The organism is Ruegeria sp. CG1, assembly GCF_056537265.1.
On record NZ_JBQFRF010000005.1, the window covers coordinates 394,036 to 449,572 of the forward strand.

The window sequence follows — 55,537 nt, forward strand, 5'->3', positions numbered from 1 at the left end:
GCCGCGGTGCCATCAAATTGGAGCCCGGTCGCGGTATTCTTCATCATCTCGATCATCCTCGGTATTCTCGATTGGCCAGGCCTTGCCCGATCTGTCCGCGCAAAATTCCTGTCTCTAAGGGAAGAGGAATACGTACGTGCGGCCGAGATGATGGGCGCAAGTTCCGGTCGTGTGATCCGAAAGCACCTGCTACCCAATTTCATGTCGCATCTGATTGCCTCGGCCACGCTATCAATCCCTGCGATGATCTTGGGCGAAACCGCCCTCAGCTTCCTTGGCCTTGGACTGCGGGCCCCGGCGGTCAGTTGGGGCGTGATGCTGAACGATGCGCAGAACCTTGCTTCGATCGAGATCTATCCATGGACCGCAATTCCGATGCTACCGATCATCGTCGTGGTGCTGGCCTTCAACTTCCTTGGCGACGGGCTGCGCGACAGTCTTGACCCCTATCAGCAATGAGCTTGCTGTCCGCCCTCCCCTCAACTGACACCTACAGAGTCAACGGGGCGGGTGCGCGGCCAAGCGCCTTCGCGGTCTCGGAGCTGGCGACGGCCAGTTTTGCGGCAGTTGGGCAGGAGCTGTCGCGCCTTGTGACAGCCTTGAACCTGACGCATACACCTCCGGAGGTGGCCGTAGATCATCGACTGGCCTCCTTGTGGTATGGCTTTTCCTTCAAACCCGAAGGGTGGGATATGCCCAGCCTTTGGGACGCGATTGCTGGCGACTATCAGGCCTCTGATGGGTGGATCAGGCTGCACACCAACCTGCCCAGTCATCGCGCCGCCGCTCTGAACGTTTTGCAAGTCGCGTCGGACCGTGCGCTGGTATCGCGCGCGGTTCGGGATTGGAGCATCTCTGAACTGGAAGCCGCGATTGTCGCCGAGGGCGGCGTCGCTGCCGCAATGCGCAGCCGCTCTGAGTGGCATGACCATCCGCAAGGACGCATATTGGCCCGCGAGCCGTTGATCGGATGGCAGGGGCCACGCAATATTCAGCTACGTGATCGGCCTCAGGCGACTGCCGCGCGACCTCTTGCTGGGCTGCGTGTGCTCGATCTGACCCGCATTCTGGCCGGGCCCGTCTCGACACGAACACTCGCGGGATTCGGCGCCGAGGTCCTGAGGATCGATCCACCCGGCTGGGATGAACCTGGCGTCATTCCTGACATTTCTCTCGGCAAGCACTGCGCCTATCTGAACCTGAAATCACCCGATGGAAAAGCAAAACTGCAAGAGCTGCTGGCCCAAGCGGACATACTTGTCCACGGGTATCGGCCCGGCGCTTTGGACGCACTCGGTCTGGGCAAAAACATGCGGGATCAGCTTGCCCCCAACAGGGTTGAAGTCACGCTCGACGCCTATGGCTGGCAAGGACCATGGGCAGCGCGCCGCGGTTTTGACAGCCTTGTACAGATGAGTTCCGGAATCGCACATGCAGGGATGGGTTGGGCGGGGGCCGACAAGCCAACTCCGTTGCCCGTTCAGGCACTGGATCACGCAACTGGTTACTTGATGGCAGCCGCCCTGCTCTCGGCGCTCGCCGAAGCCGCATCTGGACACGCTGTTATGGATGCCAGGCTCTCGCTGGCGCGCACCGCCGAATTGCTGGCCACCCTCGCCAAGAGCGAGCCCGGTGACGAAATTACCGAGGCGCTGCCTGTCGATTATGCGGATGCGCTTGAACCTTCCGGGTGGGGGCCCGGCTATCGATTGAAGCCGGCGCTAACTGTTGGATCCGCAAAGATGCACTGGGCTTTGCCTGCGTCCAAACTGGGAACTTCGCAGCCCACTTGGACGTCACTTACCGCTTAAAGCTGCCCCCGCGCGGGACGCGCGGCCCGGCCCAACGCTTTGGTTGACGTCTCGCCAGAGACGCAAACCAAAGGGGCGGGAGCCCTCCTAGCGATCATCACCACCGCCGGGGCCGATATCGTCCAGATAGTCTTCGTCAATCGCGGCCTGAACGGCCCCTGTGACAGCCTCGCGTTGTTTGGGGGTCAGGTCCTCGGCCTCTTTGTCATCCGCCAGTCGCACGGTGACTTCCCGATGCGCAAACCGGATGCCTTCACGGGCAAACAGCTCACGAATATCCTGATAGACTTTCTTGCGCACCAGCCACTGATCGCCCGGCTTGGTCATAAACTTGACCCGGATAATCATCGCAGAATCCTGCATTTCGATCACACCCTGCGATTTCAGCGGCTGGATGAAGTTATCACCAATCACCGGATCGCTCAGCAGCTCTTGACCCAGCTTCTTGATCAGCTTCCGCACCTTTTCGACATCGGTGTCATAGGTCACCCGCAACGGCAGCTTCATGATTACCCAGTCGCGGGAATAGTTTGTCAGAACCTTGATCTCTCCAAATGGGATCGTGTTGAGCGCACCAAGGTGGTGGCGCAGTTGGAAGGACCGGACCGATATCTTTTCGACCGTCCCCTTTACATCACCGATGTCTATGTATTCTCCCTTGCGGAAAGCATCATCCATCAGGAAGAACGCACCCGAGAAGATGTCGCGGACCAAGGTTTGCGACCCGAAACCAACGGCCAGACCCACAACACCTGCACCGGCAAACAGCGGGCTGACATTGATCCCCAGTTCCATCAATACAATCAGCGCGATGGTCACAACGACCACAGCCAGAATGGCCCCGCGGAACAGAGGCAACAAAGTTGCAAGACGGCTCTGCCCGCCTTCGCCTCCTTCGTCGCCCAGCTCGGCTTCAGCACCGCCGTCATCCGTCTCTTCCGCGATCTTGCTATCGATCCAGACGCGGAAGAAGTGAAACAGAATGTAACCCATAAACAGGATCACCATCACATCCAGCGCCCGCTCGATAGGCAAGTCATCCGACCAATTGGCCTGCGGGTTCCAGATCACTACCAGCGCATAGAGACCCACCACAAAGGCCAGAATGCCTGCCACACGACGGGCAAGGTCTTCGTACGTCAGAATGGCGTGTTTGCGCTTTTCGGCTTGCGGCGTATCAACCACCAGCTCATCCTCGATCTGCTCAGCCGCTTCTGCGTCGGCATTCATCACCTCAATTCTGCGATTGCGATCAAAATACCTTTCAAGCAGATAGTTCATCGCGCCGTAGGCCACGACGACGGACATAAAGATGGCATAGCTGCTGGCCACGATCGGGATCGAATCCTGAACCTCGAGCACCAGATCAACGGCCAGTTTGAACCAGCTGAACACCATATAAAGCACCAGAACCGGTGCCCAGGCGAAAGAGATGAACTTCAGTATCCAAGACACCTGATCCGGAGCACGCCCGCCACGAATGGCGTTCGAAATCGCGCGTGCATTGAACAGGATCATCAGTATGTTGCCCAGCGCCCCGATCAGCGTCAGGCTACCATAGACCATGGCATAGACGTTATAGTTCAGCCCAAAATCCGCGACCCATGTCGAGAACAGAACAACCGAGATGTCATAGGTCGCCAGTGCTGACGCCCAAACATACAGGCGCTTGGCGTCCCGGTCTGAAAAAGGCGGCAAGCGATACTGGCTGAGGTAAGGCGACAGAACCATCCGCCACAAGTCCGAGACGGTGCGCGAGAGGAAGAATGCGGTAAAGATTGCCGTAACGGTAAACTGGATTGATATGTCTTCCGCTTCACCAAAGAACAGATAGCCAACGATCAGCGCCATGAGCATGGCAAAGATCGTTCCACCAATGCCCATCACGAAACGATACACAAGGAAAGGCATCTTCTCACGATAGCCAACCGGGTTTTCCTTGATGCGCGCAACCACCAAACGCTTCGCGATGCGCTTGCCGTAGATTTCGATCGACAACCAACGCCCCAGCAAAAGGAACAACACGTTCAGGACCAACACCTCGACATAGGTCTGGATCCGCCCGTCCGGACTGGTCTGTCTGAGGATGTATTGCACCTCAAAGACCGAATAGGGCAGCGCCTCCATCCGCGAGCGCACGGAATCCCGGAACTTTGAGAACCGCTCTTGCGCCTTCATCAGCTGAGAACCCTCAGCCATGTGATCAATGCTATCTGCCTCGGGCGTCGCGTCACCGCTATTGCCTGCTGCCGATACAACCTGCCCGGCGCTGTCGATTACGATTACGCTTGCGCCCGCCTCGGAAGCGGATCGAATGGCCGCCGCCAGATCGCTGTCAGCGGCAGAGCTTGAAGAACTGTCTTCATCGCTTGATCCTATTGGGTATCCCGGAATAAGCGAAGTTTGCGCAACCGCGTCGGTTGCACTGGCCAGCATCGCCGCCCAAATCACCAAAATCAGCCCGGCCAGAACATTCATTTTCATCGTATATCGCATCCAATTCGTAGCTGCGTCCAAGACTATAGAACCTCAGAAGGCTGTTCAAATCATCCGCACACGCGGTGTCAACATCGTGAGAGCCCGTGTTCCTGACGCAATGGATGGGATAAAGTGTTTCCAAGACAACAAAAATTGAATATGACCACCTAAGGCGTCCAGCCTCCGAATTGGCTTGTGCATGAAGAACCATCGGCCTGCATATCGCAAGGTGCGCCTGTTGCCGGCGGTGGCATTATGCTGTTGCCAATTCGCAATGTTTGGCGCATTTGGACGGCGGAATCTGTGCCTTTGGCAAGAAGGTCTGGCAGAATTACGATAATCAGGTGCAGACGCGCGGAGTTGCACCGGAACCGAAACAGGCGAAGGCATGAGCCTAGGGATCAAAAACGAAAATCACGGCCGCGCACCGCGCATCCTGCTATATAGTCACGACACGTTCGGCCTGGGTCACCTGCGCCGGTCACGCGCGCTGGCTGCGGCCATAACACAAGCCGATCAACGCGCTTCGGCCCTCATATTGACCGGTTCACCCATTGCCGGACGGTTTACTTTTCCGCGTCGCGTTGACCATGTCCGTCTACCCGGGGTCACCAAACGCGCCGACGGCTCGTATGCTTCGCAGACCATCGGCATGGGCATCGATGATGTGACCGAGTTGCGCGCAAGCCTGATCCAGACATCTGTCGAACAGTTCGACCCCGATGTGCTGATCGTCGACAAAGAGCCTACCGGTTTTCGCGGTGAGCTGCTGCCGACGCTTGAGTATCTTGAAAACTCCTGCTCAACCAAATTGGTTCTGGGCCTGCGCGACGTTCTGGATGAGCCCGAAGTACTGGCCGCCGAATGGGAGCGTAAGGACGCGATCTCGGCGACTGAACGATTCTATGATGAGATCTGGGTATATGGGTTGCGATCGGTCTACGATCCTACACAAGGCCTTCCCCTCAGCCCGGCGACGCAACAGCGCATTCATTGGACAGGGTATCTACGTCGCGATCTTGGGCCGGTTGGTGAGCCACCAGAACAACCGTATATCCTGATCACCCCTGGTGGTGGCGGCGATGGCAAGGCGATGGTCAATTTGGTGCTGTCCGCATATGAAAAAGACCCGGATCTGTCACCCCGCGCTGTGCTGGTCTATGGGCCCTTCCTGTCAGGCGAACTACGCGAAGATTTTGAAACCCGTGTCGCCGCCCTAAATGGCCGTGTGACCGCCGTTGGTTTTGAATCGCAGATCGAGACGCTGTTCGCTGGCGCCGCCGGTGTGGTCTGCATGGGCGGATACAATACCTTCTGCGAGGTTTTGTCCTTCGACAAACGCGCCGTCATTGTTCCGCGCACGACGCCGCGGTTGGAGCAATGGATTCGTGCCTCGCGCGCCGAGGATCTGGGTCTGGTACGCATGCTGGATGAAAACCGTGACGGTCTGACAGCGGATGCAATGATCCGCGCGATCCGCGCCTTGCCCCATCAGCCGCTGCCTTCGCAGGCCATTCGCGCAGGGCTGTTGGACGGGCTAAGCTACGTCACTCATCGCATAAACGCGCTGCTAGGCGCGGAACAAGAGCGCGCCACCGGATGACGCGCGAACCCCCCAAGCTGGCGGTGCTGGTCAAAGGCTGGCCGCGCCTGTCCGAGACGTTCATCGCGCAAGAATTGGTGGCCTTGCAGGAGGCAGGGCACAGCTTCGATATCTGGTCGTTGCGCCATCCGACCGATACCAAGCGCCATCCTCTGCACGATCGCTTCAAGGGGCAGGTGCATTACCTGCCGGAATACCTTTATGAAGAGCCTGAGCGGCTGGCGACTGCGCGAGACATTGCAGCTCGTCTGCCCGGATACGCGCAAGCTTACCAGGTCTGGCGGCAAGACCTTCGCCGAGACCCGACTCACAACCGAATTCGCCGGTTTGGTCAGGCCTGCGTATTGGCCGCTGAGCTGCCCGATCAAACGCGGGCGCTGTATGCGCATTTCATGCACACTCCGTCTTCGGTCGCCCGCTATGCGTCTATCATGCGCAGCCTGCCCTGGAGTTTTTCGGCGCATGCCAAAGATATCTGGACCTCACCAGACTGGGAAAAGCGGGAAAAGCTGCAACTGGCCTCTCACGGCGCCATCTTCGGGGCAACCTGTACCGCCATTGGTGCCGCACATCTGCGCGAACTGGCTGATGATCCTGCGCGGGTAGAACTGATCTATCATGGGCTGGACCTGTCGCGGTTTCCTGCACCTCCCCAGCAGTGTTCGCGTGCAGAGGATGCACCCTTTCACATGCTGTCAGTCGGGCGTCTTGTCGAAAAGAAGGGCTTTGACCGGCTTCTCCAAGCTTTCGCGCTACTCCCCAGATCGCTGAATTGGCATTGGACCCATATCGGCGGCGGAAATCTGGGCGATGAGTTGAGCGCACAAGCCGATGCCGCAGGGATTTCCGATCGGATCACGTGGATGGGGGCTTGCGATCAACCGGAAGTCATTGCCGAGATGCGCCGCTCTGATCTGTTTGTCCTGCCCAGCAGAATTGCTGCCGACGGCGACCGCGATGGTTTACCCAATGTTTTGATGGAAGCCGCGTCCCAGCGCCTCCCGATCCTGTCAACGCCGGTGTCAGCCATCCCGGAGTTCATTGAATCCGGTATTCACGGTCAGTTGTCAGCAGATGACCCGACCTCTCTTGCCTCGGCTATTGCGGGTCTCGCCCGGAACCCGACCAGAACGGCCGAGATGGCTGAGGCCGCGTATAACCGGTTGATCGCCGACTTCCGGATGGACCCGGGCATACGTCGCTTGTCCGAGCGGCTTAGCGCCTTGTGCGCGGACGAGCCCTGATGGCGCGGGTGGCTTTCTATGCACCGATGAAGTCCCCCGACAGTCCCAAGCCCTCGGGTGATCGCGAAATGGCCCGCAACCTGATGCAGGCCCTCGGCGCTCAGGGAGACATTGTTGAGCTGGCCTCGCAATTGCGGATTTACGACAAGGCAGGCGACCGGGCACTTCAGGACGAATTACGTCGCAAAGCAACGACCGAGGCTGCACGACTGGCTGAGGAACTGCCCTCTGACACGAACCTGTGGGTGACTTATCACAACTACTACAAGGCCCCCGATCTGCTCGGCCCGGCCGTGAGCCGCGCAAGAGACATCCCGTATGTGCAGCTGGAAAGTACCCGCGCCACCAGCCGGCTTGCAGGCCCATGGGCTGATTTTGCGCAAGCGGCGCATGACGCGTGCGACAGCGCGCAGGTGATTTTCTACCACACTGCCAACGACCTGATCACGTTAGAACGGGAAAGGTTCGGTACGCAGGCGTTGGTGGAACTGCCTCCGTTTCTTCCCATCACGGAATTGCCCCCTGTTTCGACCCGTGATGGGCCGATGCTGACCGTGGGCATGATGCGGCCGGGGGACAAGCTGGCCTCGTACGCCATTCTGGCCGACACGCTGGAACATCTGACAGGGGATTGGGCGTTGGACGTGGTAGGCGATGGCCCGGCCCGATTGGAAGTCGAGGCGCTGATGGCGCGGTTCGGACCTCGTGTCCGGTTTCTGGGTCAGCTGGATCGGGACACGTTGCAGGCCCTGTACCGCCAGGCGTCCTTGTTCGTTTGGCCCGGGGTCAACGAAGCCTATGGAATGGTCTATCTTGAGGCCCAGGCCTGCGGCGTTCCCGTCGCAGCACAAGATCGCCCCGGTGTTCGTGATGTGCTGATACCTTCCGATCATCCCGATACCGTATCGGGTGCCAAAGGGTTGGCCGCGCGTATACAGAGGTTTCTGGACCATCCCGACCTGAGCCAGTCTGAGGGCAATCGTGCCCGCGCCTATGTCGCGCACCGCCATCTGATGCCATCCGCCACCGAGCGGTTCTGGACCACTGTGCGCCCATTGTTGGAGAAAAACCGATGACCCGCCTCGCCCTTCTGCGACATGGACACACGGATTGGAATCGCGCGGGTCGCATTCAAGGGCGCAGCGACATTCCGCTGGATGCCGACGCCCGGGCTGAACTTGCGGGGTATTGCCTTCCTTCGCCATGGATCGCAGCATCAATCTGGTCCAGCCCGCTAAGCCGCGCGTCTGAAACAGCGCAGTTGGTATCGGATAAAGCGCCCAAAACATCTCAGGCGCTGACTGAGATGAATTGGGGCGATTGGGAGGGACGGCGCGGTGCCGAACTGATCGAAATCCCCGACAGCGGTTATCGCCACATCGAAGACTGGGGCTGGGATTATCGGCCACCGGGCGGTGAAAGCCCGGCTGAATTATGGGCAAGGCTTAATCCATGGTTGACCGAGTTGCAGGGAGACAATCTTGCGGTCTGCCACATCGGAATCATGAGGGTGATATTGGCCAAGGCCTGGGGCTGGAATTTTGCCGGCCCCGCGCCGTTTAAGATCAAGCGCAACAGACTGTTTATCGTAAACCTGGACGAAATGCGGCCTGAACCCGAACCGGTTCGATTGATTGCGCGTGAGGTTTGACCATGAAGGTGATGATCGTTGTTACCCATCTGTTAGGGACCGGACACCTTAGCCGGGCCCTTACATTGGGGCGCGCGTTCGCCGAACAGGACCACGAGGTGTTTGTAGTCTCGGGTGGCATGCCTGCGCCTCAGCTTGGCACACGTGGATTATCATTACTGAATTTACCGCCGCTGCGGTCTGATGGCACCGATTTCACCCGCCTGCTTGATCAGAATGGCGCTGTGGCCGACTTGGCCTACTTCGCTGCGCGCACAAACGCCCTGACGCAGGCGGTAAGCAGCTTCGGGCCGCAGGTTCTGATCACCGAGCTTTATCCGTTCGGGCGGCGCTCTTTGGCCGCGGAGTTCAAATCTGCATTGAAAGCCGCACGAGACCTACCTCGGCCACCCGTCATCCTTGGTTCGATCCGTGACATTCTTGCGCCGCCATCGAAGCCCGCAAAGGTAACCCAAACGGATGAGGTTATCGCAGAGTTTTACGACGGCGTTCTGGTCCATTCCGACCCCAAGATCACCGAACTTGAAGTCAGTTGGCCTGTCTCGGATCAACTGGCATCGCGCCTGCATTACACCGGTTTCGTGGCCCCAAGTGCTGCGCCAAGTCATCCGGATGGCATAGGCCAGGGCGAGATATTGGTCAGCGCAGGTGGCGGGTCGGTCGGCCAGCCGATCTTTCAAGCGGCCATCGAGGCCGCCCGAAAGATGCCCAACTGGCGCTGGCGCCTGTTGGTGGGCGGGCAGGATGCCAATGCGCGGATCGCCGAGCTTTCGCAAATGGCCGAGGGTTCATCGGTTCTTCTTGAAACCGTCCGCCCTGATTTTCGCCAAATGCTGCCGCTTGCCGCCGCCTCGGTCAGCATGTGCGGTTACAACACCGCCATGGACCTGCTGCAAAGCGGTACCCCGGCGGTTCTGATCCCCTTCGATGATGGCAAAGAGGTTGAGCAATCTTTGCGCGCGCGATCTCTTTCGCAGTTGAACGGGATCGAGGTGCTTAACAGTTCTGACCTGACCGCCGGCTCGCTGGCCAATGCGCTGGAGCATGTCATTTCGAGTGTTGAACGCCCCCCGATGACCGAAGGGTTTGATGGCGCGCGCCGGTCAGTGGATATTGCAGTGAGCTTGTACGAGGCCAGCCGATGAGGCCTGATTGGCGCCCCTTGCAGTCAGAGTTGCGGCGCTGGCAGGATGCAGGATTGACCCTGCCCTTGTGGTGGCGTGATGACGATGCAGTTGCAGTGACACCACAGATAGAAAAGCTATCGGCCATGTCAGACGAGCTCGGCCTGCCAGTCCATCTGGCGGTAATCCCGCGTGAGGCGCAGACGGCGCTGGCAGAGTATGTGTCGGATCAGTCTGTTTTGATCCCGGTTGTGCATGGCTGGGCGCATCAGAACCACGCGCCTGCAGACGAGAAGAAAGCCGAATTTCGCCTGCACCGGCCCCTTGAAGCGGTAGTTGCAGATGCCGAGGCTGGATTGTCCCGGCTGCGAGGTTTGTTTGGTGCGCACCTGCGACCGATGTTTGTTCCGCCATGGAACCGGATCGACTCCAAAGTCGCCATGCAGCTTCACGGGCTGGGCTATCGGGTTCTGTCGACGGCTACCCCCCGAAAGATACTGCTCGCAGCGCCCGGCCTCGCGCAGGTAAACACACATCTCGATCCAATCGACTGGCGCGGGACGCGCGGTTTAATCGACCCTGACAGACTGATCGAACAGACGGTTGAGCTGCTGCATGACCGACGCACCGGTCGCGCAGACAATGCCGAAGCATTTGGGGTGTTGACGCATCATCTGGCCCATGATCAGGACATCTGGACGTTTACACAGGATCTGTTGCACAGGCTGCTTGATGGACCGGGCACACCCTGGACCGCACCACGCAACTGAACTCGCAAGGAGAGCCCGAATGAGCCGACTGGATTCCATGCTGCGCCGCCTGACGGCGCAACGCGATGGGCTAAACTGGGCCGCCGCACAGATCGGCACCATGGAAGGGGACGTTCTGGACCTGGGGCTAGGTAACGGACGTACCTATGATCATCTGCGAGAGATCCTGCCCTCTCGGCGTATATGGGTGATGGATCGCGTTTTGCAGTGTCATCCCGACAGCACGCCACCGGCACAGGATTTCCTGCAGGGTGAGGCCGAGCCGATGTTGCGTAAACTGGCGGACGCAGGCCAAACAATCGCGCTGGCGCACTACGATTTCGGCCGCGGGATCAAGTCCGAAGATGTTGCGGAAGCGGCGCGCCTCAGCCCTCTGATCAAACAGGTCATGCGACCCGGTGGGTTGTTGATTTCAGGGCAACCGTTGGCGGGTTTCGCGCAGATTGAAGGCCCCGAGACCATCGCGCCCGATCGATATCTTTTCTATCGCGCCTGAGTAGGCTTTGAACTGGCGGGTTTGTATATTGAATCTATCGATCAGATTCACCGCAGTCAGGCCTATGCATTGACGCGAGTCGAGGGTATACGCCACCGCAACAGCACACCCACATGAGGCCAGTCATGAGCTTTGACCGTTCCATCAAGATCGCTCCCTCGATCCTGTCAGCCGATTTCGCAAATTTCGGACAGGAGATTCAGGCCATCGAAGCGCAAGGGGCGGATTGGGTTCATGTAGACGTGATGGACGGCCACTTTGTCCCAAACCTCACTTTTGGTCCCCCAGCGGTCAAAGCGTTTCGCCCACATGTTAAGACCGTCATGGATGTGCATTTGATGATCACTCCGGTCGATCCTTATATTCAAGCCTATGCCGATGCGGGCGCTGATGTGCTGACCGCGCACGTCGAAGCGGGGCCGCATTCGCACCGCACGCTGCAGGCGATACGCGCTGCGGGAATGAAAGCAGGGATCGCGTTGAATCCCGGGACGCCCGCCGAGGCCGTCGAGCACCTGTTGGACCTGACTGATCTGGTGTGCGTCATGACCGTCAACCCCGGCTTCGGGGGGCAAAAATTCATCGACATGACCGCAAAAGTGCAACGTTTGCGCGAGATGATCGGCGACCGACCGGTGCATATCGAAATCGACGGCGGTGTTGATCCCAAAACAGCCCCTCTGGTGGCCGCTGCAGGCGCTGACGTGTTGGTCGCCGGATCAGCAGTTTTTAAAGGCGGGTCAGTTTCAAACCCGTCGGTCTATGGCGACAATATTCGCGCTGTGCGGACTGCTGCCGAAGGTGCACTGGGTTAAGTTAACAACAAACCCTCCCGCCAGTCGTCGACGTTTCTTACGAAACGCCTCCTCCTGTTGGGCCTGGCATCGCGCTTTGCGCGATGCCGGGCCCAAGGCGGCTAGCAATATTGGCGCAGCCAATGTTGCGCAGGCGCGGGAGCCTTTGCCCCGAGACTTCAGGCACCTTTGTTGAGATCATCAAAGCAGCGGTTCTCGGCCACCAGTTGTTCAAGCAGGGGTGCAGGTTGCCAGAAATAGGCATCTTCTTCAGCCCACTTGCGGATATCGTTCAATACGCCCGGCAAACCTTGCAAATCTGCCCATTTCAGCGGCCCACCCCAGTAGCGCGGAAAACCGTAGCCATAGAGCAGCGTAACGTCCACATCCAGCGGTCTACGCGCGATGCCGTCGCCTACCACCTTCGCCGCCTCATTCACCATCGCGACCATATAGCGACGGATGATCTCCTCATCCGTAAACGCGCGTGGAGTTATGTTCTGAGCCGCACGCTCGGCTTCGATCAATGATGTCAGCTCGGGGTTCGGCTCTCCACCCCGCTTGCCATTTTCATATATGTAATAGCCCTTGCCGGTTTTTTGGCCGAAATGTCCGGCCTCGCACAGCTTGTCGGCATAGAAACTGTCGCGAACGCGTGGATCCTGGCCTGCGGCCCGTTTCCGCTTGCGCGCCGCCCAGCCAATGTCCAATCCGGCCAAATCTGACACTGCATAGGGGCCCATCGCAAATCCAAACCCGGTCAGCGCAGCATCGATCTGGAATGGGCTCGCCCCATCCAGCACCATGTGATCAGCACAGTTCCGATATGTGCCCAAAATCCGATTACCTATGAACCCGTCGCACACACCTGCCCGAACGGCCACCTTGCCCAACCTCTTGCCCAACGCGAAACCCGTTGCCACAACTTCGGGCGCGGTGTGATCCGCCACCACGATCTCAAGCAGTTTCATCACATGTGCTGGGGAGAAGAAATGCAGACCGATGACATCCCGTGACCTTTCGGTCGATCCGGCAATTTCGTTGATATCAAGGTATGAGGTATTGGTCGCCAATACCGCACCGCTTTTGCAGACCGCATCCAGTTGCGCAAAAACCTTTTTCTTCACTGCCATGTCCTCGAACACGGCTTCGATCACCAGATCGACGCCACTCAGTGCGTCATAGTCCGTGGCCAGGGTCAGCCGGTTCTGCAGAATATCATCATGTTTGTCCTGGCTCAGCTTTCCGCGCCTCATGGCGCCAGCCAGATTTGCCGCGATACGATCTTTAGCGGACCGCGCTGCCTCGTGTGACATCTCAAGCAGCACGACAGGAAGCCCCGCCAGCAGAACTGAGGTGGCAATCCCAGCGCCCATCGTGCCGCCGCCGATGACGCCGACCTGTTGCAGGTCCCGCGGCTCGACCCCATTTAACTCGGGCAATTTTGCAACCGCACGTTCCGCAAAGAATGCGTGGATCAACCCTTTGCGCTGATCCGAGGCCATCAGGTCCATGAACAATTCCCGTTCGCGAGCCAAACCGGATGCAAAATCCTCGGCCTCGCAACTGGCTTGTATTGCCCGCACTGCAATCGCAGGCGACAGTTGGCCCCGGCCCTTCTTCAGCACCGCGTTATAGGCCGCATCAAAATCGATTGGGGCGGGCCGGTCCATATCGCAAACAGGACGCCGAGGTGCATCGGTTGCAAGCAGCTCTCTGACATAGGCCAGGCCGATCTCGCGCGGATCACCATCCTGAACTTTGTCCAGCACACCCATCTCAAGCGCTTCTGGCGCACGAACGTGCCGCCCCGTCGTGATCATGTCCAATGCAGCCTCGACTCCGGCAACACGCGGCAAGCGCTGGGTGCCTCCAGCGCCAGGAATGATACCAAGATTAACCTCGGGCAACCCCACCTTCGCAGACGGCACGGCAACGCGATAATGACAGGATAAGGCAACCTCAAGCCCACCACCAAGCGCGGTTCCATGCAACGCAGAAACCACCAGCAAGGGCGACGCCTCAATCCGATCACAGAGTGCGGGCAGCCACGGGTCCTGTGGCGGCTTGCCAAACTCGCGAATATCTGCGCCTGCGAAATAAGTCCGCCCCTCACCATAGATCAAAACCGCGCGCGCGCCCTCTGTTTCGGCGCGTTCGATCGCCGACAACAAACCCCGGCGCACATCCACGCCCAGCGCGTTAACAGGTGGGTTCTCAGCCGACAAAACGGCGATATCGCCCACTTTCTCATACCCGATGACTTGGGTCATATGATCGTGCCTCCTCAGACGAAATGCGATGCCAGTAGTAAATCGGGGAATCCCCGGACACGGCGCGATCAAAGACTGGCCCGGTCTGCGTTCGTATTCAACTATATTTTCGACCGATCGTTCGGTTTATTTGATTTTCTCGGATTTAGTACCATAATCACGCGGTTCATGCCCGGAACCAACCTTTTACGTTGCGGTAGAACTTGCTTCGCGGCCTCAGAGCAACGAAGCGCAAAGAACTGCAGTGCTTGGTCTGAACTCGCACGGAACCCGAGGGCGCGATCCAAATGGAAACCCAGCTAACAGGGCCTTAATACTTGTTTGGGAAGTTCTGGTAGCGGAGGAGGGACTTGAACCCCCGACACGCGGATTATGATTCCGTTCACCTACTGATTTCGCTGTAAGTCTCTACAGTCTATGGCCGTCCACAATTATCCGACCCTACCCCAATTTAGTTTGTAAATACCGAGCTCTATATATTTTTCCCCGAATAGTTATTGTCTACAGTTGTCCATAATTGTCCGCCACAATCCAGTTGATTTTGTCCCCATGAGTCCCCCAGAGCGATGAAGAAGATGTTAACGAACAGATACCTTGAAAACCTTACCACAGCTTGGATTGGCACGCGTAAATCGAATTGATGATGAGGCTGAATCCGACTTCCGGCAGCGTGTTCACTTGGAATCGGTTCAGACACGTTCGGGAAATGGTGACCCATTCTATCAACAGTTGGATACTCCGACGCTTGAAGCGTGCGGAGAAGCGCTTGATGCGTTCATTTCAGCGCACGATCCGAATTTGTTAGCCGAACTCAAAGGCAATGGAGGTTCATATGCCTAATCTAACTAACCGACTACAGAAGCTCGAAGTGCATTCATTAAAATCGAAGGTACACTACACATGGGTGGAGCCGGTACTGACCGAAGAGCAACTTAATGCCCATGTCCAAGAAGTTCGGTGGAAGAAAGGCCTGTCGGACGATACTAAAATCATCGCGTTTCGTTGGATGTAGTCAGTGGTTTGAAGCTGGTGACGCTTTGCAGTTTTGTTGCTGCATATTTAAGCGAGAAAACAAGGCTATCTCCCAAATACTACCGACACGGGGCGGCTAGAACCATCACCCAGATGCGATCCGCCGCCTCGTACAGCGCGAACTCTTCGGCCTTGCGTGACAGCATATTAGCACGATGCCCCCGCGATTGCGCCCAAGCTGACATCACAGCGTCCAAACCTTTCTGCCCCTTGGCGATGTTCTCAGCCACAAAACACCATTCGTAGCCTGCCTTGCGCACCCTTTGGTCCACGTCAGACCCATTGGAGCCGGTATGCGAAAAGAACCCCTTCTTCACCATGTCCTCAGCATGAGACTTGGCGGCTTTCTCCAACTTCCGACTATAGACTAACCCTTGAAGCCCTTGGCTTTTGCGAAACGTGTTTAGTTCGTCCGCTGCTATAGGATTTGCAGCGAGTGGCGCGGGCAAAAGAATCGCCAGAATCAACAACAAACGCGTCAGCATTTTTCCACCAGGTTCTGTCTATAATGGCCCACGCGGGTTAATTGAGAGCATGTTGATTTCTCGCACTTCTTGACGATCTTAAGCTATCGCACCAAAGATTCAATTTCCTAGAGGGTAGCCCCACAGGCTGGAGTTACGACGCGTCAAACTCGTACCCCCTCATTGAAATCGCTAATCCCATCACGACGCGCCGCACCTGTTTGGTATCGGTGCAGCGTGTTTGAATTGTGTCTGAGATAAGAAAATAAGGGGTCTACGGGAATCCCCCAATTTTGGACAATGCGCTAACGGGGTAGATTGGGTTTAACGGAACAACACTACCACTCCGGATACCCCCTCAAGAGAGAGGGGCTGGCTAAGACCCCCTCATCCAGCCCCTCACCACCTTCACTCTCAATCATTTGTGAGACGGTGGGTTCTTCCCCTACCCCCGAACCGGGAGGCCAGTGCAGTATACCACAATTGGCCCGCCATATTCAGCCCGCTATAAATGGGGGGTTCGGCACGCCAATTGTTAGAACGCATAGATATCTTCGCTATCACATCAACTTAGTCGGATTTCGGCTTTGAGCCTACTACTACCGTCTCGGTGATTTTGCGAGCACGGTAGATACGGCGCGCATTTTTCTACTTCTTGTTATCGCAATTGCCCCCAGCACTAAGGTACATGCAAAAGCTTGAGGCAAAGAAATGGCTTCTCCAAAGGCAAAAAATCCAACGGCAAACATCGTGGGTAACTCGATGCTCCCGACTACAGCAGTTTTGGAGGCTCCGATGACAGGTGAACAAATCGTATAGATAAGCTGGGACACGAATGCGGTGACAAGTCCAATACCAACTATGAGAAGCCAATCGAATTTTTCACTTGGGAGAAGCTCTCGAACTTCGGCGCCAAGGATGGGCGGCGCAATGCCAAGAACGGACCCTAGAGAAACTGACGCCATACGCGCTAACGGCGCAATCCGTGACAACCTGTGCACCAAGACACAAATTCCGTAGCCAAACCCGAAAGGAGCGGCAAGTGATATCAGCAGCGTTGGTACGTACCCTGTAGGGACTGACACGGGCGAGCCAGCAATGAAAGCCGCGACCAAAATCAGAGAGCATAGGCCAACATGGCGCGTCGCGTGGGTGCATCGCCAAACACAGCCCAGGCGATGACTAGGGTAAACACCGGATAGGTCATGTAATGCACACCCACTGTCGAAGCGGGCAACTTCTCCAGCGCCGTCACCTATCCGATCCAACCAAGTCCTATCATGGCTCCGGCTGACAGGCCCCAAGTTATCTCTCGCCATGCTTTTCGGTGCAGGATGAGAACAGGAAGCAGAGGAATTGCCGCAACAATATAGCGATAAAATGCGACAGCATAAGGTGCGACGCCTTGTTCGGTCAGGCTGCGGCTAAAAATAGTGAACCAGTCCGAAACAGATTGAAGCAAAAAGAACACCAATAATCGCAAATGCTTAAGGGATCGACGGTCGATGTCGCGCAGATGTCTTTGCCATAGTTTGGAGCTATCACGCATTTGCTATTTCTTTTTAGACATTCGACGAGCCACAGCTTTGTCCTGCGTAGCAGCTTTTGCGTCGCTCCCATTTTGCTGACTTTAAATGTCTACTTCGAGCCCAAAGCGGTAGTACGTTGTCTGCACCATTCGCTTATGCTGCAACACATTGGTCGCAGTCATTAGGTGCGTCGCAGAAGAAAAGCAGCCAATCTTTGAGAAAGTTCTCTATTTTTCTGTGGTACAAAGACAATCAGTCTTAGTGACTTCGAAAACGCGCTGCCTGAAAGACGGCAGAATTTTTTCTCTCACGACTGGTAGACACTATCGATACAACCAAGTGAGAACGAGTTTTGCACTAAAACGCCAATGCCCACCCCTGGTAACACTAAGTTCAAATTGTCGTCCCAATGATGTGTATAAAATAGGCTGAAAGTTCTTTTGCGAAGAGAGCGGTCATCAATCGTTGTAACTTGCTGATCGGCTCAGAATAGGAACTAAGTTAGGCCGTCTCTATGGCGATCACAGACACATTGTCCCCAGCGCCCCCATTAAGTGCAAGTTCTACCAAATTGTCCGCAGCCTTTGCAATCGGAGACACTGACAATTTAAGACACAACGCCGAAAGTTCACAAGAGTTAACGAGCCCATCAGAACATAGAAGAAATCGGTCGCCGCGTTGTATGGCACCCTCAACCGCGTCCAACTCAAGCGCCGAACCTACACCAACTGCACGCGTGATGATGTTTGATTGTGGATGATTGGTCGCTTCACCCCAACTAAGCTCACCCAAGGCAACAAGATCCGCGACCAGTGAGTGATCCGAGGTCAACAACTCAAGATTCTGGTTGCGCATTCTATAAAGTCGGCTATCACCGGCCCAATAGCAAAGGAACCAAGTATCAGCGACTAGCAGTGCGACTACTGACGCACCAATAGTGCATTCAGAGCTTCTTACGCTCTCTTGCCGGACAGCCCCATGAGCGTTCACAAGCGATTTCCGAAGAATTTCTGCCTGTTTGTAGGGATCCTGGCACAAGGCCATCTCAGCGGCGCTATCCACAACCGATTGCGCAGCAAAATCGCCCAAGTTATGTCCACCCATACCATCAGCGATCACCCAGACCCGGTGCTCTGGAAGTGCAAGAAGGCGATCCTGGTTGATATCACGTTCTAGACCAACATGTGTCGCCGAGCTGAAACTACACTGGAACATGGGTTCTTTTCCGAAACACTGCCGACCCTTCAACGGCGTGCCGACAAGGAAGATCGATTAAAAACATCTGCTGGCAACTCTGCGATTTGAGTATTATGGAATAGCTTCTCCTGACACTGTGTCGCGCAGTGTTCTTGTCTGTGAATATCTAATCACGGCTTGCCTAGACTGTGTAAAAGGGACGCCAAGTGACACTGCGCCATTGCCGATCAATGTCACACTCTCGCGTCTAGCCAATATCTCCCTGCCTTCTTCAAGACGAACGAAGCTGCCTAATGAACTGTGGTCTCTCAATACCACGATTCCATTCATTAGGGACACTGTGGCATGTTGCCGTGACACCCAAGGTTGCGAAACAATTAAATCGACATCGATGGATCGTCCCAGAGACATTTCTTGCCCTTCAGACAACTCCTTTATGATGGAGTTATGGATCAGCTTGAGACGCAGCGCTCGGATTGACGCCGAAGAGGAGTTGGCAATGATCATTGTCTGTTCGGCCGGATTTTCAGCCAGATGTGAATAGACTTTCAGTCGCTTGCTCAGCCCTTTGAGGCTCAGAGTATCCACTTCTCGCAAGGTCTTGCGGTTAGACATGTCAAGCTGATCGAAAAAAAGTTCATGAACTAGCACTTCATGTGATTTGGCAAGTGACGCAAGCCGCGCTGCCGTGTTGACAGGCTTTCCGTAAATGTCGTCGGGCAAGCGCAGCATCCTGCCCCAGCTAAGCCCTGCATGCACCTGGAGTGTATGTTCACTGGTCCTTCTTGTGGTCGCTTTGGCCGCTTCAAGAGCGGCATCAGGGTTTTTGAAGAACGCAAGAACATCGTCGCCTTTGGAATGGAGAAAATCACCACCCAGATCACAGACTTGCTCACGTATTTCCTCGAGACAAAGACTAATTTCTCGATACGCTTCTTGCTCTCCCACTTTCTCGAAAAGCGGAGTGCTGTTGGACACGTCTGCCATAAAAGCCGCGCCGACAACTTGCATCTGTCATTCTCCCTGACGACCGGCCCTTGAAGCCCCGAAAACAGGCAACTAGGGATTTTTCGGGCCTTGTGATACTCTCACAAAATCAAACTTTCAGCAATTGCATTCGAAGGGGGCGTAGTAGACCATGCCGTATTTTGGAATGATATCTGTATTCACATTGATCATCACAACCGGTTTTTACGGGCACGCTTTGGCGCAAGATTCCAATGCCTGCCCGGTGGACGGTTGCGATGTGGAAATAATATCGGTTTCTGGTCAGGATGGCGAACTGGCAGTAACTTTGAAGGCAAATTTTGTCCCAGACATCTCCAAGAATCACTTTCACATCTGGTGGGGCGAACTTTATGACGTGAGGCAGGTAAGCAACAATGCAGAGACCGTCTACAATATGTCACAAGGCGATTGGCACCCAACTGACGCCTATCCCAACTACACGACGACTGGTGTTACTTCAGTGTCGCAGCGCAGAGGGGGCGTTTCGTTGTGCATCTCTGCGGCAGATCGAAACCATGACATAGTTGACCCCGAAGTTTTCCACTGCGTCGACGTGTCTTCAAACTTCTGACGCGGGTACAGAAATGGAGCTACCGGCATACATCGGGCGCTACGTTGTCCGCCGGGAAATCGCGCGTGGCGGCTTCGCCGTCGTGGCGTTGTCTTGGGATGAGGAACTTGCCACAGACGTTGCGATCAAGATTCTTCTGACACGTGGGAAAAACGATAACGCTCTGAAGGAGCGTTTCATCGAGGAAGCGCGGCTGCTGCGCCGGATACAATCCTACAACCTCGTTGGGGTTCACGACATCGGTCGGCTGTCAGAAGGCAACCCCTATTTTGTCATGGATTATGCCGACCAAGGTTCGCTGACATCCCTGATGAAACAAAGACAAGACCCCGATTGCGGCTTGCAGCAGTATGATATTTTGCAGTTGGTCGACGCAATTTCATCTGGGCTTTCGTCGATGCACCGCGCTGGTGTTGTCCATCGCGACATAAAGCCGGACAACATCCTTTATCAAACGGTTGGGTATCGGCCTTCTCAATACCCCGCTTCCTCTGTGTCGGAAGATCAAACAGTTGTCGACCCGATTCCTACGCAAAAACGCGCCGGCCTAGATCGAATCATGATCGGCGATCTAGGCATTGCAAGCGAAAAAAGTGGACAGAACGCCTCCTCAATGTTTATCAGCGGCACGCCCGCTTATATGGCACCAGAGCAGTTCAACGTTGACCAAAACGCTAGTGCTGCTGCGGACATATTCGCAGCTAGCGCCGTAATATGGTACGCAATCACCCAGTCCCGGCCACCAGAACCACACAAGCTGGACGAAGCCATACCGGACCATCAGGACCACTGGCGAGATTTCTTCTTACGCGGCATGGCAGCGGACCCGCTTGAACGCTTCGTAGACATTCAATCTTGGAGCAGCGCCGCCCATGACATAATGGCACGTGTCGCGGCGGAGGCGCCTGATCCGACCATTGCGCGCCTCAGTGCAGAGGCTGATTTGCAAATGGAAACGGATTGCCCCTATCATGGGCTAAGCGCGTTCCAACCTGAGGATGCAGATAGCTTCTTTGGTCGTGAAGAACTTGTCGCCGATCTATTAAATCGTTTAAAAACAACCAAAGTGCTAGTGGTAGGAGGAGCGTCCGGAAGCGGCAAAAGCTCTTTGATCCGGGCCGGTGTCATCCCTCTATTGCAACAAGGCAGGGTACTGCGAAGCGAAACCTGGCGAATCGAACTATTCACGCCGGGGCGAGATGCACTTTCAGAGTTGTTTTTTCGTCTGCGAGGCACAGAGGGATCAGCGCGTGTTCTACTCAATGAATTCCTCGCTCGGCCCTCCATCGCGCGCCAAGTTCTTCAAGATGCAAGTGTCAGGCCCATCCTTCTAGTAATTGATCAGTTCGAAGAGTTGTTTACACTCAATGACAAGCGCGCGGCTCAAAGTTTCGTGGAGGCCCTTTCCGCGATTACAGACCCCGCCGACAGTCAGGTCCAAATAATTATCACACTGCGCGCTGACTTTTATGAGAAATGCGCGGCAATTCCTTGGCTCGCAAAAGCTGTCAACCAAAATCAGTTACTTGTCGGCCCGATGTCAGAAAATGATCTGCGCCGCTCTATCATTGAGCCCGCAAGACGCGCTGGTCTCTATGTTGAACAGCATCTCGTTGACGCAATCGTCGCGGACGCGGGTAACGACTCTGGTGTTTTACCCCTAATTTCCCATGCCCTTGTTGAGACTTGGAAACGCAAGCTGGGTGGAACTCTTACATACGAAGGTTATCGCAGCAGCGGTGGGATGGCGGGGGCAATTCGCCAGACCGCTGACTCAATCTTCGACAATGACTTTTCAAAGAAGGAACGCATAGTTGCCGAGCGCCTACTTCTCAATTTGGTGACGCCAGGCGAAGGAGGTGCTGACACTCGAAGAATTTTGCAGCGTTCCGAGTTGCAGGAAGACCCGGACCCAAAAGTGATGGATCGGGTGACGAAACGATTGACCGAAGCCCGGCTCTTAACTTTGGACAATAGAACCGTTCAGATCACGCACGAAGCATTGTTAAGGTCTTGGCCTCGTCTCAATCGCTGGATCGAAAGATCCCGCGGAGATCTGAGGTTGCGTTTACGGATCGTCCAGATGGCCGATGAATGGGTCGAAACAGAACGCGACCCAGACATGCTTCTGAGCGGAGCGCGTCTAAGCTACATTCTTGAGTGGTTCGAGAACAACAAAGACAAAGCCGGTGCCAAGGAGCAAGAGTTTCTGCTTGCAAGCGCGCAGGCGCGCGACGATGTGCAAAAGGCGACAAATGAGCGGCGGAAAAAACGGCGTCGACTTCAAGCTTTGGCGGTTTGTGCGCTGGCCGCTCTTACAGTCGGCACGACCGCCGCGTCAATCGTTGCATTCAACCAGTCACGACAAGCAAAAAAAAGCGCGATGCTGGCCGACTCGGCAACTCTTGTGGCAAACGAGAGCTTAGCCAGTGCTCTAGGAGCCGCGGCGGCCGGTTTTGCTACGGACGACCCCCTGCTCGCGCTCAACCTCGCAGCGCAATCTATTGGTCAGTCGCGTGGCGCACGCACGACCTATGACGCTCGAGTTGCCATGCTAAAGGCACGGAATTCTCTTGCTACCGGGCTTCCTGTTCCTGTTGGTGAGCCAGTCGTAGTTGGGGACGCGCTTTCGGTTGCCATATCTCCAGATCAACGTTTCGTAATAGTCGGTCGGCGCGATGGGACGGTACGCATACTTGACAGCGCAACGCGACGGCAAGTTGGCGATGATCTCGACGGTGGAGTCGGAGGAATCCAAGACATTTCGTTCTCGCCCAGCGGAGCAGGTTTCGCCACCGTCGGCGACAGCGGGCGCATTGCTTACTGGTCGTTCAACGATGGACTTCCTGATGCTCCAATCCTTATTGGAGAGGCGAGCGATATTCAGTGGCGTCTCGCTTTCCATCCTAGCGAGCCGGTTCTAGCCACCGTTGGTGAGGATGGGAAAGTCTCTCTCTGGTCCCTAATTGGCGATGACGCAGTAAAGCGCTTGGTTCTGGCGCATCGCACTGGTGATTTTACAAGTGTAGCTTTCAGTCCGGACGGCTTATCTATTGCGGCGGGCAACGGTGCTGGTGAAATCCGCGTATGGCAGTTTCCGTCAGGTAACGAAAAGTTTCCCCCCTTGAAATCGGTACATTCTAGCGATGTCTGGTTTGTGTCTTTCAGTCCGGACAGCTCGATCATAGCAACCGCAAGTAGCGATGGTAGCTCCGCGTTGATCCACTCCGAGTCCGGAGAAATGCTCGGTATGGCCTTCCCTGCCAAAGATCAGATTAGTTCCGTGGAATTTATGCCCGATGGATGGAGCCTCGTCGGTGGGAATAGCCATGGTCGCCTATTGATCTGGGATGTTCTCTCTCAGACTTTAGTCGCGGAATCTACTTCCGGTCATTCCGGGCGAATCCTCGATGTGGCAATATCCTCCGATCTTTACACTGCTGTGACACTCGGCGCCGATCAGAATGTCCGGTTTTGGCGAGTTGGCCCACGTCCAGATCTAGCTTTAAGCTTCGCTGCGCATGACGATGGAAAGCCGAAGGGAGTGGCTCTGAGCCCGAGCCACGTGTTTTTTGGCGACACCAATGGAGCTGTCGCGGGTTCTCCAATGGATTTGCCAGCATTGTCACTGGGGCCATCCCACCAACATCAGGTTTGGGCAGTAGCTCTGTCACGGGATTACAGGCAGTTGGCGACCGCGGACCGCAAAGGGCAGATCGTAGTTTCGTCGCCTGACTTTTTGGGCGCTCAAATTAGATTTCCTGCGCTCGGCGAAGCAATCTGGTCGCTATCTTTCACATCAGATGGAAGTAGCCTTCTAGCTGGTGCGGAAGGTGGTGCGCATCTGATTGATGTTTCAACCGCTGAAACACTGCGTCGCTTTGCGCTCGACTACGGTAGTGTTACCAGAGCAACCATGCACGCTGATTCATCTAGAATAGCGGTTTCCACAAGCATGGGTGAAGTGCTCGTTTGGCCAACTGACCAGACTGCAATGCCCCTGACTTTGAAGGTATCGGATAATCTCGTTTGGTCAGTGGCCTTCAACCCCGATGGATCACTGCTGGCCGCTGCGGACAGCGACGAAACAGTGTCAGTCTGGCGTCTGGAAGATGGAATGCGGCTGCAGAACTTCACAGGCCATGCCCGCGGAGCCACGGACCTCCTTTTTTTGCACGATGGCGCCAGCCTAGTAGCATCCGACAGAAGCGGTGGGCTGCATGTCTGGGACCTGAGCTTTGGAAAATTGATTGGCCGCATTCCAAATGCACATGCAGGAGCCATCTGGCGTCTAGCAAATCATCCAGATGGGCAGCAGTTTGCAAGTTCCGGTGAAGACGGAATAGTGCGTATTTGGGATGTTCTGAGCACCAAGGCAGCATGCAACCTGAGCGATGGCGTTTTAGGGACGCAACAACACGAGCAATATCTGGGAGCGGCACGCGATGATGTCTGCGCCAGCCTTAGATCGCAGTGACTCTATTCACGATTTATTGATGCAGGCTTGCGCAGTGATACTCCGGCGCTGTGAAGACTGTCATTGGCAATCTCGCTTCAATAAGGCAAATGACGCTGCACCAGCAAAAGGCAGCTTTGTCCCGCATACCCGACATTCGTTCCATTGTCGGACTGGACTGGGGTTCAACCACTGGACTGGGGTTCAACCAAAGATAAACTGATCCGCAGTGAAAGACCATGGATATCACAACTGAATACAATGAAATAACTGATGACATTATCTCGATGTTTTTGGACACATTCTCCGCATCGGAAGGACCCAAAGCTGGCGGACTGATAAAGGCGTTGGTCACCGAAATGCTGTCTTCGCTGACCACTAACGACATGCTCGTGTTCTCTGCGGTTGAGAACGGGGACGTCTTGGCCAGCATCATCTTCACACGGATGACATATCCGGAAGATGATCGAACGGTATTCATTCTGGCGCCAGTCGCGGTCTCAACCGATCGGCAGGGTAAAGGGCTTGGGCAACGCCTGATTGGTCACGCGCTTCAAGCTCTAAGAGACAATGGGGTTGATGTTGCTTTGACCTACGGGGAAAACAACTTCTATTCGAAGGTGGGCTTCGCTCACATTACAGAAGCCGATGCTCAGCCGCCTTTGCCACTCCAGTATCCGGAGGGATGGCTTGGTCAATCCCTGACAGCAGATCAATTCACCCCACTCAAAGGCACTTCTCGATGCGTTGGTCCACTAGATAATCCAAACCACTGGTAGTGCGTGAGTCGGTAAATGAAGGCTTCCTGCTCAAGAACTGGGGTTCCTTCTCTTTGTAGTATAGACATACCCGTTGCCTTCACTCACTGGCAGAAACGACTTTCTAGCGCTGGCGCATTTTAAAGAAGTGGGTCTTTGAGCAGGCGTAGCGAAACGATGGTTTGTCCGCGCGGCAGGCATCAAACCGTTAGAACCGCGTCAATTTCCAACCTAATATGTCAGATGACTGGTTTGAGCCCAGAGTTACTGTTCCTACGGACTGAACCAAAGTCGGCTTTCGTTAGCTCTGCGCCTCATAGCAAAGCGGATAATCTCAGTAAGATCGGCGGCAGGTCTCAATTGACCCGCCCCATCTGAAGACCGCAAACCTAACGCGGCTTGTATCGCAGATCTGCGATGTTCTAATGCTATGGACAATCGCCCATCAAAAAAGGCTTTGCTATGACTTCTGAAGGCAACCATTTGGATCCGAAAGACTGGGATGATTTTAGCCATCATTTGCACAAGTTAATGGATCAATGCATAGCTCGAATGAAAAGCGCGAGGGACTTGCCTTGGCAACCTAAGCCTGACGGGTTTGCCGGTCGCTTGTCCCTGACGCGAGAGGCCGTTGGTGTTGGTATTAAGCAAACGTTCGCTCAGTTGGCTGATGACATCATGCCCTACGCGACCGGCAACACGCATCCACGGTTCTTCGGTTGGGTGCATGGGGCCGGACTGCCGGTTTCCGTTGGGGCAGAATTGGTTGCAGCCACGATGAACAGCAACTGCGGTGGCCGCGATCACGGGGCCATCGAAGTCGAGCGGGTCACGCTGGATTGGCTGCTTGGCGTTTCTGGATTGCCCGAGAGTGCATCTGCCATTCTAACGACTGGTACGTCGCAAGCGACGATCTTAGCGCTGACGGCGGCGCGAAACAAGCAATTTGGTCATGACGTTAGAAAGACCGGTATTCGAGCGCTGCCAAGCGTAGCTGTCTACGTGCGCCGCGGTACGCACTCGTGTATCGGTAAGGCGCTTGAATCGATGGGCTACGGGACAGATGCAATTCATGTTGTCGACACAGACGATGACATGAGGATGGATATTGCATCATTGAAACGCGCTGTTGCAAAAGACAAGTCCATTGATCGCGTTCCTTTGGCCGTGATTGGCACAGCGGGTTCGGTCGACACAGGTTCGTTTGATAGTTTGAACGAGATTGCGGATTTTTGTGTAGACCAAAATATCTGGCTTCATGTGGATGCCGCCTTTGGATTTTGGACACGACTCGCGGATCATCCTTGGGCACAGCTTGTTGACGGGATGGAACGGGCAAATTCGATCTCATGTGATTTTCACAAATGGATGTCCGTTCCTTATGACTGCGGAGCCTGCATGATCTACGATCGCTCCCTGCATTTCGACACGTTTACGTCACGCCCTAGCTACCTTGAACAACAAAATGAAGGGCTTGGAGGAGGCGATCTGTGGTTCTGCGACTATGGGCTGGAGCTTTCGCGCGGATTTCGCGCCCTTAAGGTCTGGGCCGCGATTAAATCGATCGGAACACAGGCCTTCTCTGCGTCCATTACGAACAACTGCAAGCAGACTGCATTGATGGCTGAGCTGGTCGAGGCATCTGATGTTTTGGACCTTTCGTTTCCCGTCACTTCTAATATTTGCTGTTTCTACATTGCCTATGGAGACGTGAACAAAATCGCAGCCGAGCTTCAGCTTTCTGGTGATGCCGTATTCTCGACAACCGTCATCAAAGGCAAGGCGTGTCTACGTGCAGCCTTGGTCAATCACCGCACAACATCCGAGGATATTCGTCAATCAATCCAAGCCGTTGAACGCGCGGTCAGACGTCACAAATAGTGCTTGACGCAGGCAATCGGGTCTGAGCAACCAATCATGTTCTTTTTGCAAGGAACCTGGGCAATTAACTCAAAAGTACGTCGTTCAATATCTGAACTTTGGAAGGACATTTTCCAGTTCATTTTTCACGACATCTTTCCATTGCCCCGCGCCCTAGAAACTAAGTTTGTTTGATCAAATAGCTGACAACATGCTGGAGAAACTAAGTCGCGCGTTCTAATAGGAGGAAAACAGTAAACGTATCATGGATGCGGCTTTTGGCACAGCAGCAGTCAAAGGCCGCTTTGTCCACTAAATGACATTCGATCTCAACATTCCTGATGGTTTTCAGCATTATTGAAGACCACCACTCGCGAAACCAAACATGTCAGAGGCTTTGAGCGGAGCATTGCCATGTTACACGGTTCAGCTCGGGCATTAATTACCTAGCCATATTAGGGGATTTTTTGCCCCGCAGACCTTTGTGCGAGCGACTCAAGAAAACACGCGGAGATTGGCGCATACACTTACGATTCACGTATGACGGGTGACGTAGCGTGCACAAGCGTATTTCTAGTCCGTGTCAGGACAGAAATGCTCAATTCTTGCTTAGGAGCGAATACAATGAAAACCAAACAAGTCGCAGTTCTTGCAGCAGTCGCCTTTGCATTACCCACTTTGGTCACCGCACAATCTGCAGACGCTAACGGAGATGGTGTACTGACCATCGAAGAGGTGCAGGCTGTTGCCCCGAACGTTGATGCAGAGACTTTTTCTGCCATGGACGCCAATGGCGATGGTACACTGGTTCAAAACGAGATTCAGGTTGCAGAAGAGGCAGGGGTCTTACCCCCCCAGAAACGGCTATCCTGCTGAGTGAGAATGGTGGCCCAATCCTCCCGGGGTCGCCATTCTGTTTGATTTCCATGCAAAGCTTGGTGGAATAGCGTGAGGACTCGCCAAACTAGTTTCTTGGCTTGAATTAACAAAAATGTTTACCAAGCGTTTCTCCGCTTCGCTATGCTATCCGAATGTGTGGACGCTTCGGCAGACCTGAAATGACATGGGCGGAACTCTATGCCCTGCAGAACTGGAACGTGAACGGCGTTCCTATCCCAACTGAGCGCGATCCAAACGCCCAAGACCTATCCATGAGCTGAAACTCAAGCCAACTTAAATGTTGGATATAGCGTTCCATCCATGACGACCGTCTTATTAGCTCTACGGCCCGCTGGCGGCTTGTACCGCACTGGTTCAAGGAAGACGTGAAGCAATGGAAACCCACCACTTTCAATGCAAAGATAGAAACGCCACATAAACTGGGTTCGTTCCGGGTGCCTGTGCCATCCTATACCCGACAGCTTCTATAACGCGCAGATGGTAGTGAACCCGGTCACTAGCCACATCTAACTTGAGAATTCGGTGCTTTGAGGTTGCAATGACCCCATTCAGGTCGCCGAACTCAGCCAGCAGACGTTTGGCCAATGGCTTAATGTCGATCCTCGGAATTGCTTTGAAAAGTAGCAGCTCTGAAAGCTCATATTCCGGCATTGGATCGTGACCGCCTTTGAGAAAGCGTTGCCGCAGTCGCTCGCGATGCCCCCAATTGTGAGGCCGGTTAGCCCCGTCGTCGTCTTTAATCAGGCCACCACCAGCAGCATTCTTTCGTGAAAGTCGGTCTCGATACACGTATGACGGCGGGTGTGCAGGTTCGGTTATGGCGTTGGGTGGTGGGCTGCGTGCGTACAACTCATCCAATCCCTTCAATTCTTCCTCTGAAAATCCGTTGTGATCGTCATACTTGACCAGCTTGCCGAACCTTTTTCTATCTCAGCCTATTACCTCTTTCAAATTGTCCAGTATTGCCGACTTTTTCATGGTTACCGCTCGATGCACCAGCCCATGGCCCATGCCCACAAGTTGGTTAACGAGTTGTAAAAGCTTATTATTTGTTGCGAACACGTGGTTGAATTCATCATGTTCGTTCGAACTGATGCAGCCAGACTTAGGTGAAGATAAACTCGTCCGTCAAAAGGAGTGTCTTTGTGTAGTGCCGACCGCGAGGCTCAAGTGCTGAAGGGCGCGTGGGAGTGTTAGCGGCTCGGTCAGCAAATCCGATGTGGAGTTTGCGGCGCTTAGGTCTACTGAGCAAGAAAAACACTGCGGCACGCGTGCCGACAAGGTCACTAGGTATCGCGACCAGTTCAGTTCTTGTCCGAGAATGCTGAGCCATTCTCTACTCCAATTGTCTGAGCATGCAGGACAATAACTCAATCGGTATTCGGTCGCAGCAAAATTTCCTGTTGCTAAAAGAATCGGCAAATTGGTGCTCAATGATTGTATCTCAGAAACCTCCTTTGAGCCTTATTTGTTTCCTTCTTGTTCTTTCTTTTTTGGGTATTATGACACCTCAATGGCATCGATATAGGGGCAGAACATGGAAGCGCACACGAAACAATTCAGAAGTCAGAACAGAGGGCGAATGTACGTTTACCAATATGGTAAAAGCACACTTTAGAAAGCAAAGGCCCCGCCTAAGCGGGGCCGTTACAGATAGGTCGAGAACAACACAGCAAGCCGCTCTTTGTTGCGTTGAGACGTAAACGGCGTCCTCTGCATGGCTTCGTGAATTTGCGCCACAAAGCTTAGGTCCAATCTGCCGATGGTACCGCCTCGATTGAGTGCATCGTCGATTTCGAGCTCGTCGATTTCGCTCAAGGTAAGGCGGGGTCCGCTCATGGCCGAGAGTCGTGCAGCTTGGGTTTCATTCGACTAAAGAAGCGTTTAGCGTCCTCTATATGAAAAAAATTTTCCAACTGGCTTTGGTCTCATTCGCTGTGGCCACAGTCACCGGTGCAAAATCCGGGTGTAGAGAAACGACCAACCGCGGTTAGCTAGTTATGCCTGCAATACTCTTAATTCCTTGAATCATGGAATACACATATCTGAAATTGATAAATACCTACCCGGGCTCCCCACGATGGATCCGGAGGCTTTGTTTAGCTTGCTCTCACTTTCCTCGGAGCTTCGAGTAAGCAGTGGGCGGAATGTCTATCTTTCGCATTGGAACGACGATAGAAGGACATCACTTCCGGCGGCATTGAAAGAGACATTGGAGGAGGCTGTAGAGGAGGCCGAAGGCGGGTGCAGTTTCGACCTTTTGAGGATAAGGGTATCCGAGAAAATGAAAAGGAGTTGCGATCGTCAACAGCTATCAAGTGCTCTGCAAAACACCAATGCAATATGGAAGCCAAACGGAAGATGGGTTTTGGACAAAGCGGATTAGTCGAACATAGTTATTTGTGACTTTTCGGCGTAGCTGAGTTCCATCGGTCGTATCCAGAAAACCTCTAATCGGGTAGGGGCATATAGTTTAAGCTGGACAGCTAGCGACCGCCACTCTCTGGAGAAGTCCTATAGCGGTTTTCGAATCTTACTAGCCAGATGAGAATCTCGAGCTCCACTGATCAAATGCTGCTGAATATCGGACAAATAGTGGTAAGGGTGATGGTAGAAACTCAAGAAAAATATTTTTTACAGTTTTTTCAATGTGTTATGTTGGTGATTTGGTAGCGGAGGAGGGACTTGAACCCCCGACACGCGGATTATGATTCCGCTGCTCTAACCAACTGAGCTACTCCGCCACGAGTGAGAGGCGATTTAAGCGAGGGGCCGGGGAGGGTCAAGAGGGAAAAGCGTGCCTGCCGAGATTCTTTATTGCGTTATTCAATGCGCGTCCTGCTCTGCCAGCCGGGTGCGGGAATTCTCGGCGATCTGGCGGATGAAACGCGCGCAGACTTCGGGTTCTGTGATGAGTATCATGTGACCCCGGTGTTCCAGGACCTCAAAGGTCAGGCCGAATTTCGTCATTGTAGCACCGTGTAGCTCGGCGGACAGGATCGGGTCCTCTGTGCCGAACAGGATGCCTCCGGGCACGCGCAGGTCGTTATAGCGTGAAGTCAGGGCACCCATGCTGGCCTCTACCCCAACAACATCCTGTGAAGCGGTGATAAAGGCCGAGGGGCGAAGACCAAGGGCACCCCCAGCACGGTTCAGGAAGTCTGAGGGCGCGGGCTCGGGTGCGAAGACGTCTTTCAGGACGAGGGGTGCGGTTTTTCGGGCCATCGGGACGGCGATTGTATTGCCAATAAGGTTGCGCAGCCACTCGGTACGGATTTCAAGTGGTTTGAAAACGGCGGGCGGTTCCGGCATTTGTTGCGTCAAGGGGGCCAGAAGCGCCAACGCCGCCGTATTGTCGGGATAATCCAGTGCCATCGCAAGAGACACGGCGCCACCTAGAGAATGACCGACCAGTGTGGCTTGATCGACGTTCTTTATTTCCAGAAACTCGTGGATCATGCGGGCTTGTTCGGGCAATTCCGCCAACTGGGCAGCATCGCGCGTGGAATAGCCACAGCCCGGACGGTCAACCGCGAGAACGTGATAATCCTGAGCAAGATCATCCACCAACGCATAAGTAAAATGCTGCAATTGGCCTGATAGGCCATGGATCATGACAATTGTCGGGTTGGAAGGGTCGCCTTTTTCGACATAGTGAATGCTGCCACCGTGAACGGGCACGATCCGCCCCAGTTGCGGCACCACTTCGGTGCCCTGCCGCGTTAGGCGACGAGTCCAGGTGTGCATCCCCAGCAAAAGGGACATCAGAAACAAGACAATCGTTAGCAAAATCGACATCACGGATCTCCGGTAGGTTTGCTCAGGCGATGGTATTGCCCGGGGCCCGATTGCACCATGCGTTTTCTGAACGGCTGAATTGGCAGGCAGATAACCGCAACCTAATTATTGGTGTGTAAATTGGTATGACTTGGTCAGAAAAGCTCCCAGCACCCGGTATGTGCGCCGCACTGATAATATGGTTGAACAGACCGCTCAGCGGTCAACTACTACCGCTCAGTACGTCAGCCGAGGGGCGTGGCAGCAGATCAAGCAGCCCGAACACGCTATCGCGACAAGCCGGACCAGCCCAATCCACAGGATAAAAAGCCGGAGGCAAGTCCGGCTGGCGTAGCATGACGCGCCGCCACCGATGCACCAGCAGGGTGCGCAGTGTTGCGCTCTGCAAGGGTGTAGGCGCCCAGCCTTCGGGACGGGACTTCGCGGCGCGTTCGACCGCGCCCAGAAGAGCCTTGCAAGAAGCGCGCAATTCGGGTGGACACAACCGATCCTGCACCCACTTGGGGGCTGCGTGCGGAGAGATGTCCAAGGCCAGCAAACCGTCCGACTGATCTGGAACGGGACCCGCACCCATCGCTACGTTGCGCCCAATGGGGATGTAGTCATCGCTGAGCATCACGTCCTCAAGCACCTGAGTGCCCGACCCGTCTTCGGCGATCAGAAGATGCCAATTTTCAATGGGCGAAGGACCGCGCGCATATATGCGCGGCGTGACGGCGGCGGATTGCGTCCGGCCGAATTCCGAGAGGACATGGCGCGAGACGCGTCCAATCCGGTCACTTTCAATCCAGCCGTCCTTGCGCAGCCGGTGCAGAGCGACGCGGATCGCTTCGGGTTTGATGCCCATCGGCTCAATTATCCGGGTCAGAACACCGCCCGAGATTTGCGCGCCGGGCTCTTGTGCCATGTCACCAAACAGCGAGACGATAATCGACCAGACCCGCTGGTCTTGCGGGTCCGCCAGTTCGGCCACAGCCGTTTCGAACCACGAGCTCTTTTCGGTCATGGACCCAGTTTAACCCATTAGGCCCAATAAGAAAAACAGGTAGTATAGCGGCTCAGCAGGCGTTCATGGTTAAAAGTTCGTATTCTGCGACCGGTTCGTCATCCTGATTGGTCAGGGACACGTGCCAGCGGACCTCGCCATAATCGTCATTGCGTGGGGTTTTCTGCTTTACCGTCAGGCGCACCTTGATGCTGTCGCCAGCAACAACGGGCTTCATGAACCGCAGCCCATCCAGTCCGGTATTGGCCAGCACCGGCCCCTCGTTCGGCTCGACAAACAGACCAGCCGCAAAGCTGAGCAACAAATAACCATGCGCCACACGACCGGGGAAGAACGGGTTCCGCGCCGCCGCGTCCTCGTCCATATGCGCATAAAAGGTATCGCCGGTGAAATTGGCGAAGTGTTCGATATCCTCCAGCGTGATGGTTCGCGAGGCTGTGTGCAGCGTCTCGCCGACCTGCAACTCACCAAATTTACGGGTGAACGGATGTGCCGGACCTTGGATTTCGGGCGCTCCTGGTACCCATTTGGTGCTGATACCACTAAGCATGCGCGGGGAGCCCTGAATGGCCGTGCGCTGCATATAGTGTTTCACTCCGCGTACGCCGCCCATTTCCTCACCACCGCCCGCACGGCCCGGCCCACCATGCACCATATGGGGCAGCGGAGATCCGTGGCCGGTCGATTCAGCCATCGAGTCGCGGTCGTTGATGTAAATCCGCCCGTTATAGGCTGCGGCCCCCATCACTACGTTGTGCGCGACCTTTGTGTCGTGAGTGATCAGCGACGTGACCAGAGACCCCTGCCCGCGATTGGCAAGTGCCACCGCATGATCCAGATCGCGGTAGCCCATGAGGGTCGAAACTGGGCCGAAGGCCTCGGTATCGTGCACGCGCTGCGCTTTGTCGGGGTCAGCACAGTAAAACAGCATCGGGGGAACGAATGCGCCGGTTTCAGGGCCGTGCAGGTCGAACGCGTCGGGGTTGCCATAAACCCGTTCAGCCTCTTGCCCGATCAGAGCTGCCTTTTCCAGAACGTCGGCTTTCTGCCCGTTCGACACCAGCGCGCCCATGTGAGTGGTGTCGGAACGGGGGTCGCCGATGGTGATATTTGCCAATCGGTCAGACAGCGCGGCAATTATGGCGTCGACCTGCAGCTGGGGCGCGATGATGCGTCGGATCGCAGTGCATTTCTGGCCCGCCTTTGTGGTCATCTCGCGCGAGACTTCCTTGACGAACAGGTCAAATTCGGGCGTGCCGGGCGTGGCATCGGGCCCGAGGATGGAAGCGTTCAAGCTGTCCTGCTCGGCCACAAACCGGACCGAGTTCTGCAAGATCGCAGGCGTCTGCCGCAGCTTCAACGCGGTGTTCGCCGAGCCTGTGAAGCTGACCACATCCTGACAATCCAAGTGATCGAGCATGTCGCCCAACCCGCCTGAGATCAGCTGTAGCGCACCGGCAGGCAGGATGCCGCTATCCAGCATGATCCGCACTGCCAGTTCGGTGACGTAGCAACTGTTGGTAGCCGGCTTGACGATTGCAGGCACGCCAGCCAGCAGCGTCGGGGCCAGCTTTTCCAGCATCCCCCAGACCGGGAAGTTGAAGGCGTTGATATGAACCGCGACCCCTTGCAGGGGCGTGCAGATATGCTGCCCCAAAAAGGTGCCATTGCGTGACAACTGCTCGATTTCGCCGTCCAGATAAACCTGCGCGTCCGGCATCTCGCGCCGGCCTTTTGAGGCAAAGACAAACATTGTGCCGATGCCACCATCGATATCGATCAGGTGGTCCTTCTGCGTGGCTCCGGTTTCGAAACTCAGGTCGTAAAGGGCTTGTTTATGCGCCGAAAGCTCTTGCGCCAGCGCCTTGAGCATCCGAGCACGATCGTGGAACGTTAACTTGCGCAGCGCGGGGCCACCGGTAATGCGCGCATAGTCAAGCATCGCCTGCACATCGAGCGCGGCATTGCCAGCGCTGGCAAACGGTGCGCCGGTGATGGCGGATGCGATGGTGCGCGCGCCTTCTCCAGGCGCGACCCAAGTACCAGCGGCGAAGCTGGAAATCTGATGCAGGGACATGGTGTTCTCCTGTTTGATGCGCTGGGACTAGTGTACCAAAGCGCCCATTTGCTGCGGCAGATACAGCACCACGATGGGCACCAGCACGATCAGCGCGAGGCGGAAGATATCGGCGATCCAGAACGGAGTGACGCCGCGAAATATGGTGCCGGTCGAGACGTCACCCACCACGCCTTTCAGGATGAAGACGTTCAGGCCTACGGGTGGAGTGATCAGCGAGATTTCGGTGACAACCACGACGACGATGCCAAACCAGATTGGGTCATAGCCCAGAGACGTGACCAACGGGAAGAAGATCGGAACCGTCAGCAACAGCATCGAGAGGGATTCGAAGACGCAACCCAGAATGATGTAGATACCAAGGATCATCAGGATCACGACAAACGGAGCCACATCATAGGCGGTCACCATCGCGATCAGGGCTTCGGGCAAACCGGCCAGATTGATGAAATTTGAGAATATCTGAGCGCCAATCAGCACCGCAAACAGGGCAGACGCGGTAAAGCAGGTCTCTTTCAGCACCTCGAATGTCGAGCCAACCGTGAGACCCCCACGAAAGAGTGCAATCAGAAAGGCCCCAGCGGCCCCCATACCTGCGGCCTCGGTGGGTGAGAATGTCAGGTTTAGGGGCTCAAAATCGAAGGCTCCATAAAGCCCGCCAATCACTAGGAAGAACAACAACAGCACAGCCCAAACCGAGCCCAGCGCACGGATGCGTTCGGACCATGTGGCACGCTCTCCGGCTGGACCGGCCTCGGGGTTGCGCCAGACGGTCCAGCGCACGGCGAAGAGGTAGAACAGAATGCCGAGGATGCCGGGGATGATGCCCGCCATGAACAGTTTCCCGATCGAGGTCTCGGTCAGCAACCCGTAGATGACCAGAATGACCGATGGAGGGATCAGAATGCCAAGCGTACCACCGGCGGCAATCGAGGCGGTCGAGAGTTCATCGGAATAGCCGTAACGCCGCATCTGCGGCATCGCGACCTTTGACATCGTGGCGGCGGTTGCCAGCGACGATCCGCAGATAGCCGAAAATCCGCCACAGGCCGCAACCGTCGCCATGGCAATGCCACCGCGCATGTGGCCAAGAAAGGCGTTGGACACCGCATAAAGCTCGCGCGCCATGCCGCCCTTGTTCACGAACAGGCCCATCAGGATGAACAGCGGCACAACCGACAGACCATAGTCCTGCGCAGTGTCGGTGATCTGTCGGCCCACCATGGACATGGCAGCCTTCATCCCGCGCTCATCAAAGATCGAGCCGCCACGCTCATAGGCAAATCCCAATGTGCCGACCAGACCCATGGCAAAGACGATAGGAAGGCGCACCAGCACCAAGATCAATACAATCGCAAATCCGATTAGCGCTGCGGTCATTACATAGGCTCCGACAGTGTATTTGGGGCGAAGGCCTTTAGCAGCCCAGTGGCGATCATCACCAGTGCAGTGATGGCAACAGACAGGGTAATGAACCAGCCGATCAGGTAGGTGGGGATTGAAAGATATTCGGTTACATCCCCATAATCCCGCGCTCGCTCGGCCAGGACCCAAACGCGCTGGACCGGCCAGAACAGCATGATGCCGCTGACCACATAGATCACAACGTCCCGCGCACGCGACAGATGCAGACGGTGGAAGAACCCGTCTGTCAGATCGACCGCGATATGGCCATTGGTGGTGGAGACGATCGGGAGGACAGAAAACACCAGAATTGCCATCAGAATGCGCGTCAGCTCGGTGGCGGCCTCAATGGGCGCATTGAAGACCGAACGCAGGATCACGTCGCAAAAGGTCATTACCATCAGGATAAACAGTGCAATGCAGGCCACGATCACGGGAAGGGCGCTGGCACGGCGCACAAGCTGAATAATAGGGGTCATGGGAAACTCGCGCAGGGTAAGTCAGGGCGGCGCAAGAGCCGCCCTGCAGTCGGATCAGTTCGAGGACATTTCCGATTTGATCATGTCATATGCGGCCTGTGCGTCGACACCTGTTGCGTCAACCTCGGCGATGACCTTGCCGCGGATGTCTTCGGCGATGGCCGAGAACTTCTCCATATCCGCATCTGTGGCAGCGTTGATCGCATTGCCTTCTGCCGCCTCGGTTGCCTCACGTCCAGTGGCGTCGATCTCATCCCAGATTTTACCGATCTCACGGCTCAGCGGTTCACCGAATACGTTTTCTTCCAGCGCCGTCTGCAGCTCGGGTGGCAGATCTGCGAAGGTGTCTTCGTTCATGATGAATGCAAACGAACCACGATAGAGGCCACCGGGCATCTCATAGACGTTCTGCGCAACCTCGGTCAGCTTGAAACCTTTGCGCGATTCCAGTGGCATGACCACGCCGTCAGCGGCTTTCGATGCCAGTGTTTCATAGACTTTCGGAGCGGGCACCTGAATGCCGGTCGCGCCAAGCGCCGCACCAACGTCTCCGCCAACGCCACCCGGGATACGTACTTTCAGGCCCGAAACCTCATCCAGAGTGGTTACTGGCGCGCTGGAATGCAGCTGCGCGGGTCCATGCGTGTGCAAGGCGATGACTTTGACACCACGATGCTCGTCAGCAGCTTTCAAGTACTTGTCGTAGGCGCGCCAGTAAGCAACCGAAGCGTCCTCGGCCGAGCCTTCGTAACCAGGCAGTTCGACCAGCTTGGTGGTGACGAAGCGTCCCGGTTGATAGCCGTGAAAGATAATCGAGGCATCGGCCGCGCCATCCATGATCAGATCCATCTGCGCAGGCGGTGGAGCGATACCCAGCTTAAGCTCTGCGGTGACCTGCCCGTCAGTGGCCTCCTCTACCATTTCGACGAATTTGGGCCACATCTTTGCGTTGATGCCGTGGGTGGGTGGGGCCCAGCTGGAAATTGTCAGGGTGTAGTCAGCCGCAACGGCAATGGTGCCGGACACCGCCAAGGTTGCAGACGCCAACAATGTGGTGAGCTTGGTGAATTTCATGACCGGGTCTCCTCCTCAAAATCGCAAGTCGTGAATGTGTTAATGGTACGTTTTGTAACTATCAACGACGAGAAAAGCTGTTCAGCCTGCTGGCCAAATTTGCATTTCTGATCGCCGAGTCACAAACGGTTATAGAATTTATTGACCAACCGTTCGGTTTATGCAAGAAGTTTGTTGTAACTTATGAAAAGCGAACCGGGCATGTCGGATACGATTATTTCGCAGAATATGGGTCAATGGGTTGAAATTACACTCAATCGGCCTGATCGCCTGAACAGTTTCACTGATGAGATGCACTATGCCCTGCGCGCTGCACTTGAGGCCGCGCGTGATGGAGGAGCCCGCGCCGTGTTGCTGACTGGGGCCGGACGCGGGTTCTGTGCTGGGCAGGATTTGGGGGATCGAAACCCAGCAACGATGGAGGGTCCGCCAGACCTGGGCAATACGGTGCGCACGTTCTACGCGCCTTTAGTCCGCCTGATCAGGTCGCTGAATTTCCCCGTCGTCTGCGCCGTCAATGGTGTTGCGGCAGGCGCGGGTGCCAATATCGCCTTGGCATGTGATGTGGTACTGGCCGCCGAATCTGCCAAGTTCATACAGTCGTTTTCCAAAGTGGGACTGATCCCCGATACCGGGGGCAGTTGGCATCTGCCCCACCTGCTGGGTGAGGCACGGGCCAAGGGGCTGGCTTTGACCGGGCAGCCATTGCCCGCGCAACAGGCCGCGGATTGGGGGCTGATCTGGAAGGCCATCCCCGACGCTGACCTGATGACTGAGGCGCGAGCGATGACGGAACAGTTCGCCAATGGTCCAACGCTGGGACTTGGCTTGACGAAACAGACGATTCAGGCAGCAGCCACGAATTCCCTGACCGACCATCTGGAGGTTGAAGCAGACGCGATGAAAACCTGCGGTGAAAGCGCGGACTATGCCGAAGGTGTCACAGCGTTTCTGGAAAAACGCACGCCGGTCTTTCGGGGAGAATAAGATGACGCCAAAGGAGCGCGCCCAAAAAGCCGCGGCTGCCATGTGGGGGCGAGACAATGCCTCAAAATGGGCGGGCATGGAATTGGGCGAGGTTGACGAAGGGACCGCGATCCTGACGCTCGCCGTTCAGGACCATCACTGCAATGGACACGGGATTTGCCACGGCGGCGTGACCTTCATGCTGGCCGACAGCGCCTTTGCCTTTGCCTGCAACAGCCGCAACCAGTCGACAGTCGCGCAGCACAACCTGATCAGCTACGTCGCGCCCGCGCGATCCGGTGATCTGCTGACGGCCCGCGCAACGGAACTGAGTCTGACCGGGCGCAGCGGCATCTATGACGTAACCGTAACCAACCAGACCGGCCAAAAGATCGCAGAGTTTCGGGGCATTTCCCGCGCGGTCAAAGGTCCGGTGTTTGACGAGACCTGAGATGAGGGGGATGGCATGAAGGATCTAACTCCGAACAAGGCGGATCTTGATCCGATCGAGATCGCCTCGATTGATGAAATCCGCGGCTTACAACTGGATCGGCTGAAATGGTCGCTGCGCCATGCCTATGACAATGTGCCTATGTACCGGCAGCGGTTTGATGAAGCCGGGGTGCATCCTGATGACCTGCAATCTCTCAGTGATCTCGCGCGTTTTCCGTTTACCTACAAAAACGATCTGAGGGAAAACTATCCTTTCGGCCTGTTTGCCGTTCCGCGTGAGCAGATCATCCGTGTTCACGCCTCATCGGGGACCACGGGCAAGCCAACCGTGGTGGGCTATACGCAAGGCGATATCGATAATTGGGCCGATCTGGTAGCCCGCTCGCTGCGTGCCAGCGGGTTGCGCCGGGGTGACATGGTACATAACGCCTATGGCTATGGCCTGTTCACTGGCGGACTGGGCGCGCATTACGGGATCGAACGTCTTGGGGCTACAGTCGTCCCGATGAGCGGCGGGCAAACCGCCAAACAGGTCGATCTGATCACTGATTTCAAGCCCGACGGGATCATGGTGACGCCATCCTATATGCTGAATATTCTTGAGCAGTACCATAAGGTTGGCCTCGATCCGCGCGAATGCTCTCTGGCCGTGGGCGTCTTTGGGGCCGAACCCTGGACAGATTCCATGCGCTCCGAGGTTGAACAAGCCTTCGACATGCACGCTGTTGATATCTACGGCCTGTCCGAGATCATGGGACCGGGCGTCGCCAATGAGTGCGTCGAAACCAAAGACGGACCGGTGATCTGGGAAGATCACTTTTATCCCGAAATCATCGACCCCCAAACCGGTGAGGTCATGCCCGACGGTGAGATTGGTGAACTGGTCTTCACCACGCTGACCAAAGAGGGCCTTCCGATGATCCGCTATCGTACCCGCGACCTGACGCGGCTGCTGCCCGGTACGGCGCGGTCGATGCGGCGGATGGAAAAGATCACCGGCCGCTCGGATGATATGATCATCCTACGCGGCGTAAACGTCTTCCCCAGCCAGATCGAAGAGCAGGTTTTGGCAACGGGTGGTCTAGCACCCTATTACCAGATCGAGCTTTACAAAGCCGGACGGATGGACGCGATGCGCGTACATGTCGAGGCAACGCCGGATGCGGCGGATGAGCTGAGCAAAACCGCTGCCGCCCGGATGTTGTCGCGACGGATCAAAGAGGTGGTTGGAATCTCGACCGAGATCGATATAGGCGAGCCGGGCGAGGTCGAACGCTCGCAGGGCAAGGCGCGACGCGTGATCGACAATCGGGATAGTTAAACAAGAGACGGAGGGTCGGCCCTTGGCGCGGACGATAGCAAAAGACCACGACGACAAGCGGGCTCGTATTCTGAAATCCGCCGCCCGCGTCTTCGCGCAAGAAGGGTTTGACCGGGCGTCAATGTCTCAGCTGGCGCGTGAGTGTGGAATATCCAAGGCCAATATCTATCACTACTATGACAGCAAGGACGCGATCCTGTTTGACATACTCGACAGCTATTTGCTGCAACTGCGTGATCAGATTTGTGGGTTGGACCTTGAAGCGCTTGAGCCAGCGGATCGCCTGAGACGCGTGGTGCGGGAAATCCTGCTGGCCTATCAGGGCGTGGATGATGAACACCGGGTGCAAACCAGCGGTATGTCTGCTTTGCCCGAGGAACAGCAGAAACTACTGCGTGGCTATCAGCGGGATTTGGTCGAGTTCGTCAGTGACATCATTGCCAGTATATCACCGGCCACTTTCGAGGATGACGCGGCAAAACTGCGGGCAACCACCATGTCTGTCTTTGGTATGCTGAATTGGTTCTACATGTGGAACGCCAGCGCAGATTCTGATGCGCGCAGCGATTATGCTGCGTTGGTAAGTGATCTGACTTTGTCGGGTGTTGACGGTCTTTGACAGGCGGCTGGAACAGAGTTGATTTGGTTCTTCCACCCAAATAGGTTTGAATGAGGGCGGAGGACCCTTATGCAACGCCCTGATCGTTTCGATAAATTCTATTTCGCCAAAGTGGGCTTAGGCGAAGCCTGTGGTTGCGCCGAACGCGTGATTGATGTGTTCGAATTCAACCGGAAGGCTGGCGCGCAGACACAATCAGCGAAGAAAGACCGAGGCAAAAGGCGATCTCTGCGTGGGTTGGCCGTGAAATACGGATTGCTTAGCCGCAAGCGTCAGCCCTGAAAGTCAGGGCGCTTTCAGCCCCAGATTCGCGACCTGCTCAGCCGCCTTCGCCACCCACTGATCTCTCATCTCGGCTCCGGTCAGTTGCCGTAGCCCCAGCTTGCGCAGCGTTTCGATTTTCTCCGCACCCCCGGCCCCAAAACTGGCCGCCACGCGGGGCCACCAATAGTCAATTGACGCCTGCATCTCGGCAGCCTTCCCCTGTTCGATCAGCTTGAGCGCGCCTTCAAGGGCCAGTTCTCCATGGCGCGCCTCGATCGGAGCGATATCCCGGAAGGCTTCGGCCAAAGGTTGATAAGATATCTGAGAGAATTGAGCGAGTTGAACGGCAACCGCCTGGCTCATCAGCAGGTTCATCACCACAGCATCGCCCCACCCTTCGATCGGATAGTTAAAGACCGCAAGACGCATATCATGCTCGGACCGGGTCGCCCCAATATCCGCATCGCGATCCAGACGCTTGGTCCAAGGGTGATGGTTTGCATAGCGATCAGTGTTGGCCCCGAACTCGCCCATGATTTTCAGCACACGATCCGCATTGTCGGTCTTTTCCAACACAATCTTTGCCGCCGCGATGCGTTCCTTGATGCCGGGGCCCTGATTGATGATGTCGGCAAAGCCTGCAGCACCTGCCAGCTCACTATCCACAAAGGTCGCCATCAGCTTCATGAGTTCTGCGCGGTAACGCGGTGGAACATTGGTCGGATTGCTCAGTACGCCACCTGCGGCCAGATAGCTCTCGATTGTCATGTCTTCAGCCATCATTCCCTCCGGTCTATTGATCGTAGTCCACGACCACGTTGTCGGTCATCGGATAGGCCTGACAGCTCAGGACGTATCCTTTCTCGACTTCGTAGTCTTCCAATGCGTGATTGGCGACCATCTCGACCTCGCCTTCAAGCACTCGGCAGCGGCAGGTTGAACAGACCCCGGCCTTACAGGCATAAGGCGCGTCCATCGCATTCTCCAACGCGGCATCGAGAATCGATTGATCCTTCGGCATGGTGATCGTTTGCGTTGCCCCGTCCATGGTGATTGATGTTTTGGTCTGGTTGTCCTGAGACGCCGTGTCCGCCCCGCTCACTTTGCGCTTGACCCGACCGGGTTGAGCGCTGGCGAAGAGTTCAAACTTGATCTGCCCGTCGTTCAGCCCATGCGCCCGCAGGGCTGAGGCAATGCCCAGCATCATCGGCTCGGGGCCGCAGATAAAAGCCGTGTCGACGTTCTGAATATCGATCCAGTGTTCAAAAAGTTCGGCACATTTGTCTTGCGTGACCAGACCTGTAAAAAGCTCGATTTCCTGCGCGTCTGTTTCCAGAATATGGATCACGTTCAGACGCCCCATATAGAGGTTCTTGAGGTCCTCAAGCTCCTCTCGGAACATGATCGTGTTCACGCCCTTGTTGGCATATACCAATGTGAACCGCGAATGTGGTTCTCGGGCAAGCGTCGTCTTCAGGATCGAGAGAACCGGCGTGATGCCCGACCCACCCGCAAAGCCCAGATAATGCTTTTCGGCGGAGGGATCGATTGCGGTGTAAAAGCTGCCCATCGGCGGCATCGCCTGCACCGTATCGCCCACCTTTAGATCGGAGTTGGCCCAGGTCGAGAATGCGCCGCCATCCACGCGCTTGATCCCCACCTGCAGAATGCCCTCATCCTTACCAGCGCAGATCGAATAGGACCGGCGCAGTTCTTCTCCGTCGAAATCGCGGCGGAAGGTCAGGTACTGGCCTTGGGTAAAGTCGAATTCATCGGCTGAACCGTTTACAGGTTTCAACGTCACGACCACCGCATCGCGGATGGTTTTGTGAACATCGGTAACTTCCAGATCATGAAAGCGTGCCATCCGGTGATCCTCCCTCAGATGCACTTGAAATAGTCAAAAGGTTCCAGGCAGTCGGTGCAGCGCCAATGGGCCTTGCAAGGGGTCGAGCCAAACTGGCTGACCTTTTCAACCGCCTTGCTACCGCAATGTGGGCAGCGTTCAGGTCCACCTGCAGGCTGCGGCGGGGCGATGCCGTAATCCTCGAGCCGAGCACGGCCCTTGTCGCTGAGCCAATCGGTGGTCCAAGCCGGTGCGATACTTGTCTCGATCCGCAGATCGTCGATTCCATGATCACGCAGTGCAGTTTCGATATCCATGCTGATGACCGAGGTCGCCGGGCAGCCTGAATAGGTCGGCGTGACGGTAACCGTCAGAGTGTCATCATCCCATCGCACATCGCGTACAATTCCCAGATCGACGACCGAGATCACCGGAATCTCAGGGTCTGGTACAGCGTCCAGCCATTCCCACACCTGATCCGTTGAAGCCCGCATTGATCCTTACCACTTCGCGCCGGGATAGGCGCGCTGCAACCACTGCATCTGTGTCAGAAGATGGCCCAGATGCTCGGTATGCATGCGACCGTCGCGCCCGCCCTTATGGGCAAAGCGGCTTTCGGGAATGGTTAGTGTCGCCTCGGACAGCACACGCTCGATCAGAGCGTCATATTCTGCGCGCAGATCTGCCGGGTTCGGGGCAATCCTCGCCGCAACCATTTCTGCATCAACATCGTCACTGGCAAACATCTCGCCGACATATGGCCAGAGATAGTCCAGCGCCTCTTGCATGCGGGCATGACTTTCCTCGGTCCCGTCGCCGAGGCCCACAACCGTATCGCCCGAACGTTCGAGGTGATAGCTAACTTCTTTGCTGGCCTTGGCGGCGATCGCCGCAACACGTTCGTCAGAGGATTTCATCAGATGCCCCAGCATGATCGAATGCCAAGCATCAAACAGGAACTGACGCATCAGCGTGCGGCCGAAGTCGCCGTTCGGCACTTCGACCAGCAGCACATTGCGGAAATCCCAGGCGTCGCGCAGAAAGGCCAGATCATCGGCGGATTTGCCGCCGTCGATCTCACCCGCAAGACCCAGCCACATCTGAGTCTGTCCGATCAGGTCCAGCGCGGTATTGGCCAGCGCGATGTCTTCCTCCAGCACAGGCGCATGGCCGCACCATTCGCTGACGCGATGGCCGAGGATCAGGGTATTGTCCCCCATCCGCAGCAGAAACTGCAGCAAAGCGTCATTGGAAACCGGAACACTCATTACATCGCCCCCACTTCTTCGGGAATATCGAAGAAGGTTGGATGGCGGTACACTTTACTTTCGCTGGGCTCGTACAGCGGACCTTTGTCGCTGGGCGATGAGGCCGAGATGTTGTTGGCCTCAACCACCCAGATCGAAACGCCTTCGTTGCGGCGCGTATAGACATCGCGCGCGTTCTTGATCGCCATTTCCGCGTCCGGGGCGTGTAACGATCCAACATGGCGGTGACTCATGCCATGTTGTCCGCGGATGAAGATTTCCCACAGGGGCCATTCGTTGTTCATTTGGTATCCTCCTCAGGGCAGTCTTATTCTGCAGCCAGATTTGCAGCGCGTTTCTTGCGGGCATGAGCCAGCAGCCCGTCGCGAACCCATTTACCGTCGTCCCACGCCTTGTTACGCGCGGCCAGCCGGTCGACATTGCAGGGGCCGTTGCCCTTGATCACATCGAAAAACTCGGACCAGTCCGGGTCGGTGTAATCATAATGGCCCCGTTCTTCGTTCCATTTCAGGTCCGGGTCAGGGATACTCAGACCCAGATATTCGGCCTGAGGCACGGTCTGATCCACGAATTTCTGGCGCAGCTCGTCATTGGTGTTGATCTTGATCTTCCACGCCATGGATTGCGCCGAATGCACGCTTTCCTTGTCCGACGGCCCGAACATCATCAGCGACGGGTACCACAGTCGATTTATTGCATCCTGCGCCATCTTACGCTGTTCTGGCGTACCCTCTGCCATCTTGCGGATCGCATCATAGCCCTGGCGCTGGTGAAAGCTCTCTTCTTTGCAGATGCGGATCATTGCGCGCGAGTATGGTCCGAAGGACGTCCGCTGCAGCGGAACCTGGTTCATGATCGCGGCACCATCGACCAACCATCCGACCGCGCCGATATCGGCCCAGTTCAGGGTCGGGTAGTTGAAGATCGACGAGTATTTCATGCGCCCGTCCAGCAGCATCTCGGTGATCTCATCCCGGCTGACACCCAGCGTTTCTGCCGCGCAATAGAGATACAGCCCATGCCCGGCCTCATCCTGCACCTTGGCCAGCAGGATCGCCTTGCGCTCCAGCGTTGGCGCTCGGGTGATCCAGTTTCCTTCGGGCAGCTGGCCTACGATTTCAGAATGTGCGTGCTGGCCAATTTGACGGATCAGTGTCGCGCGATAGTCGTCGGGCATCCAATCCTTGGGCTCGATCTTGATATCGGCGTCGATCTTGTCCTGAAACGCGCGCTCCTGCTCGGTCATCTCCTCGCGGGATTTCACGCCGGATCCGGCTGTTTTAATCATCTGAGCGTACATGTGAGGTCTCCTCCCTTACACACGTTCAAGAATAAGTGCGGCACCCTGCCCTACCCCGACACACATGGTGCAGAGCGCGTAGCGGCCTCCGGTGCGGCGCAGTTGATAGGCAGCAGTCATCACTAGCCGCGCACCGCTCATTCCAAGCGGGTGGCCAATGGCGATTGCCCCGCCATTTGGGTTCACATGCGGCGCATCATCGGGCACCCCGAGTTCGCGCAGCGTGGCAAGGCCCTGCGAGGCAAACGCCTCGTTCAACTCTATCACATCCATCTGATCGATGCTGAGCCCAGCCCGTGCAAGCACCTTTCGGCTGGCTGGAACCGGGCCGATGCCCATCACGCGCGGTTCCACCCCGGCAACGGACATGCAAACCACACGGGCAATCGGGGTCAGATCGTTCTTTGCCGCAGCAGATTCATTTGCCATCAGGATCGCCGCCGCGCCGTCGTTAACACCCGAGGCGTTTCCAGCGGTCACAGTCTTGTCCACCCCGTTGATGCCCTTTAGGCCGGACAGTTTCTCTGCTGTAGTCCCCGGACGTGGATGCTCGTCCGTATCGACCACCACCGGGTCACCTTTGCGCTGGGGGATTGTGACCGGGGTGATCTCCTCCTGAAACACCCCGGTCTGGTGCGCCGCGGCCCAGCGGGCCTGGCTGCGTTCGGCAAACGCGTCCTGATCGGAGCGACTGATACCATAAGCTTCCGCTACGTTATCCGCTGTTTCGGGCATCGAGTCGATACCAAATTCCTTTTCCATTTTCGGGTTCACAAAGCGCCAGCCGATCGTGGTGTCGTAAACGGCATTGGCACGAGTAAAGGCGGATGTTGCCTTGGGCATCACAAATGGCGCACGCGACATGCTTTCGACCCCACCCGCGATCGCCATGTCATAATCCCCAGCCTTGATGGCGCGCGCAGCCATGCCCACCGCATCCATGCCAGACGCGCAGAGCCGATTGATTGTCGTTCCCGGTACATCCACCGGCAGCCCTGCCAGCAACGCCGCCATCCGCGCCACATTGCGGTTGCTTTCACCGGCTTGGTTCGCATCGCCATAAATCACGTCGTCCAGACTGGACCAATCCACCTGTGGGTTACGCGCGACAAGCGAAGCGATTGGCAGGGCGGCAAGATCATCTGTGCGCACCTGGCTTAGTCCACCACCATATCGTCCGATCGGGGTGCGCTGGGCGTCGCAGATAAAGGCGTCCATAGGTCGATTACTCCGAATTTGAATTCACATCATTAAGTGACCGATAGGTCGGTTAATAAGCCTCTCATCGATTCGCAGCAAGCTTTATGTTACTTCATATACGTTTTCTTGCTTTTTCCGTAACGCTTTGGCTTGCTGCGAGTAACTTGGTCGTGTGAAACGTAGTCTTTGCCGGCTTACCACCTGCGCCAATACCGTCTCAGACCTTTGATAAGGGTTCCTTCAACACAAAATTTGACAAATCGAAAACGTACTTAGACCGCTTCGAATAGGCAGTTTGAAATGTTGCCATTCTGAGATTGGAGTTCCGGTAAACGTTTGTATCTGAGGCAGACATCGCACCAGATTGTCTGGTTTTGACCTATAGCGTTTAATGAATGACACTTAACAACTTTCGTCGCAAAAGCCGCCTTCAGTCATCGACAATCATCAAGTTAACTTTGAAAAGAAGCGTTGAATGCTCAATGCACAGAAGCCGAGACGACATCCATCATTCGCAGCTGTCTATCGGAGATCAAGTTGATCCCGTTAGAACGGAAGTATGCGATTAAACTTGTCGAGGAACTGTCGGTGTATTTGCGTTGGTTGAGATTCAAAACGAACAAAGCCGCCGTGCGGCGGTCTGTTCGGTGCTTTGTTCGACCCAATTGCTTGCGGTAGGGCGCAACCACCGATGCCGAACGCAACTGAAATGCCAAGTATAGGCGGTGATTACAACGGATCGTCGCAACACGTGCGTTGAACCGTTTTGCTGGCGTTTGCTTTTTTTTGCATTTCAGCATTCGAAGTGCGAGCACAAAACAATGACACGGAAGTTAACAACCTATTCGTAGAGGCGGTAGAGCTTTACCGGCAGTCAAAAAAAGTGTCTGGAAACGCCAAGTTAGAGGCATACAAAAAAGTCCGGAGTCTCTTCGAGAAGATTCTGAGCGACTGTACTGAATTAAAGCCTGCAAGAGGGGCGGCCCGGGAGGGTCACCATTGCCAGCCTTCCCAACTCCAGACCGAAAGGATGGAACGATTTGAAACGCGAAATTGATCGGGTTTTCAGGTCAGATACGATAACGGCACGGGGGCGAATGAAACCGCAGCGGACGCTGCATTTTGCGCGCATCTTGCGTGGCGGCTATGATGCCGCTGAACCCAATCAATTCTTAGAGCAAAGAGGCTGGACGCTTTTATATGCTTACAAAGCGATCGTGCTCTTGTCGGTGATGTGACCGCTTCTATCACTTGATGAAGCACACTATGGGCCTAGCTATGCGCATTTGTTTGGCACACGAGACCAAGCAATTTGGAAAGCTCAACACACCACGCATGGTCTAGCCCAAAATCATAGTTCTCGGCCTAACGGCACGAGACGAGGCTGAGATTCGCGCTATTGCCGAATAAATGACCGTTATTTTTATATCTGATGCTGTGTTTGGCAGTTTACTTGGTTTAGTTGCTAAGAATGAAGCTTCCGGCGAAAACAAAATGCCCAAGCGGCAACTGTACGTCGCACTGCTACAAATCCAGTGCAGCGAATGCTGAATTGTGCTAACCTTACACCGCTACAGCGGTTTGCTCATTGCGTGAACGTTTTGCCGTCCAATCGCACTTAGCTGATTGCTGTTGTTTTTAAGTCTTTGCTTTTTTGTCGTTAAGTTTTCCAGGGAGAGTTTTATGATCAGTAGTCTTTGCACGGCCTTTTTTAGCAAGGCTCGTTACGGAACTCCGATGTGTTTATTGGTTTCATTGTCCATTGCGACGGATGTTCGCGGTCAGGACAACGAAATCGTGACGGTGCCAAGTGTTTTCTACAGCTATCTGTCCGAGGAGAAAGATTCTGAAGGTAACCACATAAAGAAGTTTTTTTGACCTAAAAGAGCTTTCCGACCAAATAAGCGAGTTGGGCCTAAGCTCCGAGTCCGCACTTGCGATAAATGCTTCGGAGGAGGATGGTTATAGATCATTGAACGAAGATGCTTTTATCAATGCTCTGAGACAAAGTGATAACCCTGGGTTGGAAGCCCTTGGTGACTCACTCGGGTATTTTGAAGATGAAGAACTGAACGGTGGTGGAGTGCAAGCCGCGGCAGCGATAGAAATGCTAACAGTTTCTGACATCGGCGCAGAAAAGTGTAAGGCGCTTCCGCCTGCCCCACCAGATCTGGGCAATCCAAATAACAAATGGGAAATCTACAAAACGGCTATTTTGGGTCGCAGTTCCATGACTGCCGTCCAGTACGCTTTTGATCAAGACGCGAACGAGGGTCTTGGTCGTGGCCAATTCGACATAAGAACCACCAAGTTTGTCCTATGTCGTAATCTACTTACGAACGACATAGAGGGCATCCCAATTAATGTGCGGTGGGTATTCAATGTGAATGGCCAAAGCCTGAAAGTCGAAGAATCAGGCGGCTTTTCAAACCCGCCGCCCAATGGTGGTTCGTATCAGCAGCGGTTTATTGCAAGAGGAACGGGAATTCAGCTTGTACTTATGCAAATTGACGGCACGGCGCTGCCGCCCAACAACCCTGCATACCTGATTGTAGGGAATGCCTGTATCGACATTTGGTTCGTGGATAAGGTTAATGGTTTTGACATTTCCGTGCCGGCGTCGCTGCCAAACGCAGGTGTGTTTTGTGCGGGCGGCTATTGCAAGGGCGTTCCACCGGGTTTGGATGCGACGCGATAGGTCAATTCTTCTCGCACGCCAAAATTGAGGCATCGATAAAACCGAGATGCGCTCATGTGAGCGCAGCGAATGGCACTTTGGACTTTGTGACCTGCGGTGGTGATCGCGACTTACGCCGTTAATCAAGAGAACTGGCGACTAGTTCATGTTGACAAATGGCGAAGCCAAAGTCGGTTGGACTCTATGTCTATGATATCCCAGGAAGCTTTCTGCGGCCTTGTGGTAGCGGATCGCGACACGTCGAGCGTTCTTGAGCCTGTTAAAGCAGCGCTCGACCCGTTTTCGCGGACGGTAGAGTGAACGGTCGACACCAACGCGCATCTTTGTGTTTTTCCGTACCGATATCTGGGTCATCACAACTCGATTATTCATCTGTCTACGTGTTTTGTCAGCATCATAGCCGCGATCTGCTATCAACACGCGCGGCTAAGGCAGATTGTCTACCTTTACCAAATCGAAACCACGATAATCAGATGTCCAACCCGGTGTGATATCGGTCCTCATATGCAAGCCAGTGTGCGTTTGCGAGCAGGTGGGTCACACGCCCATTCTGAAAGAGAACATGCGAGCAGGTCTGGACCTTCCTACTCGCGTTCTTTCGTTCGATCAGAATGATCGCCTGCGGATCTGCTACACCGGCTCCCAGTTTCTTGAAGTCCGGCATGGGTTCACAGACGCCTCTGCGTTGCGTGCATTTCAGAGCCAGATGAAGGACGACCAAGCGAGAAAAGCCCCGCACAGGACCCTTCACGTGCGTAGTTATATCCAGCTTTCTACGGGACATCGCTGGTGGAGCCTTCGACATGGAAGTTCATGCCGGCTCGCCTAAAAGGGCAAATGCAACGTTCGCGAAGTAGAAAAAACGGCGCCGGCTGAAACACGCAACGCGCGACAGGGTCGCCAAACTCACCGCTCTGTCAGCGCGTGTTCACGATGGGCGGTTTTGAACAACGACCGAGGCAATAGTGGACACCGGCCGCGGCGTTGGGTTTTAGTGTCATTGGTACGCCCGTTTCCTCCGGGAACATCATGTCAATACAGGCGGTCCCGTTATCCGCAAAGATCAGGGGGATACGATTCAGACTTCCGGGTGGAACTGTGCTTTGATCGAATTTTTTCCATTTTGCGCGGCCCTTGCCAAGCTCCCAATTCGCTTCCCAATAGTTGACGATTTTGATGTCCTGTTTCGCGGCATAAAGCTTGTATTCGAACGGCTCCGCCATGGCAGCGCTGACCTTCAGTTCTGTCGCATCAAAGGCTTTGTGAAATACACCTTTTATCGCGTCTTCTATAGTTTTTTTGTCGACCCTGGCGTTCCCGGCCTCGACGTGGAAGTACTGGTAACGAACTGCTGGCGTCAGCCTTCCAGCACGCGAGACTGCGGTTCGCATCAGGACACAGAGACGAAGGTCGCCGCTTGATTTTGCATACGGACCATCTGCGCCACCAGAATAATAATACCCGGCGAGCCTAGAGTCGTGCAGACATTTGTCCAATATCTGCCCCTTGACCGAAACTGTCCTTGTGCCGAACAGGTTCCTGTTGTTCGCAACCCTTACAACCGGCTCGGTTGCGACCCCGGAAAATCCGCCGTAGTCACGGACAACCGACGCACGGTTAATGGCAGGACAAAACTCCTGCTGGGGATCGCAAGGGGGCTCACTGAGCTGCGACAGGAGCCTTTTGAAATCCGCTTCCGTGAACTCTTTCACTGGCTTGGGCGGGTCTTCCAGATTCTTGTTAGGAGATACTCCGCCCGCGACCACCTTCTGGTCGGGCAGGTTGATCGTGTTGAATGATGATCCCTTCTCGTCTTCCACTACATAGGAACAACCGGAAAAAAGAGCGACAATGCAAGTTAACAGCAACATACTTAAACTGGGTCTTTTCATAATTTACTCCGACAACAAAATTCGAGTAATGCCAGAACCGTAGCACGTTCGGTTTAAAAAATCTAAGAATCCCCCTGTTTGCGGGAAAATGTGGACTGTGAACGGGATTTCGGGTTGCAGGGTGCAGCGTGGTCAAACGGCGGGATGGGCCTTAATCTTCTTTTCGATTGTATCGGTCAGCCGTTCATGGAACCTGATGGAGGAGACCGCAAGAATCTCACGGGCTTTGGACATTTCCACGGCGGCTTCTTCCGGATCACCCTGATGGAGCAAGGCATCCGCAAGCAGGCTGTGCGAGAAGGCAACGATCTGACCCGATCCTGTGTCCACATATTTTTCAAGCCCGTCCCGTAGGGTCTTGACACCCGTTGCTTCGCCACATCTGGTCTCGGCCCATCCCACAAGTACGGCGGACCAGTGTTCCCAATACTTGAATTTCTTTCTTTTGCTGGTTTCGTACGCTTCCTTGGCAAATTCTAGACAGGGTGCGGGCTCACCGTAGGTACAGTAAATGGACGCGATAATGCTCAACGCGTAGCAGCGGGAGAATTCGCTGCGTTCGGCGCGGGTTTTGGCTATCGCCTGCTCCAGTTCCGAGCGCACCTTGTCATCTTCAGGGTCCTGCAGAGTGCGTGCCCAGCAGCGCATCACCATATCGACAATTTCCGTATCCGCTGGATAGAATCGGTTGATTTCGCTCAAGTCGCACTGGGCGCGATGTTCAAGTGCACGGTCCAGATGAGAAATCGCCTGGTCGAATTCGCCCCTAAGCAGCGAAGCCAAGCCGCTATTGTGTTCGCTTAAGGTGTGCAAAGCGGCATTGGGGTCATCGGCCAGCATGTCAGTCATTTGTTCGCAATACGGCCAGGCCGCATCGGGGCGGCCACCGATCAAGTGTTCACCTATGAGCTGGTGGAGGTTGGTAAAAGCCACTTCGTGATCGCCACTTTTCTCGTTAAGCGCGATCAGCTTTTCCAGATTTCTTGTGATGTCGGGCGAGCCCCAGCTGCGCATTTCAAGGGCGACGGCGAGAGACTGGCGCAATTTGATCTCGATCTGGTCGGACGTTTCGTGGTGCTCAAGCCTGTCGTGCGCCTCGATCGCGGCGCTCATCTGGGCAATTGCTTCGTTGCTGGCATAGTTGCGCAGGCTCAGCTTGGCAGCTTCGTGCCACCGATCCCGCGCAGCGTCGAATTGTTCCGCCTTTTTGTAGTGCAGCGCCAGAATTTCGGGCTGACGTGCGCAAAGGTTCGCAAAACGCGCTACCATGGTTTCGGCAATGCGGAGGTGAAGACTCCTTGCCTGTTGTGGTAAGATCGCCTCGTAGGCGACATCGCTGATCAGGGCATGGCGGAAAGAAAAACTGCTTTCGCCTCCTTCAAATTTCTCCACCATGGTCTGTGCGCGTGCGAGGTTTTGAAGCTCTGACAGGATTTCATCGACCGGTCGCCCAGCAACGGCGGCGACGAGATCACTCGTAAAGCCCTGTCCCAGAGCGGCACAAATTGAAATCGTGTCCGGTGCGACGCTCAGATGGTCGAGCCGGACCCGGAGCAGGTCCTTCAAGTTCGACGGGAATAGTGTTTCTTGTTTCAAATGGCCGTCCGGCCGGATTGAACCCGCGGAGCGGGCCAGCATACTCACCATTTCCTCAACAAAGAGCGGTACGCCTTCCGAGCGGGTGATGATGGTTTCCATAAGCCCGTTCAGTGCCATTCCGTCGCTCATCAGTGCTTCGAGTAGCTGTGCTGTTTCGCGCGTGCCCAAACTGGGCAACGACAATGTGGTGACCTTGGGCAGGTTCGACCACCTTGGTGTGTATTCAGGGCGGTAGGTGCCCAGTACCATGACCCGCAGATTGCCGATTCGCTCCAGCAGGTTGTTGAGCAACTCTTCGGAAGAGGGATCGATCCATTGCAGGTCTTCGAAGAGGATAAAGACAGGTTTTTTGAGCGAGGCGCGTTCGACGTAGTTTTGCAGGATCTCAAAAGTGCGCGTTTTAATCTCTTCGGGCGCCACAGGCGGGCGTTGCTCCGGCGCACCGAAAGAAAGCAGGTTGGAAAACAGTGAGGTCACTTCGTCGGAGGCGTTGCCGCGCTCTTCCAGAAACGTTTTCAGTTTGGATTCACGCTCTTTGAGAGTGTCGTTTTCCTTAAGGCCTACAGCATTGATGATATGTGACTTTATTGGAAAGAACGAGCTGTTTTCATGGTAGGGTGAGCACTGGAAGCTGAGCCTCTGGCCCATGGGGAGAACGAGCGTTTGCTGTATTTCTTCTGCTAGACGCGACTTTCCGAGCCCCGCCTCGCCAGAGAGAAATATTGCCTGTCCTTCGCCACGGCAGGCGGCGTTCCAGCGTCTGCGCAGCAAGTTGAATTCGCCTTCACGTCCAATCAGGGGGGTTAGTGCGCCGTGCATCCGCTTCTCGAAGCGTAGCTCTGTCTTTCGAGATTCTATGACCAGCCAAACACTTACAGGGCGCGAAAATCCTTTCAGTTGGTGTTTGCCGATCGAAGTGCAGCGGAAGTTGTACCCCAAAAGCCGCCGCGTTCGCCCAGATATGGCAATTTGCCCAGGATCGGCCAGCGCCTGAAGGCGGGCGGCGAGGTTGGGGATATCCCCCAGCACGAAACTGTCGACCTGTTGTGTGCCGTGCATAAAATCTTCGAGCAGAACATCGCCGGTCGCTATGCCAATGCGCACGGACAGTTTTTCTAGCGGGGGAACAGGGATCACGCTCACTTTTTCGATGATTGCAAGTGCCGTGAGCACTGCGCGCTCTGCATCATCTTCGTTGGCTACCGGGTGACCGAAGTAGGCAACCACCCCGTCACCGACGAATTGAGCGACATAGCCGAAATTCTCTTTGATCGCTTCGGCACAGAGGTTCTGAAAGGCCTTGAGCGAGTCTCGATACTGCTCGATCCCCAGTTCCTGCACGAGCCCTGTCGAGTTGACCAAATCAACGAACATGATCGTCATCTGACGCAACTCGCCGATGGACCTTCGCGGCCGTTCTGTCGCGATTTCGAAGGCGGAGGCGGATTCCTGAAAACCGGCAACGTCGGGGTCTTCCCTCTCCTCCGGCAGCGCCCTCATCGCTTTGAGAAGTCGTTTGCTATCGCCAAGCGCGATGCCAAGGCTTGCGAAATCCTGCTCAGAAAGCTCTCCGATGACGTCTAAATCAATGGAATTGGCTTCCATCACGTCGAGGTATTTTTCCAACTTCAGAGATTCGAGCCATGACTTTAATGTAAGCATCGGCAACGGGCCCTTCACTTCTCTACGGTTCTGGCAGGCCGGTTAACGCGAAGCCAATCCCGGATTAATGAAGCCAACAAGAACTCGCGCCAAATGTCAAAGGATGTGCGCTGTTTGTGCCGGAAGCACAACTACTACTTGAAGGCGCAGTTGCCGAACGGGTTAGACGTCGGTTGAAAGAAGACGCGATCCGGGATTTGAAGATCAATGACCACGATACGGTAAAAGAAGTCCGCGAGCGCGTGAGCCACAGTTTTCGTATTCAGCAAAGTCTGGGATTTGGGACTCGGCGCAATTTCGGCAAAATCTATATGTTCAAACGCAATCCCGATCAAACGATACGGGTGTTCCACCCAACGGAACAAAGACACCTGCGACAACCGGTTGACGATCAAACTCAAGGAACTCGAAGACTGTGTTCTCTGAAGCGGCTTATTCGACAGTGATGGTATCGGGAGTAGGAATTGAACCTCTGAGTTTCATGTTATGAGCCTGGCGAGGTTTGATCGTTAATCGAACAGTCCGGTGGGCTGTTTTTAGTCTGCACGGGCTGCTCTGGGATTTTCTAAAGTTGGTTGCGGGAGCAGGATTT

General features: G+C 55.3%; 48 protein-coding genes, 1 tRNA gene and 1 pseudogene (1 of these 50 cut by a window edge). 24 read left to right on the forward strand and 26 right to left on the reverse strand.

The window, feature by feature from the left end; genetic code table 11:
• Positions 1–459, forward strand: partial view of an ABC transporter permease gene (locus ACR0AU_RS16760; protein WP_480795974.1) — the 3' portion only. It extends 696 nt beyond the left edge of the window; the window shows 459 of its 1,155 coding nt (coding positions 697–1,155); its start codon lies beyond the left edge, outside the window; the stop codon is at positions 457–459.
• Positions 456–1,811, forward strand: coding sequence for a CoA transferase (locus ACR0AU_RS16765; protein WP_170733313.1), 1,356 nt, complete (start codon positions 456–458; stop codon positions 1,809–1,811). Before ACR0AU_RS16760 ends, ACR0AU_RS16765 begins: the two co-directional genes overlap by 4 nt.
• 87 nt (positions 1,812–1,898) lie before the next feature.
• Here ACR0AU_RS16765 and ACR0AU_RS16770 read toward each other — a convergent pair whose 3' ends face one another.
• A complete protein-coding gene (locus ACR0AU_RS16770) occupies positions 1,899–4,295 on the reverse strand; it encodes a mechanosensitive ion channel family protein (protein ID WP_480795975.1) in 2,397 nt (798 codons plus the stop codon).
• A gap of 382 nt (positions 4,296–4,677) precedes the next feature.
• On the opposite strand from ACR0AU_RS16770, the gene ACR0AU_RS16775 reads away from it, so the two are divergent.
• From ACR0AU_RS16775 to rpe, 8 genes are all read left to right on the forward strand, one after another.
• Positions 4,678–5,892, forward strand: a complete 1,215-nt coding sequence (locus tag ACR0AU_RS16775) for a hypothetical protein (protein ID WP_170424455.1) — start codon at positions 4,678–4,680, stop codon at positions 5,890–5,892.
• A complete protein-coding gene (locus tag ACR0AU_RS16780) occupies positions 5,889–7,136 on the forward strand; it encodes a glycosyltransferase family 4 protein (protein WP_170733315.1) in 1,248 nt (415 codons plus the stop codon). Before ACR0AU_RS16775 ends, ACR0AU_RS16780 begins: the two co-directional genes overlap by 4 nt.
• Positions 7,136–8,212: a glycosyltransferase family 4 protein gene (locus tag ACR0AU_RS16785; protein ID WP_480592046.1), complete on the forward strand. Its 1,077-nt coding sequence runs from the start codon at positions 7,136–7,138 to the stop codon at positions 8,210–8,212. Before ACR0AU_RS16780 ends, ACR0AU_RS16785 begins: the two co-directional genes overlap by 1 nt.
• Positions 8,209–8,787, forward strand: a complete 579-nt coding sequence (locus tag ACR0AU_RS16790; RefSeq protein ID WP_170733317.1) for a histidine phosphatase family protein — start codon at positions 8,209–8,211, stop codon at positions 8,785–8,787. The genes ACR0AU_RS16785 and ACR0AU_RS16790 overlap by 4 nt, the downstream gene beginning before the upstream one ends.
• 2 nt (positions 8,788–8,789) lie before the next feature.
• The gene (locus ACR0AU_RS16795; RefSeq protein WP_480795976.1) at positions 8,790–9,932 is read left to right on the forward strand and encodes a glycosyltransferase family protein; all 1,143 of its coding nucleotides are present in this window, start codon (positions 8,790–8,792) and stop codon (positions 9,930–9,932) included.
• Positions 9,929–10,681 carry a polysaccharide deacetylase family protein gene (locus ACR0AU_RS16800; protein WP_170733319.1) on the forward strand — a complete coding sequence of 251 codons (753 nt, stop codon included), beginning with the start codon at positions 9,929–9,931 and terminating at the stop codon, positions 10,679–10,681. The genes ACR0AU_RS16795 and ACR0AU_RS16800 overlap by 4 nt, the downstream gene beginning before the upstream one ends.
• Positions 10,682–10,700: 19 nt before the next feature.
• The gene (locus tag ACR0AU_RS16805) at positions 10,701–11,177 is read left to right on the forward strand and encodes a class I SAM-dependent methyltransferase (RefSeq protein WP_170663930.1); all 477 of its coding nucleotides are present in this window, start codon (positions 10,701–10,703) and stop codon (positions 11,175–11,177) included.
• Positions 11,178–11,302: 125 nt separating this feature from the next.
• Positions 11,303–11,992, forward strand: a complete 690-nt coding sequence (rpe, locus tag ACR0AU_RS16810) for a ribulose-phosphate 3-epimerase (RefSeq protein ID WP_170511244.1) — start codon at positions 11,303–11,305, stop codon at positions 11,990–11,992.
• 158 nt (positions 11,993–12,150) lie between these two features.
• Here rpe and ACR0AU_RS16815 read toward each other — a convergent pair whose 3' ends face one another.
• The 6 genes from ACR0AU_RS16815 to ACR0AU_RS16840 form a co-directional block, all read right to left on the reverse strand.
• On the reverse strand, positions 12,151–14,244 hold the full coding sequence (locus ACR0AU_RS16815) for a 3-hydroxyacyl-CoA dehydrogenase NAD-binding domain-containing protein (RefSeq protein ID WP_480795977.1): 2,094 nt from the start codon (positions 14,242–14,244) through the stop codon (positions 12,151–12,153).
• A 1,091-nt stretch (positions 14,245–15,335) separates the two neighbouring features.
• Positions 15,336–15,761, reverse strand: coding sequence for a CAP domain-containing protein (locus ACR0AU_RS16820; RefSeq protein ID WP_480438842.1), 426 nt, complete (start codon positions 15,759–15,761; stop codon positions 15,336–15,338).
• A gap of 1,096 nt (positions 15,762–16,857) precedes the next feature.
• The gene (locus ACR0AU_RS16825; RefSeq protein ID WP_480593521.1) at positions 16,858–16,995 is read right to left on the reverse strand and encodes a hypothetical protein; all 138 of its coding nucleotides are present in this window, start codon (positions 16,993–16,995) and stop codon (positions 16,858–16,860) included.
• Positions 16,996–17,289, reverse strand: a complete 294-nt coding sequence (locus tag ACR0AU_RS16830) for a hypothetical protein (protein WP_480438846.1) — start codon at positions 17,287–17,289, stop codon at positions 16,996–16,998.
• 481 nt (positions 17,290–17,770) lie between these two features.
• Positions 17,771–18,484 carry a protein phosphatase 2C domain-containing protein gene (locus ACR0AU_RS16835; RefSeq protein WP_170733321.1) on the reverse strand — a complete coding sequence of 238 codons (714 nt, stop codon included), beginning with the start codon at positions 18,482–18,484 and terminating at the stop codon, positions 17,771–17,773.
• A gap of 93 nt (positions 18,485–18,577) precedes the next feature.
• Positions 18,578–19,477: an adenylate/guanylate cyclase domain-containing protein gene (locus tag ACR0AU_RS16840; protein ID WP_170733322.1), complete on the reverse strand. Its 900-nt coding sequence runs from the start codon at positions 19,475–19,477 to the stop codon at positions 18,578–18,580.
• A gap of 127 nt (positions 19,478–19,604) precedes the next feature.
• Here ACR0AU_RS16840 and ACR0AU_RS16845 point away from each other — a divergent pair, with 127 nt between their 5' ends.
• The 5 genes from ACR0AU_RS16845 (at position 19,605) to ACR0AU_RS16865 (ending at position 27,995) form a co-directional block, all read left to right on the forward strand.
• Positions 19,605–20,045, forward strand: coding sequence for a hypothetical protein (locus ACR0AU_RS16845; RefSeq protein WP_170733323.1), 441 nt, complete (start codon positions 19,605–19,607; stop codon positions 20,043–20,045).
• 13 nt (positions 20,046–20,058) lie between these two features.
• A complete protein-coding gene (locus ACR0AU_RS16850) occupies positions 20,059–24,522 on the forward strand; it encodes an nSTAND1 domain-containing NTPase (protein WP_480593513.1) in 4,464 nt (1,487 codons plus the stop codon).
• A 218-nt stretch (positions 24,523–24,740) separates the two neighbouring features.
• Positions 24,741–25,280: a GNAT family N-acetyltransferase gene (locus tag ACR0AU_RS16855; RefSeq protein ID WP_480795978.1), complete on the forward strand. Its 540-nt coding sequence runs from the start codon at positions 24,741–24,743 to the stop codon at positions 25,278–25,280.
• A 531-nt stretch (positions 25,281–25,811) separates the two neighbouring features.
• Positions 25,812–27,140 (forward strand): pyridoxal phosphate-dependent decarboxylase family protein, encoded by a 1,329-nt coding sequence (locus ACR0AU_RS16860; RefSeq protein ID WP_480444115.1) that lies wholly within the window; start codon positions 25,812–25,814, stop codon positions 27,138–27,140.
• Positions 27,141–27,743: 603 nt separating this feature from the next.
• The gene (locus ACR0AU_RS16865) at positions 27,744–27,995 is read left to right on the forward strand and encodes an EF-hand domain-containing protein (RefSeq protein ID WP_170733326.1); all 252 of its coding nucleotides are present in this window, start codon (positions 27,744–27,746) and stop codon (positions 27,993–27,995) included.
• A 414-nt stretch (positions 27,996–28,409) separates the two neighbouring features.
• Here ACR0AU_RS16865 and ACR0AU_RS16870 read toward each other — a convergent pair whose 3' ends face one another.
• The 9 genes from ACR0AU_RS16870 to ACR0AU_RS16910 form a co-directional block, all read right to left on the reverse strand.
• Positions 28,410–28,886, reverse strand: a complete 477-nt coding sequence (locus ACR0AU_RS16870) for a hypothetical protein (RefSeq protein ID WP_480795979.1) — start codon at positions 28,884–28,886, stop codon at positions 28,410–28,412.
• Between the two features lie 780 nt (positions 28,887–29,666).
• On the reverse strand, positions 29,667–29,858 hold the full coding sequence (locus ACR0AU_RS16875; protein ID WP_170734261.1) for a hypothetical protein: 192 nt from the start codon (positions 29,856–29,858) through the stop codon (positions 29,667–29,669).
• 828 nt (positions 29,859–30,686) lie between these two features.
• Positions 30,687–30,763: transfer RNA gene (locus ACR0AU_RS16880), tRNA-Met, on the reverse strand.
• A gap of 82 nt (positions 30,764–30,845) precedes the next feature.
• Positions 30,846–31,817 carry an alpha/beta fold hydrolase gene (locus ACR0AU_RS16885; RefSeq protein WP_170734223.1) on the reverse strand — a complete coding sequence of 324 codons (972 nt, stop codon included), beginning with the start codon at positions 31,815–31,817 and terminating at the stop codon, positions 30,846–30,848.
• Positions 31,818–32,019: 202 nt separating this feature from the next.
• A complete protein-coding gene (locus ACR0AU_RS16890) occupies positions 32,020–32,823 on the reverse strand; it encodes a PaaX family transcriptional regulator C-terminal domain-containing protein (RefSeq protein ID WP_480795980.1) in 804 nt (267 codons plus the stop codon).
• A 52-nt stretch (positions 32,824–32,875) separates the two neighbouring features.
• Complete coding sequence (gene paaZ / locus ACR0AU_RS16895) at positions 32,876–34,900, reverse strand: phenylacetic acid degradation bifunctional protein PaaZ (protein WP_480795981.1); 2,025 nt, start codon at positions 34,898–34,900, stop codon at positions 32,876–32,878.
• Positions 34,901–34,927: 27 nt separating this feature from the next.
• The gene (locus tag ACR0AU_RS16900) at positions 34,928–36,280 is read right to left on the reverse strand and encodes a TRAP transporter large permease (protein WP_480795982.1); all 1,353 of its coding nucleotides are present in this window, start codon (positions 36,278–36,280) and stop codon (positions 34,928–34,930) included.
• A complete protein-coding gene (locus ACR0AU_RS16905; protein WP_170397701.1) occupies positions 36,280–36,783 on the reverse strand; it encodes a TRAP transporter small permease in 504 nt (167 codons plus the stop codon). The genes ACR0AU_RS16900 and ACR0AU_RS16905 overlap by 1 nt, the downstream gene beginning before the upstream one ends.
• A gap of 54 nt (positions 36,784–36,837) precedes the next feature.
• Positions 36,838–37,857, reverse strand: a complete 1,020-nt coding sequence (locus tag ACR0AU_RS16910; protein WP_480795983.1) for a TRAP transporter substrate-binding protein — start codon at positions 37,855–37,857, stop codon at positions 36,838–36,840.
• Positions 37,858–38,058: 201 nt separating this feature from the next.
• Here ACR0AU_RS16910 and paaG point away from each other — a divergent pair, with 201 nt between their 5' ends.
• The 5 genes from paaG to ACR0AU_RS16935 all read left to right on the forward strand — a co-directional run bounded on the left by paaG (position 38,059) and on the right by ACR0AU_RS16935 (position 41,498).
• Positions 38,059–38,844, forward strand: a complete 786-nt coding sequence (gene paaG, locus ACR0AU_RS16915) for a 2-(1,2-epoxy-1,2-dihydrophenyl)acetyl-CoA isomerase PaaG (protein ID WP_480795984.1) — start codon at positions 38,059–38,061, stop codon at positions 38,842–38,844.
• Position 38,845: 1 nt separating this feature from the next.
• On the forward strand, positions 38,846–39,274 hold the full coding sequence (gene paaI / locus ACR0AU_RS16920; RefSeq protein ID WP_480795985.1) for a hydroxyphenylacetyl-CoA thioesterase PaaI: 429 nt from the start codon (positions 38,846–38,848) through the stop codon (positions 39,272–39,274).
• A gap of 15 nt (positions 39,275–39,289) precedes the next feature.
• Positions 39,290–40,597 (forward strand): phenylacetate--CoA ligase PaaK, encoded by a 1,308-nt coding sequence (gene paaK / locus ACR0AU_RS16925; protein WP_480795986.1) that lies wholly within the window; start codon positions 39,290–39,292, stop codon positions 40,595–40,597.
• 22 nt (positions 40,598–40,619) lie between these two features.
• Complete coding sequence (locus ACR0AU_RS16930) at positions 40,620–41,216, forward strand: TetR/AcrR family transcriptional regulator (protein WP_480795987.1); 597 nt, start codon at positions 40,620–40,622, stop codon at positions 41,214–41,216.
• Positions 41,217–41,285: 69 nt separating this feature from the next.
• On the forward strand, positions 41,286–41,498 hold the full coding sequence (locus ACR0AU_RS16935; protein WP_170477700.1) for a hypothetical protein: 213 nt from the start codon (positions 41,286–41,288) through the stop codon (positions 41,496–41,498).
• Between the two features lie 3 nt (positions 41,499–41,501).
• Here ACR0AU_RS16935 and ACR0AU_RS16940 read toward each other — a convergent pair whose 3' ends face one another.
• The 7 genes from ACR0AU_RS16940 to pcaF are packed head-to-tail and all read right to left on the reverse strand — an operon-like array spanning position 41,502 to position 47,112.
• Positions 41,502–42,260, reverse strand: a complete 759-nt coding sequence (locus ACR0AU_RS16940; protein WP_480795988.1) for a Phenylacetic acid catabolic protein — start codon at positions 42,258–42,260, stop codon at positions 41,502–41,504.
• 13 nt (positions 42,261–42,273) lie between these two features.
• Positions 42,274–43,347: a 2Fe-2S iron-sulfur cluster-binding protein gene (locus ACR0AU_RS16945; protein ID WP_480795989.1), complete on the reverse strand. Its 1,074-nt coding sequence runs from the start codon at positions 43,345–43,347 to the stop codon at positions 42,274–42,276.
• A 14-nt stretch (positions 43,348–43,361) separates the two neighbouring features.
• A complete protein-coding gene (gene paaD / locus ACR0AU_RS16950; protein ID WP_170511230.1) occupies positions 43,362–43,820 on the reverse strand; it encodes a 1,2-phenylacetyl-CoA epoxidase subunit PaaD in 459 nt (152 codons plus the stop codon).
• Positions 43,821–43,826: 6 nt separating this feature from the next.
• Positions 43,827–44,594 (reverse strand): 1,2-phenylacetyl-CoA epoxidase subunit PaaC, encoded by a 768-nt coding sequence (paaC, locus tag ACR0AU_RS16955; RefSeq protein WP_170734231.1) that lies wholly within the window; start codon positions 44,592–44,594, stop codon positions 43,827–43,829.
• Positions 44,594–44,878 carry a 1,2-phenylacetyl-CoA epoxidase subunit PaaB gene (gene paaB / locus ACR0AU_RS16960; RefSeq protein ID WP_170404692.1) on the reverse strand — a complete coding sequence of 95 codons (285 nt, stop codon included), beginning with the start codon at positions 44,876–44,878 and terminating at the stop codon, positions 44,594–44,596. The genes paaC and paaB overlap by 1 nt, the downstream gene beginning before the upstream one ends.
• Positions 44,879–44,901: 23 nt before the next feature.
• Positions 44,902–45,894, reverse strand: a complete 993-nt coding sequence (gene paaA, locus ACR0AU_RS16965; protein WP_170397736.1) for a 1,2-phenylacetyl-CoA epoxidase subunit PaaA — start codon at positions 45,892–45,894, stop codon at positions 44,902–44,904.
• Between the two features lie 15 nt (positions 45,895–45,909).
• A complete protein-coding gene (gene pcaF / locus ACR0AU_RS16970) occupies positions 45,910–47,112 on the reverse strand; it encodes a 3-oxoadipyl-CoA thiolase (RefSeq protein ID WP_170511226.1) in 1,203 nt (400 codons plus the stop codon).
• A gap of 1,022 nt (positions 47,113–48,134) precedes the next feature.
• On the opposite strand from pcaF, the gene ACR0AU_RS16975 reads away from it, so the two are divergent.
• The 3 genes from ACR0AU_RS16975 (at position 48,135) to ACR0AU_RS16985 (ending at position 49,792) form a co-directional block, all read left to right on the forward strand.
• Positions 48,135–48,332 (forward strand): hypothetical protein, encoded by a 198-nt coding sequence (locus ACR0AU_RS16975; protein ID WP_480593604.1) that lies wholly within the window; start codon positions 48,135–48,137, stop codon positions 48,330–48,332.
• 445 nt (positions 48,333–48,777) lie between these two features.
• Positions 48,778–48,972 carry a hypothetical protein gene (locus ACR0AU_RS16980; protein ID WP_480795990.1) on the forward strand — a complete coding sequence of 65 codons (195 nt, stop codon included), beginning with the start codon at positions 48,778–48,780 and terminating at the stop codon, positions 48,970–48,972.
• Positions 48,973–49,066: 94 nt separating this feature from the next.
• A complete protein-coding gene (locus tag ACR0AU_RS16985) occupies positions 49,067–49,792 on the forward strand; it encodes a hypothetical protein (protein WP_480795991.1) in 726 nt (241 codons plus the stop codon).
• Positions 49,793–49,935: 143 nt separating this feature from the next.
• Here the strand turns inward: ACR0AU_RS16985 and ACR0AU_RS16990 are convergent.
• The 3 genes and pseudogenes from ACR0AU_RS16990 to ACR0AU_RS17000 all read right to left on the reverse strand — a co-directional run.
• Positions 49,936–50,305 (reverse strand): annotated as a pseudogene (locus tag ACR0AU_RS16990) (transposase); the annotation flags it as partial.
• A 404-nt stretch (positions 50,306–50,709) separates the two neighbouring features.
• Positions 50,710–51,684: a hypothetical protein gene (locus ACR0AU_RS16995; protein ID WP_170734236.1), complete on the reverse strand. Its 975-nt coding sequence runs from the start codon at positions 51,682–51,684 to the stop codon at positions 50,710–50,712.
• Positions 51,685–51,816: 132 nt separating this feature from the next.
• Positions 51,817–54,945, reverse strand: a complete 3,129-nt coding sequence (locus tag ACR0AU_RS17000; RefSeq protein WP_480795992.1) for an adenylate/guanylate cyclase domain-containing protein — start codon at positions 54,943–54,945, stop codon at positions 51,817–51,819.
• 116 nt (positions 54,946–55,061) lie between these two features.
• Between ACR0AU_RS17000 and ACR0AU_RS17005 the strand changes: the two genes are divergently transcribed.
• A complete protein-coding gene (locus ACR0AU_RS17005) occupies positions 55,062–55,391 on the forward strand; it encodes a hypothetical protein (protein WP_480572369.1) in 330 nt (109 codons plus the stop codon).
• Positions 55,392–55,537: the final 146 nt, after the last annotated feature.

Coding starts and splice junctions, on each gene's coding strand:
- ACR0AU_RS16765 (WP_170733313.1), top strand. CDS start 456: ATGAGCTTGCTGTCCGCCCTCCCCTCAACTGACACCTACAGAGTCAAC.
- ACR0AU_RS16770 (WP_480795975.1), bottom strand. CDS start 4,295: ATGAAAATGAATGTTCTGGCCGGGCTGATTTTGGTGATTTGGGCGGCG.
- ACR0AU_RS16775 (WP_170424455.1), top strand. CDS start 4,678: ATGAGCCTAGGGATCAAAAACGAAAATCACGGCCGCGCACCGCGCATC.
- ACR0AU_RS16780 (WP_170733315.1), top strand. CDS start 5,889: ATGACGCGCGAACCCCCCAAGCTGGCGGTGCTGGTCAAAGGCTGGCCG.
- ACR0AU_RS16785 (WP_480592046.1), top strand. CDS start 7,136: ATGGCGCGGGTGGCTTTCTATGCACCGATGAAGTCCCCCGACAGTCCC.
- ACR0AU_RS16790 (WP_170733317.1), top strand. CDS start 8,209: ATGACCCGCCTCGCCCTTCTGCGACATGGACACACGGATTGGAATCGC.
- ACR0AU_RS16795 (WP_480795976.1), top strand. CDS start 8,790: ATGAAGGTGATGATCGTTGTTACCCATCTGTTAGGGACCGGACACCTT.
- ACR0AU_RS16800 (WP_170733319.1), top strand. CDS start 9,929: ATGAGGCCTGATTGGCGCCCCTTGCAGTCAGAGTTGCGGCGCTGGCAG.
- ACR0AU_RS16805 (WP_170663930.1), top strand. CDS start 10,701: ATGAGCCGACTGGATTCCATGCTGCGCCGCCTGACGGCGCAACGCGAT.
- rpe (WP_170511244.1), top strand. CDS start 11,303: ATGAGCTTTGACCGTTCCATCAAGATCGCTCCCTCGATCCTGTCAGCC.
- ACR0AU_RS16815 (WP_480795977.1), bottom strand. CDS start 14,244: ATGACCCAAGTCATCGGGTATGAGAAAGTGGGCGATATCGCCGTTTTG.
- ACR0AU_RS16820 (WP_480438842.1), bottom strand. CDS start 15,761: ATGCTGACGCGTTTGTTGTTGATTCTGGCGATTCTTTTGCCCGCGCCA.
- ACR0AU_RS16830 (WP_480438846.1), bottom strand. CDS start 17,289: ATGCGTGATAGCTCCAAACTATGGCAAAGACATCTGCGCGACATCGAC.
- ACR0AU_RS16835 (WP_170733321.1), bottom strand. CDS start 18,484: ATGTTCCAGTGTAGTTTCAGCTCGGCGACACATGTTGGTCTAGAACGT.
- ACR0AU_RS16840 (WP_170733322.1), bottom strand. CDS start 19,477: ATGCAAGTTGTCGGCGCGGCTTTTATGGCAGACGTGTCCAACAGCACT.
- ACR0AU_RS16845 (WP_170733323.1), top strand. CDS start 19,605: ATGCCGTATTTTGGAATGATATCTGTATTCACATTGATCATCACAACC.
- ACR0AU_RS16850 (WP_480593513.1), top strand. CDS start 20,059: ATGGAGCTACCGGCATACATCGGGCGCTACGTTGTCCGCCGGGAAATC.
- ACR0AU_RS16855 (WP_480795978.1), top strand. CDS start 24,741: ATGGATATCACAACTGAATACAATGAAATAACTGATGACATTATCTCG.
- ACR0AU_RS16860 (WP_480444115.1), top strand. CDS start 25,812: ATGAAAAGCGCGAGGGACTTGCCTTGGCAACCTAAGCCTGACGGGTTT.
- ACR0AU_RS16865 (WP_170733326.1), top strand. CDS start 27,744: ATGAAAACCAAACAAGTCGCAGTTCTTGCAGCAGTCGCCTTTGCATTA.
- ACR0AU_RS16875 (WP_170734261.1), bottom strand. CDS start 29,858: ATGAGCGGACCCCGCCTTACCTTGAGCGAAATCGACGAGCTCGAAATC.
- ACR0AU_RS16885 (WP_170734223.1), bottom strand. CDS start 31,817: ATGTCGATTTTGCTAACGATTGTCTTGTTTCTGATGTCCCTTTTGCTG.
- ACR0AU_RS16890 (WP_480795980.1), bottom strand. CDS start 32,823: ATGACCGAAAAGAGCTCGTGGTTCGAAACGGCTGTGGCCGAACTGGCG.
- paaZ (WP_480795981.1), bottom strand. CDS start 34,900: ATGTCCCTGCATCAGATTTCCAGCTTCGCCGCTGGTACTTGGGTCGCG.
- ACR0AU_RS16900 (WP_480795982.1), bottom strand. CDS start 36,280: ATGACCGCAGCGCTAATCGGATTTGCGATTGTATTGATCTTGGTGCTG.
- ACR0AU_RS16905 (WP_170397701.1), bottom strand. CDS start 36,783: ATGACCCCTATTATTCAGCTTGTGCGCCGTGCCAGCGCCCTTCCCGTG.
- ACR0AU_RS16910 (WP_480795983.1), bottom strand. CDS start 37,857: ATGAAATTCACCAAGCTCACCACATTGTTGGCGTCTGCAACCTTGGCG.
- paaG (WP_480795984.1), top strand. CDS start 38,059: ATGTCGGATACGATTATTTCGCAGAATATGGGTCAATGGGTTGAAATT.
- paaI (WP_480795985.1), top strand. CDS start 38,846: ATGACGCCAAAGGAGCGCGCCCAAAAAGCCGCGGCTGCCATGTGGGGG.
- paaK (WP_480795986.1), top strand. CDS start 39,290: ATGAAGGATCTAACTCCGAACAAGGCGGATCTTGATCCGATCGAGATC.
- ACR0AU_RS16935 (WP_170477700.1), top strand. CDS start 41,286: ATGCAACGCCCTGATCGTTTCGATAAATTCTATTTCGCCAAAGTGGGC.
- ACR0AU_RS16940 (WP_480795988.1), bottom strand. CDS start 42,260: ATGGCTGAAGACATGACAATCGAGAGCTATCTGGCCGCAGGTGGCGTA.
- ACR0AU_RS16945 (WP_480795989.1), bottom strand. CDS start 43,347: ATGGCACGCTTTCATGATCTGGAAGTTACCGATGTTCACAAAACCATC.
- paaD (WP_170511230.1), bottom strand. CDS start 43,820: ATGCGGGCTTCAACGGATCAGGTGTGGGAATGGCTGGACGCTGTACCA.
- paaC (WP_170734231.1), bottom strand. CDS start 44,594: ATGAGTGTTCCGGTTTCCAATGACGCTTTGCTGCAGTTTCTGCTGCGG.
- paaB (WP_170404692.1), bottom strand. CDS start 44,878: ATGAACAACGAATGGCCCCTGTGGGAAATCTTCATCCGCGGACAACAT.
- paaA (WP_170397736.1), bottom strand. CDS start 45,894: ATGTACGCTCAGATGATTAAAACAGCCGGATCCGGCGTGAAATCCCGC.
- pcaF (WP_170511226.1), bottom strand. CDS start 47,112: ATGGACGCCTTTATCTGCGACGCCCAGCGCACCCCGATCGGACGATAT.
- ACR0AU_RS16980 (WP_480795990.1), top strand. CDS start 48,778: ATGATCAGTAGTCTTTGCACGGCCTTTTTTAGCAAGGCTCGTTACGGA.
- ACR0AU_RS16995 (WP_170734236.1), bottom strand. CDS start 51,684: ATGAAAAGACCCAGTTTAAGTATGTTGCTGTTAACTTGCATTGTCGCT.
- ACR0AU_RS17000 (WP_480795992.1), bottom strand. CDS start 54,945: ATGCTTACATTAAAGTCATGGCTCGAATCTCTGAAGTTGGAAAAATAC.